Source organism: Exiguobacterium sp. SH31, assembly GCF_001816105.1.
Lineage (GTDB): Bacteria > Bacillota > Bacilli > Exiguobacteriales > Exiguobacteriaceae > Exiguobacterium > Exiguobacterium aurantiacum_A.
In genome coordinates, this window is the sequence record NZ_LYTG01000001.1 from 1 (window position 1) to 54,690 (window position 54,690).

The following is a 54,690-nucleotide window of genomic DNA, read 5'->3' on the forward strand; positions in this document are numbered from 1 at the left end:
GAAGCCCCAGTTGCGGAAATCTTGGTCTGGACTGTCTTTACGAATGTAAATCTTGTCCTTGATGGCTTTGAAGATTCGGTTTTCATCCCCATAATGGACGAACCGTGGTTTCACTTCGATCACGCCGCGGCGCACGCGCGAGAGCGGCAGGCAGACGAGGTCAGCGATTTCAAGACCAGATTGATAGATCGTGCTTTGTTTCTCCGAGAAGATGAACCCTTTGATTTTTTGTCGGCTCTTCTCGACGTCGAGATGGACGGTCCCGGAATTGAAGATATCGAAAAATGCTTTTTGAATAAGCAGGTTCTGATAATCGTCGCGTGACTCGAGAACGACACGGGCGCTGACAGCTTCCGTCTCTTCCAAAAATGCATAAAACGATTTCATCAAATGGGCGAAAGCGACGACATAAGGGTCTTTCGGCGTCGAGTAGAAATCGTGGAGCTTCTGTTTATCGACCTCGACACTGACGATCGTGCAATTGATATCGCGCAAGAAGTCTGGGAGTTTGTTCCAAAAATCACGGAGCATATCAATTGTGATCCCATCGTCTTTTCCATATGGATGCTCGGCCTTTAAAATTTCTTTTAAATGCAGTGGGATATTTTCCGTTTTGAAGACATCTCGTTTGAACGCTTGTAAGCGTCGCTTCAATTCGCACGGCATTCCGGCCTCATCGGCGTCAATCGCATACTTGTATTCCATCAATACCCCGGTCAAGTTGAACTGGGTGTTGCCTTTTGGTGTACCTGTCTCATCGACGAACATGACATACTTCTTTTGTGTCTCCATCTTACTCCTCCAACAGAGCTTAGGGATGTAGATTCTAAGCCGCCTAGTTTATTTCCAGTCCTCGCGAAACGCTCTCGATCGCTTACTTTTTTAAAGTCTCGTCAATCAGCGTTTAGCCTGTTCACATTTCGGTTAATAAGTAGAGGACTTATTGTAGAAAAGTATTCAGTGACACGGTAACAAGGTCGTGTCAATTTGAATACACAATGTACTACACACTAGTTTAACATACGGGAGTTTGGTACGATATGGATTGCGGAAAATCCACGGAGGAGTCGAGCGACATAACTCGACAATCAGACTTCAGACGGAAGGAACGAGTGGATCAACCTGTTAAACTAGTAATTAGGGGTGACGACATTGTTCCATTATCCAAACGGGAAGAAACCGAGAGCGGCCGAGATGCCGGCAAAGTCCAGTCTGCCAACGTATGCGAATCGAGGCATGAATTTAGAGACGCTTCTGAACGATACGAACGAGTTTTATCGACTCCACGGAAAAGCGGTCATCCATAAAAAACCGACCCCGCTCCAAATCGTCAAAGTCGATTACCCGAAACGGAGCGCGGCCAAAGTGACCGAAGCGTATTTTAAGCAAGCCTCGACGACCGACTACAACGGGGTCTATCGCGGGAAATACATTGATTTTGAAGCGAAAGAGACGAACAATAAAACGTCGTTCCCGCTCGGAAACTTTCATGACCATCAAATCAATCACATGCGCGAGTGTGAGCGTCACGGAGGGATTTGTTTTGTCATCATCCGGTTTAGCCGCTATAATACGCAATATGTGTTATCAACGGAGCAATTATTACACTGGTGGGAGCAGCGAGAGACGGGACGGAAGTCGATCCCGCTCGCATATATTGAACAAGAGGCAATCGAAGTTCCAACACGAGCCCTTCCAGCCATCGATTATTTGACGGCGATTGAAGCGTGGCTCGATTGAATAGAAGGAGTGAAGCGTGAATGGAACGAAGTCGGATGGCGCGTCGACAAGATACGACGAAAAAGCCAAAGCAACAAACGAAAAAACCAAAGAAACAAACAAAGAAACCGATGTGGAGACGCATCCTACTTATTATAGGATTGTTGTTGATCGTCGGAGTGGTCGTCGGGGGAGCATACACAGCCTACGCGATTGCGACCGCACCGCCGCTCGATGAGGAGAAATTAGTCGATACGTACCCGATTCAGCTATTGTCGGCTGAAGGTGAACCGCTTGAAGAGAGCGGTCAGATCCGTGAGTACGTGTCAATCGATGATATTTCAGAAGTGATGCAGCAAGCGGTCATCTCGATCGAGGACCGTCGCTTCTATGAGCATAACGGAATCGACTTGCGCCGCATCGGCGGTGCCGTGCTCGCGAACGTGACCGACGGTTTTGGGTCTGAAGGTGGTTCAACGATCACGCAACAGCTCGTCAAACAGTCGTTCTTGTCGACCGACAAGAAATTAAAACGTAAATTGCAAGAGCAGTGGCTCGCCGTGAAACTCGAGCGCGAGTACACGAAAGAACAGATTCTCGAGATGTACTTGAACAAGAACTACTACGGTTCAGGGGCGTGGGGTGTGCAAGCGGCCTCGAAGACGTATTTCAATAAGCCGGTGTCAGAAGTGAACTATCAAGAAGCGGCTATCTTAGCGGGGCTTCCGCAGCGACCGAGCGCTTATGATCCGATTGCTGGCGACCAAGAACTCACGCGTTACCGTCAAGAACAAGTGCTGTCGGCAATGAAGCGGGACGGTCATATCACAGAACAACAGTATAACGATGCGATCGACGTCGAGATTGCCGACGTCATCTCGCCGGGTGCGCAGACAGAAGAAGAGTCGTACACCCGTTCGATCTACGCCCGTGTCCAAGCAGAGCTCGAAGAAGACTACGGCTTAGAGCAGTCTGATATTTACGGGACAGGTTTGAAAGTATATACGTCTATCAATAAAGAACTGCACGCGAAATTCAATAAAGATATTAAGACAGATAACGTGAACATTCCAAACGGTGAGTTCCCGAAAGATCTCCGCATGGGAGCGACCGTGTTGAACACGAAGACGGGTGAGATCATCGCCGTCATCGACAGCCAACAGGCGGAACAAGGCGACAAGAACTACCGCGACTATTCGCGGGAGAAACGCCAAATCGGTTCGACGGCGAAACCGTTCTTTGACTACGGTCCAGGGATCGAGAACGCGCAATGGTCGACCGGGAAGATCTTAATGGATGCACCGTTTGAAGGTGAAGATTACGATCCAATAAACTATTATGGTGAGTATCGCGGCGCTAACACGATGCGTTACTATTTGACGATTTCCGGCAACACGCCGGCCGTCCGTGCTTTCTATGAGGTGCGTGATGAGTTCGGTCAAGACGCGATCGAATCGTTCGTCGAGAACGTCGGTATCGAACCGTCGATGTCGGGCGACGAGATGAACGCCTCGAACGCGCTCGGTGCCGCCGAGGCGAGCACGACGCAAATGGCGGCTGCTTATGCCGCGCTAGGTGCGAACGGGATGTACACGAAGCCGCACTTGATCCAAAAAATCGAGTTCAACGACGGATCGACGATCAACTCACCTATTAAAGCGAAGCAGGCGATGGAAGACTATACCGCGTATATGTTGACCGATATGCTTCGGGATGTCGTCAGCGGATCAAACGGGACGTACGAGCCAGGGGCGTTCCCGTGGGACGTCGCCGGCAAGACCGGGACAACAAACGATGATCAAGATAAATGGTTCACCGGCTATACGACCGATTATGCAATTTCGGTTTGGACCGGAAGAGTAAGTGGCGCCCCTGAAACGGTTAGCAAGCCGAATCACGCCCAATACTACTTCGAGTATATGATGCAAGAAGTGACGAATGCGACGGGAAGCCCAGACCGCTTCCAGCAACCGGATTCTGTCTTGTCGCTCGGTAATGAACTGTACGTCAAAGGGACGAAACCGAAAGATTTGGAACCGAAAAATCTTCCGGCACCGACCGGCGCGTCGATCAATTACGACATTCCGGCTGACAGCGGGACGTTGACGTGGTCATATAATCGTCAAGCGGTCGAAGCGGACGGCTATCAAGGTCTATCGTTCACCGTGACGGAGAAACGTCCGGACGGCAGCGAACGTGTCGTCGGAACGACGGAAGACACGAGCATTGCTATCTCGGGCCTCCAGAACGGGACGACGACGTTCACGATCGTCGCGACCGCTTCGAACCAACTCGTAGGTGAGCAACAGTCGAGCCCGGCCCAAACGCAATACACGGTCGAACGCAGTCAAGAACCGGCTGAAGAAGAGGAAGAACCGGCAACGGAAGAGACGCCTCCAGAAGAAGAGCCGGCTGAAGAAACGCCACCGAATGAGACTGACAACAATAACGGTAATGGTAACAGCGAAAATGGAAATGGGAACAATGAAGGTGAAGAAGGAGAGACGACAGAAGAGCCGGCGACAGAAGAGACGCCTCCGGCTGAAGAAGAATCTTCGACCGAGCTCGAATCACAGTCCAACTCAGACACGCCTGAATCAAACCAAGACCGTGAAAATGACAATCGCGAATGAATTGACTTACTTCAAACAGGGCGACATCAACGCCCTGTTTTTCTGTGTGGTTTGTTATAATGAAAAGAAAGCGAATAGGATGGTGACATATGGTTCAACTCTCTCTTAAGCGAAAGATGAAAGTGTTGTTTGTAATCGATCGACTGCAAGACGATGATCTTGGCCTGCCCCTTCACGGCGTCAATGGATTGAAGATGGGACGCATTCTGTTAGAAGAATCAATCCCGTTCGGACGATTGATCGATGATTCGGCCGTGGCAGAGGCGATCGGCCATCCTTATTTGAAACGGATCGGCGTCGAGACGATGTTTCTCGGCGATGAATCTTTTTATCCAGAACTTCTTCGCGGTAAGCGCCAAGCGCTGACGAAGCAAGAGGATTATCATAAAGCGGTGCAACGTTACACGAAACATTTGCAAGCAGTCCATTCGAAATGCACGAAGTTACATACCATCGTCTTGTTCGGCCGTTCGACGCACCTGTTATACAATGATGCGATGGAGCGGCTTGAAGAAGAAAATGAGCATGTCGCCGAGGCGTTCAAAGCGATGGAGGTGCTACACTTGCCTGCGGTTCATCGTCTCTTGCGTGACGAACGAATCAGTCAAGTGAAGACGATCGTGGAGCGACTTGCACCTTCAAAATCATGAAATAAGTTGGTGAGCACTATGCGGAAAAAACGTTCCATCGAAGAGATGATTAAGACATTAAAGACCGACCCGAGTTTTTCCGCCAATGTCACACACTGGCATAAGGTCGAGGCACAACCTGCAAGATACGCGGCCATCCCGTCGAGCGTCCCAGACGATCTTGTCCGGGTGTTAAACAGTCGCGGCATCGAGCAATTGTACACGCATCAGGCCGAAGCGGTCGAACAGACGTCTCGTGGGAACTCGACTGTCATCGTTACGCCGACAGCTTCTGGTAAAACGCTCTGCTATAACTTGCCCGTGCTGTCTAGAATGATTGAGAAACCGACGGCACGAGCCCTCTATCTGTATCCGACGAAAGCGCTCGCGCAAGACCAGAACAGCGATTTGATGGAGATGGTCGAGGCGCTCGAAGGAGACCTCCGATGCTTCACGTATGATGGGGACACGTCGCCGGCAGCGCGGACAAAAGTGCGGGACGCCGGGAACATTGTCATCACGAACCCAGATATGCTTCACTCAGGGATTTTGCCGCATCACACGAAATGGATCCGGTTGTTCGAAAACCTCGAATATATCGTTGTCGATGAACTGCATACGTATCGCGGCGTATTCGGGAGCCATGTCGCCAACGTCTTTCGGCGGCTCAAACGAATCTGTGCCTACTATGGAAGTTATCCGAAATGGATCATGACGTCCGCGACGATCGCGAACCCGGTCGAACTGGCCGAACTGTTGACCGAGGAAGAAGTGACGCTCGTCAACAATAATGGAGCTCCGCAAGGGAGAAAACACCTCATTTTCTACAACCCTCCGGTCGTCAATGAAGCGCTCGGGATTCGTCGGAGCGCCACGCTCGAAACAAAGCGGATCGCGTCAAAGCTTGTCGAGGCCGATATTCAAACGATCGTCTTCGCTCGGTCACGGGTCCGGGTCGAGGTGCTATTGACGTATTTGCAAGAATTGACGAGACGTGAACTCGGACCGAAGTCGATCGTCGGTTATCGGGGCGGTTATCTTCCGTCAGAACGGCGTGAGATTGAACGCAGGCTCCGGAACGGTGAAATCAAAGCCGTCGTTTCGACGAACGCGCTCGAACTCGGTGTTGACATCGGTCAACTCGAGGCGTGCGTATTGAACGGATATCCCGGCACCGTCGCCTCGCTCTGGCAGCAAGCAGGAAGAGCCGGCCGTCGCCAGTCGGAATCACTCGTCATCTTCGTCGCCTCGTCGTCGTCACTCGACCAACTCGTCGTCGAGCAACCAGACCTGATTTTAGAGCGTTCGCCTGAGGCGGCCCGTCTTGACCCGAACAACTTGATCATTTTAGTCGATCATATGAAGTGCGCCGCCTTCGAGCTCCCGTTCCAAAAAGGGGAGCGCTTCGGTACGGTCGAGACCGAGGATATCCTTGATTTCTTGACGGACGCGCAAATCTTGCATGAGCGTGCCAATAAATACTATTGGATGACGGACGCCTTCCCGGCCCACGACATCTCGCTGCGGACGAGCAATCAAGAGAACGTCGTCATCGTCGACCAGACGGCGAAACATCAAGTCATCGGCGAGATGGACACGTTCAGTGCGATGACGCTGCTTCACGACGAGGCGATCTATTTGCACGGGGCCGAGCAATATCAAGTCGAGAAACTCGATTTTGAAGAGAAGAAAGCGTACGTGCGGCGTGTCGATGTTGATTACTATACAGATGCGAACTTGGCCGTGGAGTTAAAAGTGCTAGAAGAAAACAAGACGAGCGGTGCCAAGACGTTCGGTGAAGTGTCGGTCATCGCGATGGCGACGCTGTTCAAGAAGATCAAGTTCGGGACGCATGAGAATATCGGATCTGGTCCGATCCACTTGCCGGAACGGGAGCTGCATACGACGTCGACGTGGTTCACGCTCGATGACCGGTTCGCTTACTCGGAAGCCGATATGGAAGATCAGCTCGAGGCCGTCAGCGACTTGTTGCGCCGGCTCGCCCCGCTCTACTTGATGTGCGACACGCTCGACTTGTTCACGACGATTCAAATGAAAGCGACCCATACGAATAAACCGACCGTCTACTTGTATGACCGCTATCCGGGCGGTATCGGCTTGAGTGAAGCGCTCTTCCGAGACGCCGCTGAAATTTTAGACGCAGCGATCCGCACGGTCGAGGATTGTCCGTGTGTGAGCGGATGCCCACGTTGCGTCGGGATGATCGGCTACGGTGACTTTAAAGACCAAGTTGTTAATCAGTTGACCGCATTGAAAGGAACGATATGAAAGCGAAGCTATCACGACTCATCAAAACAAATGAACCGAAACAAGCGACGGTCACACCAGATGACGCGGAGCAAGCCAAGTGGATCGCACGAGGTGGCGAGATCCTGACGTTTGAAAGCGAGTGGTGCGTGCGCTTGAAAGAGATTTATCCGCTTGACGCGACGTATCACGACTTTACGTTCGACGCGGCGAAACGTGCCCTAGGGACGGCAGACCATCCGTTCTTCACGGTCGACGTGCCGTATGACCAAGTGTTGTTCATGGATACGGAGACGACCGGGCTCCGTGGTGCCGGGACGTCCATCTTTTTGATCGGGTTCGCCCGCTTCAAGTCAGACCATCTCGAGATGATTCAGTACGTATTGCCACACCCGGCGTTTGAGACCGCGTTTTACTATCACTTTCTCAATGACATCGGTGACGAGGTCCGGTTCGTGACGTACAATGGAAAATCGTTCGATTGGCCGCAAATCAAGACGCGTCATACGTTCGTCCGGACGAAAGTGAAGGCGTTGCCCGCCGTCGGTCATGTCGATCTGTTGCATGCGTCAAGGCGTCTGTTGAAGCCGACACTCGAGTCGGTCTCGCTAAAAGCGGTCGAGGCCCATTTTGGACATGCCCGAACGGACGATCTGCCAGGTTTTCTCGCCCCGATGCATTACTTTCAATACGTCAAAGAGCGGGACCCTGATATTTTACAACCGGTCATTGAGCACCATCACGCCGATTGCTTGAGCCTCGTGTCGCTTTATAAGCGGCTCTGTCACCTCGTCGAAGCAGACGAGCCGACGTTTGGAGAAGAGCGGGCCCATTGGTTGAACGATCTAGGGAGTACGGACGAGGCACTCAAACAGTATGAACGGATCGAGCAACCGACAAAACGAGCGAAAATGCGTCAAGCGCTGCTGTTAAAGCGGACCGGCCGCATCGTCGAAGCGCTTCCTCTTTTCAAAGAAGTCGGGACGACCGAGGCGTTGATCGAGCTAGCCAAGTATGCAGAACATCAGCAAAAAGATGTCGTGTCAGCCATTCGATATACCGAGCAGGCGATTGCGATCGTGGAACAGCAAAAGACGGTCTTGAAACAAACCGTCCAAAAACAGCAACACGCGCTCAACCATCGTCTAGCTCGGTTAGAAAGGAAGAGGTTATGAAAGTTGTTGCGATTACCGGGTATCGGCCCCATGAGCTTGGGATCTTTAAAGCCGACCATCCCGGCATCGAGATCATCCAAGAAGCGTACCGCCGAAAGATCACTGAAGCAATCGAACTCGGGGCCGAATGGTTCATCTTCAGTGGAACGAACGGTTGTGAATTGTGGGCAGGACAAGTATTGTTAGAGTTAAGAGAAACACATCCGATTAAAATCGCGGTGTTTCCGCCATTTTTAGAGATGGAAGAACGGTATAAGCCGTATGAACAAGAGTTGTTCAGCCAGTTGCGGCTCGAAGCCGATTTTTTTGAACCGCTCACGCAACGTCCTTATGAAGACCCGAGTCAGTTGCGCGCAAAAACGGCGTTCTTTTTAGACAAGGCAGCAGGATTAATTACGTTGTATGACGAAGAGACGGGAGGAAGCCCCCGTTTCCTCGTTGAAGGGGCTAAACGAAAACACCAGATGGAACTATTCATGATCACACAAGACGACCTGCGTGTGATCGAGGAAGAAAAACAGTGGGAACAACAGTGGGAGTGAAGACTATGCAAACCGAATTAACAGCCGAAGCAATCTATAAACAAGAATTCAAGACGGCCCTCCGCGGCTACTCGCAAGAAGAAGTCGATCAATTTTTAGACGTCGTCATCCGGGACTATGAGAAGATGGCGAAAGAGATCGAACGTTTGCGACAAGAGAACGAATCGTTGCGCCGTGGTTCAAGCGAACCGACCGAGCCGGTGAAACCGGCCCAACCTGTCGCCTCGAACTACGATATGTTGCGTCGGATTTCAAACTTAGAAAAGGCCGTCTTCGGAAAACAAGTCGGACCTAGCGAATAACGAGAGGAGGTGGAATAGATGTTACAAGTGTTGACGGCCGTCAAGAAAGAGCCGGTGAAACGACAGACGAAAGGATTGTTCCGAACGAAAGAAGAGGTCATCTTGCCGCCGAAATCGTATACGGATGAGATCGTAGAAATCATTCGGCACACGTGTCGCTTCGATTGGATGATGATTGAACGGGTCGAAATCGGTGACAACGTGCTCGACTACGTGCTCGTCGGACCGAAAGGCGTCTTTTTAGTCCAAATCAATCGGACGACGACGGCCGTCCATGTGACGAACCGAGAGTGTCGGTTAGAAACCTCACTCGGGTGGAAAAACATCTATCCGCATCCAGTCGAAGGGCTCGAGCAGATGACGAAACAAGTTCGGAGCCTATTAAAAAAAGAATGCGGCAAGGCCGTACCGGTCACGTCATTTTTAATTTTTCCAGAAGCATCACGTCTTAAAGTCGAACGTGTTAAAGCGAACTGTGAAGACTCGTTTGAAGCGATCGACAAAGTCATCGCCAAGACGAAACTCGAGCTCCTATCCGAGGCGACAATCAAACAAATCGCTTATTATTGTTCAGAGCGCCAGTTACATAAGTAAAAAAGGTGCCGCGGCACCTTTTTGAACTGAACCCCGAATGAAGGACACTTGAAATAAGTGACCCATTCGGGGTTTTTCGTATACGCACGAATCGCTATAATGAACCTATTCATTTAGACGGGAGAAACAACCATGAGCAAAATCATTTTCAATATCCATCAAATTGATCAGCTTGAGTCGAACCCGAACGTTTCGTCGGTTTCAGAACGCTCGATCCAATACACCGGTGAATTCAAAATAAAGGCCGTGCTTGAAAACATGGACGGCAAGGGACCCCGGCAGATCTTCACGGAGGCTGGATTCGACCTGACGGTAATTGGGAACAGGAAGGCGAAGTCCGCGTTGGAACGATGGCGCCGAACATATCGAAAAGACGGGGAAGACGGTCTCCTGAACGACAAACGTGGAAAGGCTCTGGGAGGTGGACGCCCGAAAACAGACGAGTCGATGGAGAGACGGTTAGCGAAGGCAGAGGCAAGAATCAAGTACCTGACGGCAGAGAATGAACTCTTAAAAAAGCTAGAGAAGTTAGAAGGGCAGGCGAAACATACGAACTGACACCAGCAGCGAAATATCAGGCCATCAACACCGTCATCCGCATCGCACAGCTGAAGTACCTCGTCCGCCCACTATGTGAGATCGCCGGCGTGAGCCGGAGTGGCTATTACGCCTGGTTGAACCGTGCCGAGGCGGAGTCCCTCCGGGAAGAGCGTGATTACCTAGACGCGACACTCCTCAAGCAAATCCACGACAGCCATAAAGGTAAAGTCGGTTATCGGGGGCTGTACATGGAGGTGCTCGCGACACTCGGCGTCCGGATCAACCACAAACGGATTCTCCGACTGATGCGCAAGTATAACATCGTCACCAAAATCCGGAGGATGAATCCTTATCGGAAGCTCTCTCAGGCGACGCACGAGCATCGCGTCGTGCCGAATCTGTTGAACCGTCAGTTCCGACAGAGCGAGCCTGGAAAGGTGTTCGTGACCGACATCACCTACCTCCCGATCGCCTCCGGCGAGAACGTCTATCTGTCATGCGTGAAGGACGTGGCCACGCGTGAGATCGTGGCGCACAAGCTGTCCGCAAGCCTTCACATGGACCTCGTCTTTCAGACGATGGAAAAACTTGAAGATCACCTCCAAGGGAATCTGCATCCCGAGGCGATGATCCATTCGGATCAAGGCTTCCACTATACACATCCGGACTATCAACAACTCGTTCGCAGCCTTGGACTGGTCCAGTCCATGTCACGTCGAGGCAACTGTCTCGACAACGCACCAATTGAATCATTCTTTGGCCATTTGAAGGACTATGTCACCAACCGATCGTGTGGATCAATCGAGCAGGTCAGAGAAATGGTCGGGGACTACATAAACTATTACAACTGCGAACGCGGTCAGTGGAACCTAAAAAAGATGACCCCGGAACAATATCGGGGCCATCTAATCGCCGTATAGGACATACGGGCTTTTTATTAAACTGTCCATTTTACGGGGCTCAGTTCATTTTTACTTTAGTAGCTCTTTTGCTTTTTTTTCATCATTTCGGTGCACGAACAAGGCGACCCGGTCATCCAGGTTTTTGGCGAGCGGTTTAAACAAGCGTCCGGTCGGCAAGCCTTGTTCGATTCGGCACGTGACGCCTTTTTCCGTCAAATAGGTATAATCTTCGAGTAACTCCTCACCTTGTTTCCCGAACGCCTCACCAAAGCGGACCCATTGTAAGTTACGAATCGTTCGGATTGTCACGAGGATGACGAACAGCGCGCCAAGCGCGATAATCAATATAGTTTCCAACACATTCAACCCCTTCTTTACACAATTTTAAAGGGGGAAACGGTTGAAAGCAACAGCGGCGGACCGTATACTCGAAAAGAAGAGAGGGATGACTGTGAAAACGACGATACAATCACGGCGTGAAGCCGTAAAATTACTGCAAAGTGAGCACGTGCTCTACATTCGAATTCATAACGGACAGACGGGCATGATCAAATCGACGGTCGATGGCATCATCGTCGCGATTCCGAACGAACAGACGGACAAAGTCGATTTTCGGAAATTAGAGGACGTGGAAGCGTTCGAGGCGTTTTATGACTTGACCCTCTCGAAACCGGGGACACTTTATTACAATGCACTATCCTGACAAAAGCTCCACTCTCACGAGTGGAGCTTTTGACTTAAGACGGTAACCAGACCGACAGTTTGTCACGTAGCGGTTCAGGTCGCATATGACGCTGTTTATGCAGCAAGTATCCGTCCGGTCGAATGACGAGGACACCCCGGCGCATGAACAAGGATTTCGCAAGTTCGTTGCCTTGGTCAAAGAAAGGACGGCTTGTTTTAGACAACGTGATGATTTGGAAGAATGATTGATGAGCGTTCAAGTATTCATATAACTCACTTGGGTCACGTTTGCCGTCATCGAGGACAAGTACTTGAAAGCGGCCATCGGCGACTTCTGAGATCTTTTGACGAAGGCCATCATCGGATCGGATCATCTCGATCTCGGGAAAGATCTTTCCTTCGGCGACCCGGATGAACGGTACACGTGAGTGCCCAGGGTAAGACAAGTGAAGCTGGGCGATTCGTTCGGTGATCTTTTCATTAATCAAATTGACGCGGGTGAACACGTCCGCTCCGACTGCTTGAAACGGCAATAAGATCGGGAGCGTCGTTTGGAGCACTTCGGTCGCGACGTTCGTCGTCTGCAAGACGTTTCTGGCGACGTGTTCACGCTCGTCCCGGTACGTGTCGACGACACTGAACGGCGCCCCTGCTTTCAGATGAAGCCAAAGCTTCCAGCCGAGGTTGAACGAGTCGGCGATGCCCGTATTCATCCCTTGGCCGCCGACGGGCGAATTGATATGCGCCGCGTCGCCCATTAAGATGACACGGTTATGGATGAACGAGTCGACCATGCGATTGTGCACCCTAAACAGCGAGAACCATTCGACCTCGTCGATTTCTACCGGCATGTGGCTCCGTTGTTCGACCAATTCGTGTAATTTGGCCTCGCTGAATGATTCGTCGCTCGCGAGATTACCGGTAATCCGGATTGTGTCATCCGTCAGCGGGAATACTTCTAACACGCCACGGTCCGAGAAAAAGATGTGTACTTCTTCACGGGAGATGTTCCATTTCGCCTTCATATCGGCCAACACCCAAGACTCTTTGAACGACTTCCCGCTGAACGGGAGCGCGAGCATACGGCGAATCGAACTGTTGGCGCCATCGGCCGCAACGATATACTTGGCTTCGATCGTGCGGTTCGAGTCGGATTCGAGATGGGCGAGCACACGTGTCGGATAGTGGGTCAACGAGACGAGTGACTCGCCGCGTTTGACGTAGTGCCCGTGGTCGTTCAACGCCTGTTCTAAGATGGCCTCGGTCTCGTTTTGTCGCAATAGCGTGACGAACGGGTAAGGTGTGACGAGACGTGAGAACTCGAGTTTGGCCGTCCACTGCCCAGAAAAGTATAAGTTTCCTTTTTCGATTGTTCTGGCGCGACTGAGTACTTCTTTGGCGACATCAAGGCGTGAAAACACTTCGATTGTTCGCGGCTGAATCCCGATGGCCCGTGAGTTGTTCGAAGGCGTCGTTTTTCGATCGATGATTTCAAAAGAGATTCCATATCTGGCTAATGTCAAAGCGAGTGTGAGTCCTGTCGGCCCCGCCCCGACGATCAATATATCAACTTGTTGAACCAATTCCACCATCTCCTATCATTAATAATGATATTTCCGACATTTGCCACGTTTAAACGAGGAGACGCTGGTGGAACTGTAAAACAGAGAGAGCGAGGTTGAAAATCATGAAACAATCATGGGTTACTGAAGCGAAATTACGAGAAAGTTTCTCGATGGAAGAGAATTATGAACAGACCGCCGCCGTCTTGATCCCGTTGACGCGAATCGATGACGTCTGGCACGTCGTCTTTGAAGTCAGGGCCCATACGATGCGGCGCCAACCTGGAGAGATCTCGTTCCCGGGAGGTCGGCTCGAGCGAGGGGAGACACCTGTCGAGGCCGCGGTCCGAGAGACGAGTGAAGAACTCGAGGTACCGCTCGAGACGATTGAGGTCATCGGTCGCTTACAGCCGCTCGCCACGCCACACCGTCAACTCATCTATCCGTTCGTCGGGATGATTCCGACAGTTCCGGACGTACGTCAAACGGATGAAGTCGATCATTTGTTCACCGTTCCCGTCGAAACGTTACTGTTAATTGATCCGTTTCACGGCGAGATGGAATGGACGATGAATCCGGATCAAAATATTCCGTTTGACCGAATGGCGAACGCTAAAGCGTATGAAAAACGGGTAATTAAAATGAGAGAACCTTTTTACGAACATGAAGACTACATTATTTGGGGATTGACTGGAAAAATTTTGTCGCAGTTCATCAAATGTACAAAAGAAAACGTATTCAAACCTATATAATTTAGTTATAATGATAAAAACAAATTTAAGATTGGAAGTGAATGGGTGTGTCTTTAGAATTCGCTGTGGGTGATATCGTTAAGTCAACTCGTGAAGGATGGGTCGCAGAAGTGACTGCCGTATTAACGAATACGGTCATCGGGGACGTTTCCATCATGGAGGAATATCAACAGCTCGGTCTCGAGTTTGAGAAACAAGTTTTGTTGAAAAAAGAATTGGAATTGATCGAACGCGCCAGCTGACCTTTTAACCGAAAGGGATGATTCAGGTGTCCATTGACAAAAAAGTTCGTGAATGGAAAGAGGCGGGTTTGCTAGATGAAGCGACCGGTCAACGGTTGATTGATTTTGAATATAAGAAATTGGCGGTTAGTGACAAACGTGAGCACAAACCGCCAATTCTTGTAATTATCGGATCAATTCTGCTCGCCCTTAGTCTATTCAGTTTTGTCGCCGCCAACTGGCAAGCAATCCCAGACCTCGTCAAAGTATCCATTTTCCTTGTCTTCATGCTCGGGATGTACGTAGCAGCGGAGCGGCTTCAAGTGAAAGCCCCTCGCTATGTGACGTTGTTCCGCGTCCTCGGCGTCGTTTTCTTCGTCGCCACGATGATCGTCATCTTCACAACGTACAATCTTTCCTCACAACTACCGCTTCTGTTCTGGCTATTCTTTGCTGTCGCCGTCCTGCACAAACTGATCTATAAGCACCCGATCTTCACGTTCATCGCAGCGCTAGCCGCTTTTTTAGCGGTCACGAATAGTTTTCAAGGAATCGGGATCACACTCATCCTGTTCGGCCTGCTCGTGACGTGGGTTTGGTTCCATTACGGTGATAACGAGCTCGACCGGATTTTCGCCTGGTTCAGCTTTTACGGACTGTTGCTCACGATCGGTCAGTATATCGATTACGAGGGACGGTTTTGTCCGCTTTGGGCACTCGCAGCACTGCATATCCTGTTCCTCGTCTACCGGGAGCGGGCTCAGTGGCAGTATCTCTACTTGTTCGTCGCTGCCATCTTGTCCATCGGTTACTTGGTCAATGCGACCGAGGGCTGGTTGTCTCAACGTCAGCCGTCCGTCATTGAGGCCACGCTGCTTTCCGTCGTCCTCGTGGCTGTGTACTTGACACATCGTCGCCCTGATTTGCTGTGGGTGAGCCTACTCGCGGTCATCCCGTTCTCGCTATTCGAAGGTTCAGGTATCTTACTCGCGATCTTGCTTGAAGTGGTGGCGCTCGCTTACTTGATCATGCAAGACCATGAGCGGAAACCGATTGTTTTGGCGTTCATCTACTTCTTACTTGTCCAAATGACGATCTACTTCATTTACGTTTGGGACCGGCTCGACATCTCGCTCTTCTTCTTGATCGGGGCGTTGATCGTATTCGCGTTGTCGCTCGCGTTGTGGTGGCGTAGCCGTACGAGAGGGGATGCTCGGACATGAAACGAATCACTCCTTGGCTTGTACCGATCGTACAAGTATTGATTGCCATCGGTTTTATCTTGCTCGTTTATGCGGTATCTTGGTTCGGCCAGTCGTATACGTTCAAAGCGACGTCGTACGAGCCCTATGACCCATTTTTTGGGGATTACGTCTATCTCGAGTTCGATTCGTTGCAAGGGCGACAAGATGTCGATTCTGGGACCGTCTACGTCTCATTCAAAACGGATGACGCTGGTTTTGCCACAATCGACCGGGTCAGCTCCCGACCGTTCTTTGGTGGGACGCGGGCTGAATACTTCGATCGCCAAGTCTTCATCACCGACATGAGTTCATACCGTGTCGCCGAGGATGAGAAAGCTGTGATTGAAGGTGCGAAAACGTTCGAAGTTGAAGTCGATGTGGCGCCTTGGGGAATGGTCCGGGCCCATGATTTACGCCCGATTACAGCTGAAACAGAATGACAAACAGATTACAGATTTGTTACGAGAACGTTTGTAACCGATCTGTAATTTTTTTATTTGGTCGCTTGTATAGCAACGTTTTCGGCAATTATTACAATCTGTAACTAAACGGTAGCCCATATGTCAGCAATATTTCACTTCGTCAAAACTACTTCTCGGGTTCGAGACGGCATGGTAAATTTACTCCTGTTCGTTAGAAGACGAGAAAGGGATGACCTAATTACAATGACATTCTTAAAATATATGATGACGCTTCTGTTTGTCCTAGCCGGTACGTTCGTGGTATCTACGACTGCCAACGCTGCTCAAATCGGAATCGGAACTGAACAGAAAATCGTACAAAACCCACTTGAGTTGGAACGCAAGGCAATCGAACTTGAACGCCAACAAAAAATTGAGCGCGAGAAGCAAATCGCTGAAGAGAAGCGCCGCGCTGAAGAGAAACGAGTGGCAGAAGAACAAGCCAAGCAGCAGGCAGAACAGGAAGCGAAACGGTTAGCGGAAGCCAAGCGAATCGCGGCTGAGGAAGCGCGGCTTGCAGAAGAGGCGAAAGCAGAGCAAGCGAAAGCAGAGCAAGCCACGACAAACGCTGTGGCGACACCTGTCTCGACAAGCAGCGGGCGCGTCATTCAAGCCGAATCGACAGCTTACACGAATGATGCGGCAGACAACGGCTCATACGGGGGCCGGGTGTTGACGGCGACGGGACATGACGTGACGGATTCGATTTTTTATAACGGCATGCGCATCATCGCCGTCGATCCGGCCGTCATCCCGCTCGGTAAGGTCGTACAGATCGAAGGGATCGGTCAAGCGATCGCTCTCGATACAGGGGGACGCATTAAAGGCAACATCGTCGATCTACTCGTCGATACGAAGAGCGAGGCAATCAATTGGGGTCGTCGCCACGTTACCATCACACTTCCATAACGAAAAGGTTCTCCCGCGGGAGAACCTTTTGTTGTTTAACAATCGTTGGAAACGGGCAAACTAATATTTGACTTTCATATAACGTGAAAAGCCGAGGAGGGATTGTGTTGATTGAATTTCAAAATGTTTCCAAGCGTTATGATGATGGGACATTGGCCGTCGAAAACTTGAGTTTGACGGTACGAAAAGGAGAAATTTTCGTATTGATTGGGCCATCAGGTTGTGGCAAGACGACGACGATGAAGATGGTGAATCGTCTGATTGACCACACTGACGGGAAAATCCTGATTGATGAGCGCGAAATCTATCAGTTCGATATTTATGAACTGCGACGCAACATCGGCTATGTGCTCCAACAAATCGCATTGTTCCCCCATTTGACGGTCGAAGAGAACATCGCCGTCGTTCCGGACCTATTGAAATGGCCGAAGACGAAGACGAAAGACCGTGTGACCGAACTGATGAAAATCGCTGGTCTCGACCCCGTCCTCCGTTCAAAAAAACCGCCTGAACTGTCGGGTGGTCAACAACAACGAGTCGGCGTCCTGCGAGCGCTCGCGGCCGACCCGGAAGTCATTTTAATGGATGAACCGTTCTCGGCACTCGATCCGATCAGTCGGGCTCAGCTCCAAGATGACATCAAACGGTTGAACGATGAGTTAGGGAAGACGATTCTGTTCGTCACTCATGATATTGAGGAGGCGATGAAACTTGGGGACCGGATCGCTCTCATGCGTGACGGGAAACTGGTCATCGTCGGCACGCCTGACGAGATTCGAGCGAGTGATGATCCGTTCGTGCTCGACTTTACACAACACGGAAGAGGTGAGGTAGATGCTTGAAACGTTCCAAAATCGACGCGGGGAATTGGTCGAAGCGCTAATCGAGCATTTACAACTTTCTGTCGTCTCCCTTTTGATTGCGGTGTTGATTGCGGTCCCGCTAGGCATCTGGCTGACACGGCGTAAAAAAGTGGCTGAAACGGCAATCGGCTTCACCGCCATCATCCAAACAATTCCTTCTTTAGCTCTGCTAGGTCTTATGATTCCACTCGTTGGGATCGGTGCACTTCCTGCCACGATTGCGCTCGTTCTGTACGCGTTGTTGCCAATCCTTCGCAATACGTTCACAGGGTTGAACGAAGTCGATAAGTCACTGATCGAAGCCGCGCAAGGTTGCGGCATGAAACCGAATCAAAGTTTGATGAGAGTCGAACTACCGCTCGCGCTACCGGTCATCATGGCCGGGATTCGAACAGCGATGGTGTTAATTGTCGGTACAGCCACGCTGGCGGCACTCGTCGGAGCAGGCGGACTCGGGACGCTGATCCTGCTTGGAATTAACCGGAACGACAACTATTTGATTTTGCTCGGTGCGATTCCGGCAGCCATTCTCGCATTATTGTTCGACTTCTTGCTCCGTCAAATGGAAGGCGCGACAGCCACCCGCAACAAGACGAAGCTGATCGCCGTATCGACCGTCTTGGCGTTAATTATCGTAGCACCGCTCGCGTTGGGCCGCACCCAACAGACCGACCTCGTCGTCGCCGGGAAGCTCGGTCCCGAGCCGGAGATCTTGATGAACATGTACAAACTGTTGATCGAAGAAGAGACGGATCTGACCGTATCGGTCCGTCCGAACTTCGGAGAGACGACGTTCGTCTGGGGAGCGTTGCAATCGGGGGATGTCGATATTTATCCTGAATTCACGGGGACGGTACTCGCGAGTCTGGTGAAAGAAACACCGAATTCAAACGATGCCCGTGAAGTGTACGAACAAGCACGGGATGCGCTAGCAGACGACGGCTTCGCTTTACTGGAACCGATGCAGTTCAATAACACGTACGCCATCGCGATCCCGCGTGACTATGCGGAAACTGAAGGCGTCACGACGATTTCTGATTTACGCAGCGTGCAAAATGACATCCAGGCCGGGTTCACGCTCGAGTTCACGGACCGTGAAGACGGATATCCAGGACTTCAGCAAGCGTACGGACTTGATTTCCCTTCTGTCGTTTCGATGGAGCAGAAACTTCGTTACCGCGCCATCGCACGGGGCGACGTCAATCTTGTTGATGCGTATGCGACCGACCCGGATATCGCCGAAAACGACCTGCTCGTGTTAGAAGACGATCAACAGTTCTTCCCGCCTTATCAAGGTGCTCCACTCTTGAAAGCAGAAACGCTTGAAGAACATCCGGAAATCGAGGACGCGCTCAACCAGTTGGGCGGACTCATCACTGACGAAGAGATGTCTGAATTGAACCGTCGGGTCGCTTACGGGAAAGAACGGGCCTACGACGTGGCCCAAGACTTCTTGGAACAAGCGGGTCTACTATGAAGGCGATGATCATTTCGAACCCGAAGTCGGGTGCGAGCGAGACGATGCTCGGCGAAGTGGTCGGGACAATCGAGTCGATGTATCAAGAGATTCTCATCCGAAAGACGCTAGCTGAAGGGGATGCAGCCCGCCTTGCTCGAACGAGCAGTGGGTTCGATCATTTGATTGTCATCGGTGGGGATGGGACGCTTCATGAAGTCGTCAACGGATTGATGGCGTTGCCTCGTGACGAACGTCCGAGCGTCGGTCTCGTACCGGCGGGGACGTGCAACGACTTCGCGAGGGCGATTGATTTGCCTGTCGAACCGATTGAGGCGGCTCGCCTGTTTAAAATGAGCGAGCAGCAATCGGTCGATGTGATGCGTGTCAACGACCGGTTCGGTCTCAACTTTGTCGGGGTCGGATTGATCGCGGACGCTTCCCGACAGATCGATCCGCTCCAAAAAGAAACGCTCGGCTCGATCGGATACTTTTTAGCGACGATCCGTCAGTTCCGCGAACTCGATCCGTTCAAGGTCCGTATCGAGCGGGCGGGCGAGGTCATCCACGATGGGGCCGTCAGTTTTCTATACGTCGGCAACGGTGCCTATCTCGGCACGGTCCCGACGAAGCTCGCGACGCAATCGTTCACGGACGGTCTCGTCGAAGTCGTCCATAGCTCGGCCATCGGCTTCCCGATGATTCGTCAGCTATTGACGCAACAGCTCGGACTCGAACAGTCGTCTCCAGAGTGGGTGCATCTCCAAATGGAGCAACTTGATGTGTTTTTGCGTGAGCCACAAGTCATCGATGTGGACGGTGAGCACTTTGAGACGGATCATTTACAGATTGAAGTGTTGCCGAATGAGCTGACATTTCTCGTTCCATAATCGTTTTATGAAGGCAGAGGAAAGAATTCAGACTTTTCTCTGTTTTTTGTTGTTCTCGTTTCTGAACCGTGTTAGTATTTCACTATTATTATGAAAATGAAATGAAAACAGGAAGTAGGGATAGTCATGGCGCAAAATTCGTTCGCCTCAAAAATTGGATTCATTTTAGCGGCCGCAGGGTCCGCAATCGGTCTTGGTGCCATCTGGAAATTTCCATATGTCACGGGAACAAGTGGGGGCGGCGCCTTTTTACTCATGTTTTTAGCGTTCACATTCTTACTCGGTCTGCCACTTCTCATTGGTGAGTTCATCGTCGGGCGTTCGACGCAAAAGACGGCGCTCCTTGCCTTTAAAAAACTCGGCCATCGCCGTTGGACATTGGTCGGTTACCTCGGCGTAATCGCTTGCTTCTTACTGCTATCATTCTACAGTGTCATCGGTGGATGGGTGTTGATCTATGTCGGGCTCGGCTTGAGCGGGACGCTCAGCGGCCGGTCACCTGACGAGTTCGGGACCGTGTTCGCGGACGTCGTCTCATCTCCTGGGATTGCCGTCTTCGGACAATTTTTATTTTTATTGATTACGCTACTCATCGTCTTGAAAGGGGTAGAGGGCGGAATCGAGCGGATGAGCAAGATTCTAATGCCACTCCTGTTCGTCAGTTTCATCGTGCTCGTCATCCGCTCGTTGACACTTGACGGTGCCATGGAAGGGGTCCGCTTCTTCTTGCAGCCTGACTTCTCGGCACTGACCGGCGAGTCGGTCTTGTTCGCGCTCGGGCAAGCGTTCTTCTCGCTGTCGCTCGGGGTGGCGGCGATGCTCACATACGCCTCGTACATTCAAACGAAAGGGACGCTCAACCGTTCGGCAAACATGATCGTCTTGTTGAACGTCACTGTTTCAATTTTGGCGGGGCTCGCCATCTTCCCGGCCGTCTTCGCCTCGGGGCTCGATCCGGCAGAAGGTCCGGCGCTCTTGTTCGTCGTGTTGCCGGCCGTATTTAACCAAGTCCCACTCGGCGGCTTCTTCATGGTATTGTTCTTCTTATTGTTCACGTTCGCCTCGATCACGTCTTCGATCGCGATGCTCGAAGTCGTCGTCGCCGGTGTGACGGATAAATTGAACGAGAAGAAACAAACGATGTCGAAGCGTAACGTCACACTCCTCTCGGCGGCCATCGTGTTCGCCGTCGGGATCCCCTCGGCCCTATCGTTCGGGGTGATGAGTGAGATGGAGTTCTTGGACGGCCGAACATTTTTCGACTCGATGGATTACGTCGTCAGTTACGTCTTGATGCCGGTCGGTGCGCTTTTGACATCGATTTTTGTCGGATATGTCGTCGATCAACGCATTCTCAAAGAAGAGATTCAAACATCGAATATTGGTATCAAACTGTACCCGGTCTGGCGTTTCCTCATCCGCTACGCCATCCCTGTCACGATTGCTGTCGTTATGATTTCGACATGGGTTAATGACAATACGTGAACGAACTCCTGATTCATTGAATCAGGAGTTTTTTTGTACAGTCGTCACCGTTACTTTTCGTTCTTGCGACCGAGAGAGGGGACGGCGTCATTATGCTAAGCTTATAAAGATGACGAAACTTTTGTTGACGGTTCACGTAAGGTACAATAGAAGTATCATGAGACGAGGTGACAAGGATGAAGACATGGATGAAATGGGCCCTGACCGGGGCGATCCTGTATTTTGCCATAAGTGTGTTTGATTTCTCCTGGCTGTTTATCATCGTCGGGGCGCTCGTATTGAACGAGGTGTGGTCGAGTAACAAACGGCGTAAGCGGGCACCCGCACCGGTAGCGAAACGGGCCAAGAAAAAACTGCTGCTCGATGAAGAAGAACCGTTCGTCGGTTCCCGCATCCTTAAACCGATGGAAGATGTGGCACCGGTCCGTCAGTTCGAAGCGACAGACGACTTGGAACTGCAATTTTTACAACGGACGATCGAGCAAGGGTACGAGAAACTCCAGCAGATCGATCGTATCCTGCCTGAAATAAAAGATGTCGAGGTTCGTCGTGAAATGAAGGCGGTCTCGAGAGAGGCACACGAACTGTTTGCCGAATTGTTCGAGAACCCCCAAGACGCGAAGCACGTAAGAGATCTGTTCACGTTTTATTTAGACTCGCTCGTGTCCGTCGTCTTGAAATTTAAAGAACTAGAAGGAAAACGTGTCGTCATTCAAGAAGAGACACGAGAGCAACTGATCACCAATATGCGGCTCATCGTCGATAAGTTCAAAGAACAACGGAGCCGTCTGCTCGAAGACGACGCTGTCGACTTTGAACGCGAATTGATTATGATGGAACGGGTATTGGCAGATCAACCGGAAGGGAGAAAAAAACATGACTTCATCGAATGAAACGAACTGGCAGTCATGGCCAGAAGAAGACCTCACTTCACAGACAAGAACAAAGACCGGGACAGAGGAAATCTCTGACCCGTCTGTGGATTGGTCCTCGGTGACAGAAAAACATGAGGTGCCGGCCATCCAACCGAAAGCCGACGTTCCGCAACAACATCGGGAACGAATCACCCGGATTGCCGAGTCGATCGATATTAAAAAAACAGACTCCGTCATGTTATTCGGATCGAACGTCCAACGTGAACTATCTCAATTCTCTGACCAGATCTTGACCGAGGTCCGCATGAAAGACGGTGGTGACGCAGGTAAGTTACTATCCGATTTGATGCAAAACGTTCGGAAGATGGACCCGGATATGCTTCAACCGGAGAAGAAGAGTTTCATGGACAACTTGCCGCTCATCGGACGAGCGAAAAAGAAAGCTGAAAACTATAAGCTTCAATTTGAAAAAATGAACGTCTATTTGGAAGAAGTCATTCACAATCTCGACCGAGCCAAGTTCGGTCTGATGAAGGACATTACGATGCTCGATCAAATGTATGACAAGAACAAGCGCTACTTCGAAGAATTGAACGTCTATATCGCAGCCGGTGAGACGAAGCTCGACCACGTTCGCGATCACGAGATCGCGCCGCTCCGTCAAGAAGTCGAAACGACGAGAGATCAAGTGAAGTTGCAACAGCTAAACGATATGATCCAACTGACAGACCGGTTCGAGAAGAAGTTGCATGATTTGAAGTTGAGTCGGACGATCAGTCTGCAGATGGCACCACAAATCCGTGTCATCCAACAAAATAACCAAATCTTAGCGGAGAAAATCGAGTCGGCTGTCGTCAATACGATTCCTCTTTGGAAAAACCAAGTCGTCCTCGCTCTCAGCTTGACGCGCCAGAAAACGGCACTCCGGATGCAGCAAGACGTCACGAAGACGACGAACCAACTGCTCGAACAAAACTCGAAAATGTTGAAAGACTCGTCGATCGAGATCGCAACCGAGAACGAAAAAGGGATCGTTTCGGTCGAATCGCTCAAAGTCGCGCACGAGAATCTATTGTCAACGCTCGACGAAACGCTGCGTATCCAACAGGAAGGCAAGCAGAAGCGTCGTGAGGCCGAACGTGAGCTCGATCGGATGGAGCACGAACTGAAAGAAAAAGTCATCGAAATTGCCTCAAAGAATAAAGAGTTGCCAAAAGAGACTGGATACTAAAAAGAAAGTCTGAGCATTCAGACTTTCTTTTTCCATGAGGAGGATCAGGATGGAGAAACAACGATTGTGGGACGAGACGTGGTTGCAGTTCGCCGATATGATGGCGGAGCGGCACTCGAAATGTGCCTCGAAAAGTGTCGCCTGTGTCATCGTCAAAGATGAGAAACCGATCTCGATCGGATTGAACGGGACACCGCCGGGACATACGAACTGTAATGAAATCTTTCTAAAACGTGAAGACGGATTTTACCAACGAGCCGAATACGTGACGGATGATACGATCGACTTGACCGAGCCTTCTGTGCGCATCATCGAGCAAGGTGTGACATTTGTTAAATGTAGCGACCCGTTCGAACATCACAATTGGTCAAAACAACACGAGATCCATGCCGAGATCAATGCAATCGGGAAATTAGCCGCCGATTCGACGAACGCGTTCGGTGCTACAGCCTATGTGACCCATTCACCATGCCATTCTTGCTCGCTCGCGCTCATCGCGGCACGGGTGGCCCGAGTCGTGTACGCTGTCGGCTATGAGCACGGGGATGGCCTTGATTTGATGCGAGAAAGCGGGATTGACGTCTTACATATGCCGCTTGAAAAAAGTTTCAAAAACACATTGTAAACGTTTACATTCGATGTTATATTATTAATGTACTGCCAATGGTGTTTTACTCTTCCATTACTTGCCCCTCCTCGGAGGGGCCTTTTTTTATGTCTAATCATCAGGTGAGACAAAGTTTACACATAATGTTCAATATTTCACAAACTATTCCGCTGAATCTTTTTTATAATAAGAGTAGATAAACGAGAGGGGATATGTCACATGGAAAAACTAGTTCGTTTCACAGATGGTGCCTATGATGTGGAAGCGTTGATCACACTTGAAGAGGTATGGGAAGATAAATTTGCAATTGGCACGCACAAAGAGCTTGCCGTTAAATCACTCAAAATTAATGGAAATGACGTCTCCGAGATGAAGCATGTCCGGGCGTTGCTCCGTTACTACCCGACGCTAGGTGTTTCAGGAATTCTACTCGCTCTTGACGGCGCGGCTGCTGAAATCGTCGCCTTGTCAGGTGATACCGATCCAGCCCTTCGCTTCGTCGAGCTCGTCGCCCTTCAGATGGATGAAGCCGCGACGAAACAGTTAAAAGACATGTATGCCGAAATGGCAGTTTAAAAGTTAGGATGACTTTCGGGTCATCCTTTTTAACTGATTTAGGCGAGAATTCTCCCACCTCTAAGCGTCTGGGGCGAGGCCCAGCGTAGGTGGGAGATGGATCGCCCGTACATAAACCTCTTGGCCACCCCTGTGACAGATATGACGAACAGAAGTTCGTGATTTCGTCAGATTTCTCCGCCCCCGCCGCGGGTATCGGATGAGGAAGGCGTTCATCACGATCATCGGCCGGGAGGAGGCGGAGACATGCTGAAGGGCTACAAATACAGGCTCCACCCGACGGCGGAACAGGCCGATTTCCTGGTCAGGACGATCGGCTGCGCCCGGTTCGTCTACAACAAGCTGCTCGAGGACCGCATCGCCATCCACGAGGAGACGAAGGCGAGCGGCGGCCCGAAGCGGAAGCCGCCGACACCGGCCTCCTACAAGCCCCTGTTCCCGTTCCTGTGTGAGGCGGACAGCCTCGCGCTCGCCAACGCAAAGCTGCACCTCGACACGGCGTTCGCGAAGTTCTTCGCCGGGACGGCCGGCTTCCCGGTGTTCAAGTCGAGACGGAAATCGCGCGCCTCCTACACGACGAACAACCAGCACGGCACGATCCGCATCGAGGGGGACCGGGTCCGGCTCCCGAAGGTCGGGTTCATCCGCTTCACACAGCACCGCGGTTTCGACGGCGAGATCCGGTCGGCGACCGTGTCGATGACGAAGACGGGCAAGTTCTTCGTGTCGCTCCTCGTCGAGCAGCCCGACGAGCCGTGGGTCCCGGCCGAGCACAAGATCGGGATCGACCTCGGCCTCGGGCACTTCGCCGTCATGACGAACGACGCGATGGTGACGGAGAAGATCCCGAACCCGCGCAACCTGCGCGAGGCCGAGGAACGGCTGAGACGGGCGCAGCGCTCGCTCTCCCGCAAGAAGCCCGGCAGCCGGAACCGCGAGAAGGCGCGGCTCCTGTTGGCCAAAAAGCATGAAAAGGTACGGAACCGCCGACATGACTTCCTCCACAAGCTGTCACGACGCATCGTCGACGAGAACCAAGTCGTCGTCGTCGAGACGCTGAAACCGAGGGAGATGATGCAGGACCGCCGCCTGGCGAGGTCGATCGGGGACGCCGGATGGGGCGAGTTCGTCCGCCAGCTCGCCTACAAATGCAGGTTCCACGGCCGCACACTGATCCAGGCCGCCCCGTGGTTCGCCTCGACCCAGGTCTGTTCGGCCTGTGGCGGGAACGGCGGCAAGAAGGACCTGCACGTCCGCGAGTGGACATGCGCCGCATGCGGCACGCACCATGACCGCGACGTCAACGCGAGCCTCAACCTGTTGGGTCTCGCCGACTGAAACACTCCAGGGCAGGGACTGCCCGACGAGCTTGGTCCACAACCGTGGCTGGTCAAAGCACGGTCTTCCCAAGAAGCTCCCACTTCAAGTTGCGAAGCAAATAAGTGGTGAGTAGTTCACTTTTGTCTTGTAACTCGTGACGAGTGTGGTAATATAGATAGTAGATGAAGAAATGGAACGCCATATCGTTGTCGACAAACCAAACATGGGGATCTAGATAGCTAGATCGCTGTTAAGGAGCCACGTTCATAGGAACGTGGCTTTTTTTTGCATATTTTTAAAGTCGGCACCGACATCTGCCGCGATATGGGCGTCCGAACCGAGCACGAGTGGGATGCCGAGCCGGGTCGCTTCAGCGGCGACGGCCATGGCGTATGGCTGTCCGCAGGCGGCTTTACGGAGCCCGGCGGTGTTGAAATCTAGTCCGAACCCGCGTGAGGCGATTGTACGCAACAGTCGCGACTCGGCGTCTTTGACGTTCGCACGGTCCCATGAGTAGTTCGTCTGATATTTAATCGGTAAATCGATATGCCCGATGCGCGTGACGTTCAGTCGCTCCCATGGGAACTCTAACCCGGTCTCGAGCGCTTCGTAATACCGGCGTAGCACTTCTTCGAACGACCCGATCCGGCTGACAAGCGTATCAAACGTCTCCGGTGAGAAGTCGACGGGCAGGAGCTCGCCTTCGACTTGTAGAAAGTGTTGAGACAAGATCGTCTCGTCGAGGTATGAGCGATAGGGCTCGAGCAAGGCGAGCGTCTCATCGACATATCCCGGCAAATAATCGATCTCGAGACCGACCCGGATCTCGAGTCTTTCGGCGTAATCTCGTTTCAACTGTCTGACCTCTTCTATATAACGGGGCAATAAGTCGAGCGCCATCGCCGAGTCTTGATCTGGCGTCGGATCAATGAAACGTGCCGGCAGCGGGGCGTGCTCGGTGAACGTCAGCGTTCGAACGCCTTGAGCAAGTGCTTGTTCGACGTACGCGTTGAGTGAATCGGTCGATCCGTGCGGACAAAATGGGGTATGGACGTGGCCATCATGGGTATAATCAATCATCAAACATCGTTCCTTTCGAGTTCGCCGGTTGACAGCATTGGCTTGATTTGATAAATTTAACACACTACTTTAGTTTGGTAAAGTGATAATAAGGTAAAGGGTGATACTGATGATTTGGTTCAATAAAAAAGGATCCATCCCGGAAGGATGGCACGAGTTGCAAGGTGAGGACGTGCTGCGTCCGAAGCAATGGATAAAATCATTTTTAGAGCGGGCCGAGGGGGACGGCTATAGTGTGATCGAGCCGCCGCTCGTTGAATACTATTCCCATTATCAAGATCTCGCACTCTTCGATGAGTCGGCGTATTACCGCTTGTTCGGCAACGATGGGGAGTTGCTCGTCATGAGACCGGACTACACGCTCCAGATCGCAAGGAAGCTCGCCGACGGACATGAACCGATGCGCGTCGCTTATGCCGGTGCCGTCTATCGACGCACGCCGAAGCATTCGGGACAACCGCATGAACGTCAGCAACTCGGTCTTGAATGGATCGATGGGGATTCAAAAGATATGGAGTTGATCGAATCGTTCCTTAGTATGACGGAACGGGTCCTGCCGAAAGGAAGCTTACGCATCCAAGTCGGGTCTGCTGCATTGATCGCGTTAGTGGCGAACGAGGCCGGTATCCCGGAACGGACGTTGCGTCAATACTTAGCACTCCGTAATTTGGAGTCACTTCGCGACCTCGCGGAATCGTATCAATACCCGTTGATCGCCAAGCTGCCGTTCTTGATCGGTGACTCGGCGTTAGCAGAGTTACGCGACCTCGCGGAACCGGGCTTAAAACCGGCGATCGACGAAGTGGAGCATGCGGTCGAACATCTACGTGCGATCGGATTGAACGTCTCGTACGACTTCGGACAGACCGGCGACTTTGATTATTATTCAGGTTTGACCGTGACCGGCAGTATCGACGGCAGACGCGTCCTCTCAGGTGGCCGTTACGACTCGTTATACGGGCATTTCGGACAGTCGCGACGTGCCTTCGGACTATCGCTCGACTTAGAACAGTTAGGTGAGGTGATCAAATGAAAGTCGCAATCGCGAAAGGGCGCATCGAAACAGCGGCCCGTGAGTATTTTGAACAAGTCGGTCTCACCGTTTGGCCGGAAAAGCGGGGCCGTGAGTTGACCGTCGAAGTAGACGGTCATGAATTCATCTTCGTCAAAGGCGATGACGTCTATAAATACGTCATGCATGGCGCAGCGGACGTCGGAGTCGTCGGCGGTGACATTTTACGCGAGAAGACACCAGGCGTCCTCGAAGTCGTCGATTTACCATTCGGCCGTTGTCGTATGGCGGTATGTGGTCCGAGAGAACGGAGAAACGGTACGAAGAAGCTGAAAGTTGCCAGCAAGTATCCGAATATCGCCATCTCGCACTTTGCCTCGAAACGTCAAAACGTCGAAGTGATCGCTTTGAACGGTTCGGTCGAACTCGCACCGTTGACCGGTCTCGCCGACTGCATCGTCGATATCGTCGAGACGGGGGCGACGCTTCGCGCGAACGATTTAGAAGAATATGAGACGATTTTCACGGTTAACGCGAAATTCATCACGAGCGAGACAGCGCTCGCGAACGACCCGGACGAATTGAAAGCGTGGATTCGTCGGTTGAGCAAGGAGGCAGACAGATGAACGGACAAACGAATCGCACGCGCCGAGAACAGTGGGCAGAAGCCGTCAAACCGATTTTAGAATCGGTTGAGGCGAGAGGTGACGCGGCGCTCCTCGAATGGACGACGCAATTTGACGGGGTCGATGTGATTGAAACGGTCGACCTTGAGACGTTTGAACCGCCGGAGGCGTATCGGGAATTGACCGAGGCGCTAACGCTCGCGGCCGAACGGATCCGTACGTTTCATGCGCGGCAACAGCGTCAAGACGACGTCTTCGAAGATGAGATGTTCCGGCTCGGTCGTCGGTTCATGCCGCTCGATTCGGTCGGTGTCTATGTGCCTGGCGGGACGGCGGTCTACCCGTCGAGTGTGTTGATGAACATCATCCCAGCGAAAGTGGCCGGAGTGAAGCGGGTCGTCATGGTGACGCCACCGAAACAAGGCGGGATCGACTTATCGCTGTTGATTGCCGCGAAGATTGCCGGTGCCGACGAATGTTATCTCGTCGGTGGCGCCCAAGCCGTCGCCGCACTCGCGTTCGGCACCGAGACGATTTCGGCCGTCGATAAGATCGTCGGGCCGGGCAACGCTTATGTGGCGACCGCGAAGTCACTCGTCTCGCATTTCGTCGGGATCGATTCCGTCGCCGGTCCGTCCGAGGTGTTGATCATCGCCGACGAAACGGCCAATCCTAGATGGATCGCAGCTGACCTGCTCGCGCAAGCCGAGCATGACGTCGAAGCGACAGCACTCGCCCTCGTGACGACAAGTGAACAGGCCGAAGCGATTCGGTCTGAGCTGGACAAGCAACTGCTCGATCTGCCACGTCGCGACATTGCAGTCGAAGCGCTCAAGCGCGGAGGCGTCCTCGTCAAAACGAAAGCAGAAGCAATTCGCTACGCGAACGATATGGCGGCCGAACACGTGCAACTTGCGGTGACAGATCCAGCCGATTATATGGCACAGATTCGCCACGGCGGCTCGTTCTTCCTCGGCCATGAGGCGGCCGAGGCGTTCGGTGACTATATTGCCGGACCGAACCACGTCTTGCCGACGAGCGGGACGGCCCGCTTCTCGAGCGGACTGTCGGTCGATGATTTTTACCGCAGACAGACGTTTCTCGAGATGACAGCGATCGACGAAGCGGTCACACGCGCCGCGATCCGAATCGCGAGACAAGAACAGCTTGAAGGACACGCCCGAGCGATGGCGGTCCGATTGGAGGACGTATGAGACGTAACTATACAGCGATCCCGCGCTATGTCCCACATGCGGTGAGCGGATACGCGCTAAATCAAAACGAGAGTCAATTCGAGCTGCCGGAGCGCTTGCAACGAGCGATTCAGCTCGTGACGCTCCGCTCACTCAGCCGTTATCCGGTCGATGAGCTGACGGCCCTTAAAACTAGCTATGCGACTTATGCGGGTGTACAACCTGACCAATTGATGGTCGGGAGCGGCAGCGATGAGCTGCTCGCCATACTTTGTCAAGCCATTCTCGACACAGAAGACGTCGTCTTGGCACCGGCACCCGACTTTTCGATGTACGGCATTTACGCGCACATCGCCCGGGGCCAGTTCTTCCAACCTGAGGCAGACGGCCTAACGATCGATTCATTGCTTCGATTGATTGAAGCGAACGAACCGAAACTCGTGCTCGTGTCGAACCCGAACAATCCGACCGGGAAGATGTGGACGCTCGATCAATTAGAAATGATCGCGAAACAAGTCCCGTACCTCGTCGTCGACGAGGCGTATATCGACTTCACGATGAGTGATTCCTTCAAGTCGCGACTCGCGGATTACCCGAACGTCATCATTTTGCGGACGTTATCGAAAGCGTTCGGACTCGCGAACTTACGGATCGGCTTTATGATCGCCCATCCCGATTTAATCGAGAAGATCGACCGGTTCCGCTCGCCATTTAACGTCAGCGGATTGAGCGCGGCTGTTGCGACCGTCGTCCTTGACGACCCGGATTATATCGCCCAGTCCGTCGCCTTCCATAACGGGCAACGTCAAAAGCTTGAACGACTGCTCGCGCCAATCGGCAACGTCTGGCCGAGCCGGGCCAACTTCCTATACGTCGAGACGCCCGATAGTGAGCTATGGGCCGAACGGTTCCTCGCTTACGGTGTCCACGTCCGTGCGTTTCCGACCGGACTGCGCGTCAGTGCGGGGACGGACGAGGCGTATCGATTCATCAAACAAATGTTAGAAGAGGTGACTTCTTTTGAGAACAGCTGAAATTAAACGTGAGACGAAAGAAACGAACATCGAGCTTCGCCTCGATTTAGACGGTACAGGTCAAAGTGACATTAAGACAGGCGTCGGCTTTTTCGACCATATGTTGACACTGTTCGCCTTCCATAGCCGCATCGACTTAACGGTGCAAGTCGAAGGGGACACATGGGTCGATGCGCACCACACGGTCGAAGACGTCGGCATCGCCCTCGGGCAGATGATCTTAGAAGCGCTCGGGGACAAAGTCGGGATCCGTCGCTACGGGACGAGCTACTTGCCGATGGACGAGACACTCGCCCGGGCCGTCATCGACGTCTCGGGACGCCCGTTCCTCGTCTACCGAGCTGAAATCAACAATCCGAAGCTCGGTGACTTCGACACGGAACTCGCGGAAGAGTTCTTCCGCGCCGTCGCGATGAACGCGCGGTTGACGCTCCATCTTGACGTGTTATACGGCTCGAACTCGCACCATATGATCGAAGGGCTGTTCAAAGCGTTCGGCCGCGCCCTCGCCGAAGCGATCGGGAAAGACGGGCTCGACCGCCTCCCTTCGACGAAAGGACGGATCGAAGGATGAACGTCGCGGTGATTGACTACGGCATGGGAAACGTCTTCAACGTCGAACGGGCGCTACAAGCGATCGGTTGTTACGTCACGATCACGAACGATCCGGCTGAAATCGAAGCGGCCGACGCCATCCTCTTGCCTGGCGTCGGTGCGTTCCCGCAAGCGATGCAGTCGCTTGAGGACACGGGACTCATTCCGTTGCTCAAGCGAGTGGCGACAGAGAAGCCGTTGCTTGGGATTTGTCTCGGGATGCAACTGTTATTCGAGTCGAGCACGGAAGGCATGCCGACGCCAGGACTTGGTTTGATTGAAGGACGGGTCGAACGGATGCGGGCCAAACGGTTGCCTCACGTCGGTTGGAACTCGATTTTACGCGACGAGGACGTCTATTTCGTCCACTCATATCACGTCGTGACCGCTGACGACAATATCGTCGCCTCAGCTGACTATATGGGAGAGCGCGTACCGGCCATCGTCCGATCAGGTCTCGTGACCGGGATGCAATTTCACCCGGAGAAGAGCGGCGCGTTCGGACTCAGCTTATTAAAAGAATGGAAGGAGGCGGTCGAACGTGAAACTGCTACCGGCAATTGACTTAATCGGCGGCAAGATTGTCCGCCTGACTGAAGGAGATTTCAACACGGAAGAGCAATACGGCGACCCGTATGAGAAGTTAAAAGAATGGACCGGGCGCGTCCCGATGCTCCACTTGATCGATTTAGAAGGAGCGAAAGCTGGTGAGCCGAAACATCTCGATGTCGTCCGTTTCGCCAAATCGTGCGGCTTTTTCGTCCAAACGGGTGGAGGGATTCGCTCCGAAGCAGCGCTTGATGCTGTCATGGCTACTGGTGTGGACCGTGTCCTGCTCGGTACGAAGGCGTTCACCGATCCTGATTTCCTGGACCGGGCACTCGCCAAGTACGGGAGTCGTGTCGCCGTCGCCCTTGACGCCTATGACGGCATCGTCGCCATCAACGGCTGGCAAGACGCGACCGAACTAAAAGACATCGATGTGGCCATCGATCTCGCCAGCCGCGGGGTCGAGACGATTCTTTACACGGACATCGGTTCGGACGGGAAACTGAACGGACCGAACTTAGAGCGCATGAAGGCGCTCCGGGAAGCTGTCTCGGTCACGCTCATCGCCTCGGGCGGTGTCACGACCGAAGCCGACGTCAAGGCACTGAGTGAGGCCGGAATTGATGAGGCGGTCGTCGGGAAAGCGCTTTTGTCTGGCAAAGTCAGTCTTGACGACTTGATCGAATGGGAGGCGCGACATGCTAAAGCGTAGAATCATCCCATGTTTAGACGTGAAAGACGGACGTGTCGTCAAAGGCATCGAGTTTGTCGAACTGCGTGACATCGGTGACCCTGTCGAGATTGCCAAGTACTATGACGCCTCAGGTGCGGATGAACTTGTCTTTCTAGACATTACGGCAAGCACGGAACGAAGACAGACGATGCTTGACGTCGTCAGTGCCGTCGCCCGAAAAGTGTTCATCCCGCTCACGGTCGGGGGCGGCATCCGTTCACTTGAAGACATCTCGTCCCTGCTCAAAGCAGGAGCCGACAAAGTGTCGCTCAACACGCTCGCCGTCGAGTCACCTGACTTGATCAAGCGGGCAGCCGAACGTTTCGGTTCCCAGTGTATCGTCGTCGCCATCGACATCCGTTTCGAAGAAGGTGACTATTACGTATACACGTACGGCGGGAAACACCGGACCGAGCTGACGGCAGTCGATTGGGCCAAGCGCGTCGCTGAACTCGGGGCCGGGGAGCTGCTCGTCACGTCGATGAACCAAGACGGGAAACAGAGTGGCTATGATTTAAAAATTCTCGAATTGCTACGGGCAGCGGTCGATATCCCGATCATCGCCTCAGGCGGGGCCGGGAACGCTGAACACGTCGTCGAGGCACTTGAAACAGTCGACGCCGCCTTACTCGCTTCGATCTTGCACGACCGAAAAACGACAGTAGAAGAGGTGAAGCACGTATGCAGCGCGAACAACTTGCCGATGCGGTTCGTTACAACGCAAACGGACTAATCCCGGCGATTATCGTTTCGACGGAAGATAACGCCGTGCTCATGCTAGGTTATATGAACGATGAGGCGATTCAGAAGACGCTTGAGACGAATATCGTCACGTTCTGGTCACGTTCGAAAGGGCGGCTTTGGATGAAAGGTGAATCGAGCGGCAACACGCTCGACCTTGAGAGCATCCATGTCGATTGCGATCAAGACGCGCTGTTAGTCCGCGTCCATGCGAACGGACCGACGTGTCATACCGGAAATCGCAGTTGCTTTTTTACGGAGGTGAACACATGATCAACGAACTCGAAAAACTGATTCAAGAACGAAAGACAGAGCCGAAAGAAGGTTCTTATACGTCGTACTTGTTTGATGAAGGGTTAGACAAAATCGCGAAAAAGTTTGGGGAAGAGTCGTTCGAGGTCGTCATTGCTGCATTGAACGATGAAGACTTGGTCGAAGAGACGGCTGATTTGTTGTACCACTTGCTCGTCTTGCTCGCAGCCAAAGGCGTCTCCTTACATGACGTCGAGACGTTGCTCGCCGAACGGCATGGGACGACGACACCGGCGAAACCGCGCCGCGACGTCACGGAATGGTGACAGACAAAGGGAAGGAAGCCGCGGCTTCCTTCCCTTTCTGGTTAACGATTGACGGAAGCGGCCATACGAATGTACGTATGACGGCGTCCACGGATAGCGATCGACAACGCTTGAATATTCTCAGGTGTGGCGATTCCGGACAGACCGGCGTCGCCGATATGGAAGATGTCGGTACCGCCGCGTTTTGATGATAAGGCGATGTCGCGGATTGTCCCTTCGTCGGCGCCTTCTTGTGACGTTCCGATGGCGGCCAAGACGAGCTTGTTCAGTGCTTGGATTTCTTGCGTCACGTGATAGAACTCGTCTTCACGGACACCTGGGACGGTTCCTGGCGCGGGAATCAAGATGATGTCGGCACCAGCTTCGGCAAAGCGGACGTACGCATCACGGTCGATCACGTTACCGACACCCGCTTGATGCATCTTCCCGGCAATGATGACGCCGGCAAATTCCGATCGGGCCGTGATGATCGCCTTTTCGATGGCCTCATTCGTGACACCGGTGTTCGGATTACCGGTCAAACAGACGAAGTCGATCCCAAGTTCGGAAGCGCGGGCGAACGCTTCCTGCGTCGCCAGTCGGCCTTGTTTCACGTCGAACATGTCCGAGGACTTCTCGCTGAAGTCGACAGGCTCGAGATTGACACCGACCGGCAGTCCGATCAGCCGTTTTAATTCCGTGATCGGATTGTCGGACATCGTCTCACCCGGTATGTCGCCGAATAGGGCGTGGCTTTCAAGCCCCTTTATGTACGGATGGAACACGTCGAGCATGTTGAGCAAGATCATGTCGGCACCGAACGCTCGGGCGAGCTCGGCGTTCGTCACTTCGGGATAGAGCGGCTGCACGGTCGGAATGACTTCGGCGAGCACGGTCCGGCCTTCGGCTTTTCGGATCGACTCAATCAAATCGTTACGGTTGAACGTCAAGAAATCACTCGCTTTGCAATCAAGAATGCGTTTCATAGTCAATTACCTCCTCTGATTCGTCCATTTTCCTATTCCCTATTCTCGCCAATATTCCTCTATAATAAAATAGAATGGAGGCAAAAATATGACAGAAAAAGAAAAGATGATTCAAGGTGAACTATATTTGGCTGGTGATGCAGAACTCGTCGCTGACCGGCGACAGGCACGACGTCTGACGGAGCGGTTCAATCAGTCTGGGATCGATGAGCTCGACGTCCGCAAGCAAGTACTCGGCGAACTGTTCGGTTCGACCGGGGCATCGTTCTACCTCGAACCGACGTTCAAGTGTGACTACGGATACAACATTCATCTCGGGGACCGTTTTTTTGCGAACTTTGACTGCGTGTTTTTAGATATCTGTCCGATTCGATTCGGAGATGATTGTATGCTTGCTCCAGGTGTCCATATCTATACAGCAACACATCCGCTCGACCCGACGGAACGGATCTCGGGCCTCGAGTATGGCAAACCGGTCACGGTCGGACATCGCGTCTGGATCGGTGGCGGGGCCATCATCAATCCGGGTGTGACGATCGGGGACGATGCGGTCATCGCCTCAGGTGCGGTCGTGACGAAAGATGTGCCGGCCCGTGCCGTCGTCGGAGGCAATCCGGCCCGAGTGATCAAGCTAATTCCATGAATCTTAAAATGACCTTTCCGAACTCGTTCGGAAAGGTCATTGTTCATTTCCAGACTCGTTTTACGTTGAGCGTTTCTTGGGCGTAACCCCAAACGGAAATCGGGGACATGAACAATTGATAGCTCACAACAAAAAAGAGGAATCCGAAGAAGTTTTTGCGGACCCGTAAGTTCAAGTTTTTGAAAACGTAATCGCGTTGGTAGAAGTAGAGCAGTCCATAGCTAAGGACGGTCAATGGCAGGACGAGAAGCGTCATCGGTCCAACGATCCAATAATGACCGAACAGAGCGAGAACGAGACCTGGGATCCAGAAGAACGTGAAGGCGATATCGAGATACGGCATGATCAAATTGACCCCGGTCAAGTACTTCGTATAAAGCTGGGGCTGACGCCACGGTTTCACTTCTTGCAATCCCTCGATCATCCCACGGGCCCAACGCGACCGTTGACGCGCGAAATGGCGGAACGATTCAGGCGCGTCCGTGAACGCGACGGCGAGCGGTTCGAAATAGACGCGACGTTTCATTTCAAGGAGACGCCACGTGAGAACGATGTCTTCTCCGATCGCGTCGGGCCAACCGCCGACTCGTTTGACGGCATCGGTCTCATACAAACTGAACGCACCTTGAGCGACGAGTGTCCCTTGGTAAAGCCCTTGAAGCCGCTTGATTGATGCGATGCCGAGAAAATAATCCCACTCTTGAAGCCGTGTCCAAAACGAACTGCGGCTATTGCGAACGAGCATGCTGCCGGCGACGGCACAGACGTCTTTTGGACTCGACACGAGCCGTGCGACCAAATAGCGAATCGCGGACGGATGAATCAACGTATCGGCATCGAGCGTGATGATGTATGAGGTAGTCACTTTCGTTAAACCGTAATTGAGCGCTTGGAACTTGCCGGCTCTCGGTTCATGCAATAGCTCGATTTGTAAGTCGAAATCTTCTTGCGCCCGCATCACTTCGGCTGATGTTGCATCGCTTGAGTTGTTATCAATGACGAATACTTGGAGCGGGCCCGTGTAGTCTTGCAGTGCCACGTAACGAATCGTCTCGTAGATGGATGATTGTTCGTTGTAGGCGGCAATCATGACCGTCACGGCTTCGTCCGGATGTTCGTTTGTGAACGGCGGCTGCCGATCGAGGACGAGACTAGCGAGCAAGAACGCCATCAAATAGCCCGGAACGTAAGCGATACCGCCGATGATGAACAAGGCGAGCACCCAATTCGTCAGTACAGCCAAATCGGTCAACCAAGGTAAAGAGATGTAGATAGAAAACAATAACCAGAGCCATGAAAAACCGTGTGCCAACCAAAAGCGAGTCAAAATCGTCCAATACCAACGATTTCCGATGCGATTGCGTCCCCATCTCGATTCGACCGGTTCATTTCGTGAAATCATTTGATGTCCTCAATTCTGTTTCAATGGAAACGAGCTTGTCTAATATTGAAAATATATCGTTAAAGTTAGATATACAGACAGCAAATTGAATTTTGATGGGGAATGATTATAAAGTCAACAAATGATGCGTCGTGCATAAAAAATATTGACCCAAATTAAAAACAGGACCCGGGTCCTGTTTTTAGTTTTAGTTATGAAATTGTTTCGGATGCGTGCGCCCAAGCCATCAATGTTTGTCGAGCAAGGGCAAGTGCTTGCTCGTTCCCGAGCGTGACGCGGATCCCGTCCGGTTGCCGCGACGTATGGATGCCGTGCTCGGCTAAGTGGGACCAAACCGCTTCGGATTGGTCGAGTGTGACGTATAAAAAATTCGCCTCAGCTGGCTGCACTTGACCGATCGTCCCGAGTAACTCTGACCACTTGACGCGCATGTCGTGATGCCAAGCGATTGACTCGTCCAAGTAGGTCGCATCAGTCAAAAAGACGTTGGCAATTTTCGCGCTCACACCGCTTATATTGAACGGGGGGACGAACTGCCGGAAATACTGAGCGAGTTCGGTCGTCGTGATTATAAACCCGAGACGGACGTTGGCTAAGCCGAACGCCTTTGATAGCGTCCGTAAGACGATCACATTCGTCAGTTCATTCAAGTGATTGACGATACTTGATGCAGGCGTGAAATCGATATACGCCTCGTCGACGATTAAATAAGGGACGAGGCCTGCCAGTTCGGTCAACTCACCGACCGTCCACAACTTACCGGTCGGATTGTTCGGGTTCGACAACAGCAACAGCTTCGGTGCATGTTGCTGAATCGCCAGGGCGAGCGCCTCATACGATAAATCGTCCGCCTGAACATGCCGACCGTGTGCGATCGTCGTGAAGATCGGGTAGAGCGCGAAGTCAGGACTCGGTGACAAGACGACGTCTTCTGGTGACAAGAGCGCCTGCGTGACGACGTGAATCATCTCATCACTGCCACAGCCTACGAGCAACTGGTTCGGTTCGACGCCAGCATAGGCCGCGTAGCGGGTGAACAGTTCATCGATCGGTTGGACCGGATACTCATGCAGGTCATGGAACGAGATTGTTGCCAGCTGTTCATGCAATCGCTTCGGCACCGGGAACTGGCTTTCGTTTTGATTCAACCGATGTCCTTCCGGATAAGTGACGGGATAGATTGGGAGATCGACTTGCCTCATTCCGTCGGCTCCATCGAGAACCATTTTTTAGCGAGTTTATCGATCTCGCCTGAGTCGATCATCTTGTTCAGCTCATCGTTGAACTGATCACGCAAGTCGTCTTCCAATTTGAAAGCGGCCGCCGATCCTTTTTCGCCGTCTTCTTTAAGCGCGAACGTATAAAGACCTGCGTCTTGGTCTAAGTATTTTTGAGCGACCGTGTCTTCGATGACCATCGCGTCGATGCGGCCCGTGTTCAACTCTTGAACGATTTCTGGAATCTTATTCAATGAGACGAGTTCAGCGTCAGGTGCTTGGTCTTGAGCGATAGTCTCTTGAATTGAAGCGGTCTGGACGCCGATCTTCTTGCCGGCTAGCGCTTCGATCTCTTTTAGCGATTCATCTTTTGTCATGATCAAGTTCGTTGCCGATAAATAGATGTCCGAGAACGACGCATTTTCTTTCCGCTCTTCGGTCGGCGTCATGCCGGCCATGACAAAGTCGATCCGTCCGGCGTTCAAGGCTCCGAGCAAACTACCGAAGTCCATGTCCTCAATCTTTAACTCATAGCCGAGACGCTCTGTGACCGTTTCAGCGATCTCGATATCGAAACCGACGATCTCATCCCCGTTCGCCGTATCAACGAACTCATACGGGAAGTAATCGGCACTCGTTCCCATGACGAGTGTCTTTTTTTCTTCTCCCGTTGTCTCTTGGCTGCATCCCGCTAATAATGCGCTTGCGACTAGTCCCCCTGTAACGATCCACTTTTTCATGTATGAATTCCTCCTTCAAGATATGAGACTAAGTGTAATTGTATAATTATTAATTGTAAAGTATAAAAATACAGAAAAGCTAAAAAAAATCATCCAGTCCGCTTTAAACTGGATGACAAGGATCATCCGTCAATCTGCTGCACGTAGCTGATGACGTCGGTCAAATAGGTCTCGATTGGGCGATTTGCATCGATTGTAAGCGTATGCATAAAGTCGGGTTTTTTACGCTTTGCGACAGTTCGATGAAAATCGTCCGGGGAAACGGATTCGATTTGACTAATCTTGCGTTCGCGCTCGGAAAGGCGGCGATTGATTTCATCGACGTCGTCGACGACACACTCGACGTAGCGATAAGTGGCGCCATGGTTTTCGGCGAGTGCCAATCCGCGTTCAAGCATCACATCATACAGGCAAGGGCTGTCCAGAATAACGTTCCGGCCTAGTGACAAATTGAACGCAACAAGCGCCCAATCGATGTCATAGGCGACTTTTCCGGCCAGTGCCGGGTCAAGCGGATGATCCACCATTGATTCGAGCAAGGCTGTCTTCGTCACGTCATGGTCGACGATGACCGCATTGAGCTGAGGAGCGATGGCACGGGCCAGCGTCGATTTGCCGGAGCCCGGAAATCCGGACATTTGTAAAAAGAACATGGTCTCACCTCACTTTTCGTTTGATTTACCACGGCTGAAACCGGCGAATAACCTGCCACCGAACGGCAACATCGCCTCGTCAACGAAGCATACGAGGTCGTCAATTTCATTGTTTCGATAATACGACTCGAGAGCAGCTACAAGTTGATGAGCCAACTCGTTGTCGTGGCGGGCGAGGGCGCGGTACGCCCATTTTGATGTACCCGTCCATTTTCCGTTCGTGCGCAAGATGAATTCGCAGATTAAATCCCCGATCGTACTGCTGATGAACAGACCTTCTTGCCGATTTTGACAGCCAATCAAGTCATCGAGCGCATCTGTCAAAAAATATCGTTTCATCTCAATCGTCTCATCAGACCACACATCTGGGCCGCGCTCGAGTAAGTCTTTAGCTTCACGTTTGATGGCTTCGATCACGCCTGTATCTTTCAATACGACGCTTTCCGCTACCATCGTCGGTAAGGACGGCATGGCGCGTTGGCGATCTTGATCGAAAAAGGCGCGGTAGGACGTCAAGTTGTGGGCGAATAGCTCGATGCGCCATCCGTATTCGATCAGCGATTCACGGTAAGACGAGACGAGCGTTTGATCGAAGACGACTATGTCTAAGTCAGACGTTTCCGTTGCTTCGCCCCGGACGATGCTTCCTGCTAACACCGCCGCCTGACAGTGGGGGAAATGCACAGTGATAAATGTTTTTGCCGCATTGATTGGCTCAAGTCTCGATGTCATCGTTTTCTCCTTGGTTAATCGACGTCAAAAAATCACGAACTTCCGCCCGTGAACGTAAGATGATGATGTTCTGATTGGCACGGCTCGATTGCAAGCGATGCAACACATCCGGGCGCTGCGATTTTGGGTAATTCCATACCCACTTCAAGAATTTCGGATCAAACCGCTCCTCACAACCAGTTCCCATGTCCGGTCTTGCCTTGCCTTTATATTTGATCATTCGTTTCAGGACGCGATATGTACAAACGATCCGTGGCAAGTCGAGATAGAGGATTGTATCGGCCGCTTCCATTCTCAAGTCGAGCGTGCCGCCGTAGTTGCCGTCGATAATCCAGGACGTTCGTTCGATTAGCTCGGTTTGGATTACAATCTGTTCTTGTCTCGTGGCAGGAACCCAATTCGGTTTCCATAATAATGCGTCCAAATGGTGGGCTTCGATGCCGAGTCGCGAGCTAATATTCCGTGCAAGCGTCGACTTTCCCGATCCACCAGAGCCGATAATTAATATTTTTTGCATATGTCCCTCCGGTGTTCACTATTCATTCAATAAATTTTGTCTGTGTCATGGTGATTATTCCGATTGAAGGATACGCCATTTCTCAATCACGCCGTCTTCTTCATACATGACACGCACTTCCATCTGATTCAATACGAGCCGTTGCTCGGAAGCGAATAAAATGATTGGATAGCCGATCGACAGCGGCTCGTCCGCCTCATAAATCGGACTGTGGGCCTGCATCGCGTAATAGCCGTCAGACCGGGTGTTAGCCGCACCGGCGTCAACTTGGATGACTGTCTCGAAACCTTGTAGTCGTAGTACGTAACTGTACGTCGTTCGGGCTCCACGTTCGAGCCGCCATTCCTCAATCACGGCCTCATGATCGTTTTGATTCGCTTCGAATAAAACTTCTTGCGCCGTGTATTCTCGTTCATATGGAATCATCTCTTGAATGTTGACGGCCGTCATCGTCGCGAGTTTTTGCGATTCTTCCGATGGCGGTGTGATGAGAATCCCGATAAAGATCAAGATAGGGATGAGCAAATAAATGATGACCCGACTTTGCATATGGCTTCACCTGTCCTTTATCGAGTTTTTTCGCCATAATTTGTCAGAACCCTGCCTGACACTTGAAAAATGTCACGAGCAGCACGTTCAATCGTCAAAAATAGGACGACCGGATGTATGATGAATTCAGGAGGGGATTGGGATGAAGATTGGGGTTATCGGCGGGGGAATTGCCGGATTGACAACGGCGGCTCTCGCTAGTCGATCGGGACATGACGTGATCGTGTTTGAATCATCGCGCGAATGGGGCGGATGTGCCGGTAAGTTTGACCGCGGGGACTACCGTTTCCCGGCGGGGGCGACGCTCGGGATGGGGTTCGAACGAGGCGGACTCCATCAACGCGTGCTCGACTACTTAGACGAGGCGGTCGCAGTCGAGAAGCTCGACGAAGTAATGCATGTCCATCTGAGTGATCGAACGGTCGTCTACTATCAAGCGCGCCAAGCGTTTCTCGATGAACTGAGCGCGAAGTTTCCGGAACTGCAGTCTGATATCCGGTCATTCTTTCAAGAAGTATGGACGGATTTTGATAGAATCCGACCGCTGTTCGAGCGATTGCCGGCTTTACCGCTCCGGACGCTTGACGATGCGCTGACCGCATTTCGCGGATTTCGGCCGAATCAAGTAGCGGCACTCGTAAAACTATATCGTCCGCTACATGAAACGTTGCGACGTCATCGGTTGGGCGGGACACCGTTCGAGCAATTCATCGATGGCATTTTACTCGATAGTTTACAGACGGGGGCACGCGAGGCGAGTCACTTGCTCGCGACCGTCGCGCTATCGATTTATCATGAAGGGGCATTTTACGTCGAAGGTGGATTGTACACACTCGCCCACGCCTTGGAACGCTCGATTCGACATAGCGGAGGCACGACGCTGCTTGGTCGTCAAATCATGAGAATTGAGCGCGTCGCCGACGGCTGGTTATTGACCGATCGCCGGGGCCGGCTTGAGATCGTCGACGTCGTCGTTGCCGCGATCCCGCTCGAGGCGACACATCGCTTGCTGAGCGGTGCTGACGAGCGTCGATTTGCCGGGCAATATCGACGTCAGTTGAAGCAATCGCAATGGGGCACGTTCAGTCTATACGTGACGTTGCCCGAGCGCGTCTGTCTGGACCGGCCCTTATTCCAACAAGTGTATACGGACGACTTGCCGTCCGGCCATGCCTTCATCTCGATGTCGGCCGAGGACGACGTGTTACGGACGTCTCTCCCCGAACGGACCGTGACGGTCTCGACGCATATCGATTTATCAGAGTGGGACGATTGGAAAGACAGGGCCACCTATGAGAAACTAGAAGCAATATGGACCGAGCGTCTCATTTCGGCCGTGAAGCGGGCGTTTCCGGACTGGACGGGCGAATCAGCGGTCCTCCTTCCCGGGGGTCCAGGAGCGTGGGTGAAATATACGAGACGACCGCACGGTGCTGTCGGCGGCTATGCACAAACACCGCGTCAGGCTCTGTTCCATGCCGCGAGCTATCGGACGACGCTACCGAACTTTTTCGTGTGCGGGGATACGGTGTTCCCGGGAGCGGGGACGATCGGGGCAATGACGAGCGGGTTGCACGTCGGACGTGCGCTCGGTGCAAAGCTATAATGAAGGAGACGGTGTCATGCATAAGAAAACATTTAATGAGCTGACGACGAAAGAACTGTATGATCTGTTGGCGCTGCGGACCGAGGTGTTCGTCGTCGAGCAAGATTGTCCGTATCAGGAAGTCGACGGGAAAGATGTCACGGCGCATCATTACTGGATCGAAGAAGACGGTGTGATGGTCGCCGCACTCCGAGTTCTCGTCGAAGAAACGCCGATCGCCATCGGTCGTGTCGTCACGAAAGCGTCACATCGAGGCAAAGGGTACTCGCGCAGGCTAATGGAAGAAGCTGTCATTGACTTCGGGTCCGTCGAGCTCTACTTACAAGCTCAGACATACGTCGAACCGTTCTATGCGAGTTTCGGCTTTTCGCGAACGAGTGAAGAATACTTAGAAGACGGTATCCCGCATGTCGATATGACGCGGGAAAGAACAAAATCTTCCTAAAGCAGTGCGGTACCGTTCGCCAGAAGTTCATGGTAGAATGTTGAAGAATACATGCGCACATGAAAACGTGCGATAACATTATAGCGTGCAAAGGGGTTTACGATGGTGACTGACCAACAAGTGATTGAAAAAGCGAAAGAATTAGCCGACCTTTTGGCAAAGACTCCAGAAGTGGCCCGCTTCAAAGAAGCGGAAACGAAAGTGAACGAAAGTGAACGCGTCCAAACGTTGATCAAACGGATCAAATATTTACAAAAAGAAGCGGTCAACTGCAAGCATTACGGGAAGACCGAAGCGCTTGCCAAAGTCGAACTAAAAATCGACAAGGCAATGGACGAACTCGATTCGATTCCGGTCGTCCAGGCGTTCCAAGAGACACAAGTCGAAGTGAACGACCTCCTTCAATACGTGACGGTGACGCTCGCCAACTCGGTGACGGACCGAATCATCGAAGCGACGGAAGGCGACGTACTCGCAGGTAAAACAGGAAGCGGCATGGCAGCGGAGAAATCACGCGGCGGTTGCGGATACTAAAAAACAACAGCTGGCCTTTGGTCAGCTGTTCTACTTTATAGAGGTGAGACGAAATGGAAGCGATACATCAGACACCGATGATGAAGCAATACTTTTCAATCAAGGCAGATTATCCTGACGCCTTTGTATTTTACCGGCTCGGTGACTTTTACGAGCTCTTTTTTGAAGACGCCCAAATCGTGGCGAAAGAACTCGAATTGACGCTCACCGCGAAAAACGGCAAAAACGCAGAGCATCCGATCCCGATGTGTGGAGTCCCGCATCACTCGGCAGCCGTCTACATCGAGCAGTTGATCGAAAAAGGATTCAACGTCGCGATCTGTGAGCAGATGGAAGATCCGAAAGCGACAAAAGGCCTTGTGAAGCGGGAAGTCATCCAAGTCATCACGCCAGGTACTTACATGGCCGCGCTCGGAGACAAAGACAACCGTTATTTGGTCGCCGTCGCCAAAGTTGGTGAAACCTACGGGGTCGCCCGTGGTGACGTGACGACAGGTGAATCTTGGCTGACGACGTTGCCGACGAAAGAAGCGGTCCTCCGTGAAGTCGAAGGATTGGTCCCGAGTGAGATATTAGTCGATGATGACCAGCTCGCGGACATGTTGCAGCCGCTCGGGATCCCGCTGTCGATTCAAGTCGAACGCCGGTCGAGCGAACTGTCCGCATCGGCGAAAGACGACGCCCAAGTGAGCGCGTTTGATTTGCTGTACGCCTATTTGACACGGACGCAAAAGCGGGCGCTCGACCACTTGCAGCCGGCGATCGCCTATGAGGTCGAGTCCCACATGCAGCTCGACCCGAATACGGCACGCAATTTAGAACTGTTCCGCTCGGCCCGCTCCGGAGAACGGAAAGGCTCACTCTTATCACTGCTTGACGAGACGACGACCGCTATGGGTGGACGTCTTTTAAAGCGTTGGCTCGAACAACCGCTCTATACAGAGCAAGCGATCCATGAGCGTCAAGACGCGGTCGAGAACTTACTTGATGATTTCATGCTGCGCGACCAACTCCGGGCCGAATTGAAACACGTCTATGATATCGAGCGGCTCGTCGCGAAAGTCGGTTACGGGACGGCGAACGCGCGCGATCTCGTACAATTGCGCGACACACTAGCACGCATCCCGGCTTTGAGCGTGATGCTCGAAGCGGTCGCATCAAGCCGGTTGCATCATATCCATGAGGACTTGGACACGTTCGAAGACTTGGCGGCGCTTCTTGAAGCGGCGCTCGTCGAATCTCCACCGATCTCGACGAAAGAAGGCGGAATGATTCGCAAAGGCTATTCTGAAGAGCTCGATCAGTTGCTTGAAGCGAAAGCGAACGGGAAATCGTGGATCGCGAACCTGGAGCAACAAGAGCGGATCGCGACCGGGATCAAGTCACTAAAGATCGGCTACAACCGTGTCTTCGGGTATTATCTCGAAGTGACGAAAGCGAACGCCCGTTTACTCGAAGAAGGTCGGTACGAGCGGAAACAGACGCTCGCGAACGCCGAACGCTACGTCACGCCCGAGCTGAAAGAGAAAGAAGCGCTCATCCTCGGTGCGGAAGAGAAGAGCTGCACGCTCGAGTATGACTTGTTCGTCACACTGCGCGACCGAGTCAAACTCGAGACGAAACGGTTGCAACAGCTCGCACGGTCGCTCAGTGAACTTGACGTCCTGCTCGCTTTGGCGATCGTCGCCGAAAAGCGGGACTACGTGCGTCCGACAGCGTCCGCAAACGTTCAAATCGATCGTGGCCGGCACCCGGTCATCGAGACGGTTCTGCCACGCGGTGACTATGTCGCCAACGACTTGACGCTTGACGACTCGCGTCAGATGCTGTTGATCACCGGACCGAACATGTCCGGTAAATCGACGTACATGCGCCAGTTCGCGTTGATCGCGATCATGCACCAAATCGGATCGTTCGTCCCGGCCGAGGCGGCCGAACTGCCGCTGTTTGACCGCATCTTCACTCGCATCGGGGCAGCGGACGACCTCGTGAGCGGTCAGTCCACGTTTATGGTCGAAATGACCGAGACGCGCCAGGCCGTGACCGAGGCGACGGCGAACAGCCTGATTTTGCTTGATGAGATCGGGCGCGGGACGTCGACGTATGATGGGATGGCGCTCGCGCAAGCGATCGTCGAACATATCGCCTCCTCAATCGGCGCGAAGACGCTGTTCTCGACGCATTATCATGAGCTGACCGTCCTCGAAACGACGATCCCGACGCTCGAGAACGTCCACGTCCGAGCCATCGAACGCGACGGACGCGTCGTCTTCTTGCATGAAGTTCATCCAGGCAAGGCCGACAAGTCTTACGGCATCCACGTCGCGGAACTGGCCGATTTGCCGCAATCGCTCATCGAACGAGCCCGGACGATCTTAACAGAGCTCGAACAAGAGAAAGAGCGGGTCGCTGCCCCGACTGACCCGATAACGAAGAAGTCGAGTGATGAAACCGCTCAGCTCTCTTTGTTCGAGACAAAAGATGAGTTAAAACAACAATTGCTCGAACTCGATCTTTTAGCGATGAACCCGATCGAGGCGATGCAGGCGCTCTATGCGCTCCAACAGTCTGCGAAGAAAGGGTGAGTCGATGGGAATCATTCAAGAGTTGCCAGAACAGTTAGCCAACCGGATTGCGGCTGGGGAAGTTGTCGAACGACCGGCATCGGTCGTGAAAGAACTCGTCGAAAACGCGATTGATGCCGGCGCGACGAAAGTGGAAGTCGAGCTAGAAGAGGCCGGGATCCGGCTCATCAAAGTGCGGGATAACGGCCACGGCTTTTACGAGGATGACGCGGCCCGTGCTTTTTTAAGACATGCAACGAGCAAGATACGAGACGAACATGATTTGTTCCGGATCCGGACGCTCGGATTCCGGGGCGAGGCGCTCGCCTCGATCGCATCGGTCAGTCACGTCACGTTGAAGTCGCGCCGGGCTGATGAGGCCGGCTTTGAGATGACGCTACATGGCGGCGTCGTGATCGAGCAAACACCGACTGCTGCGAACGTCGGGACAGAAATCACGGTCAGTCAATTGTTCTATAATACGCCAGCCCGTTTGAAATACTTGAAAACGTCTGCGACCGAGCTCGCGAGCATCACCGACACGTTGAACCGGATCGCCTTGTCACACCCGGAAGTTCGATTGACGGCCTTCCATGAAGACAAGGAGCTGCTCCGAACGAACGGGAACGGGGACATCAAGCAAGTCATGCTCGCGATCTACGGTCGGCAAGTCGCCGCCCAAATCGTGACGGCGTCGAGCAAGACGAATGACTACAGCTTGAGTGCTCACCTCGTGCGGCCCGAAGTGACGCGTTCAAATAAACAGTATGTGACTTTGATCTTGAACGGGCGGAGCATCAAAAATTTCGCGCTCACGCAAAGCGTGCTCGAAGGCTATCATACGCTTCTGCCGATTGGTCGTTACCCGATCGCTGTGCTCGAAGTGAACATGGACCCGATGCTGATTGATGTCAACGTTCATCCGACGAAGCGGGAAGTGCGGCTGTCAAAAGAGAAGGAACTCTGTCAACTGATCCGGGAGACGGTTCAGCTGACACTTCGGGAGCAACGGTTGATCCCGTCGGTCAAACCAAGACAGCCGTCCGTTCCGACAGAGCAATCGAAGCTTGATTTCACCGTCGAACGCTCAGACACAACAGTTGAGCCGAACGCATGGAACTATCCGATCCCACGCGAGCCGGTCACATCTCCGAGTCGCTGGTCGCCGACACCACTCGTTCAAGAGACACCGGTTGAAACAGTGCGGCTAGAAGAACCACGGCTTGAAAAGGCGGAAAGCCGGCTACCGGAGCTCGACGTCATCGGTCAGCTCCATGCCAGTTACATCGTCTGCGGCGCGGACGATGGCATGTACATCATCGACCAACACGCCGCCCAAGAACGCATCAAGTACGAGCTGTTTTATGACCAACTCGGCCAGCCTGAAAAAGAGTACCAGTTGTTGCTGTTGCCACTCACGCTCGAGTTCACCCAACAAGAGACGCTTGCGATCGAAGAAGTCCTCCCGCTTCTTAAAGAAGCGGGACTCGATTTAGAGGCGTTCGGAGGCAATACGTTTCTCGTCCGGGAAATCCCGACATGGTATCCGCAGCACGATCTCGAAGGGACAGTCCGTGATTTGATCGAGATGGCAATTCGGGACCGATCAATCGATATCGCTAAATATCGCGAAGAGGCGTCGATTCTGATGGCGTGCAAACGATCGATCAAAGCGAACCATCCGTTAAACCTCGAGATGATGCGACAGTTGATCCGCGACCTTGGCGAGACGACGTCCCCGTATACGTGTCCGCATGGACGTCCGATTTTAGTGAAGTGGAGTACGTATGAACTCGAGAAGTTGTTCAAACGTGTCATGTGACAAACGTTGTAATCTTATTTTAACCGACTGTAACGTTTATGGATGCTTAGGTATGGGAACAATATACACATGTCGTCAAACGCATCGAGGTTGAGAGGTGGAGTTCACACTGCCTCACCCTCAAGATGTAGACATGATTCATAAACCAGTAGGGGGAAATGATTATGACAGACACGCTTAAAGTAACGACACGAGAATTACGACCACGTTCGGTTCGAACAAACTTGCGTAAAGAAGGAAAAGTACTTGGTGTCGTTTACGGCTACAAAGTCGAAAGCACACCAGTCGCGTTTGAAGAAATGGCATTGCGCAAGATTCTCCGTGAACACGGTGACAACGCCTTGATCGAACTTAACATCGACGGCAAGAAAGTAAACACACTCGTTCACGGGACGGAAGTTGACCCGTTCACGAGCACATACAAGCACGTCGAGTTCATGGCAGTCAAAATGGATGAGGCAACTGAAGTTGAAGCAGACGTCACACTCGTCGGCGACGCGAAAGGTGTCAAAGAAGGCGGCTTCTTGTCGCAAGCACTCTATAAAGTCACTGTTTCGGCAACACCTGCTAACATCCCAGAGCGAATCGAGCTCGACGTTAGTGAGCTAGGGATCGGTGACTCACTCACAGTTGCTGACATTCCGGAGAATAAGGATTATGAAATTTTATCTGAAGGCGATCTTCAAATCGCATCAGTGAACGAGCCGGTAGCAGTCGAAGAAGAGGAAACTGAAAGTGAAGAAGCTTCAGCTCCAGAAAAATCGACTGATGAGACGACAGATTCTTCTGAGAAAGCATAATTGGTTTCATGCGGCCCTTTACGAAGGGTCGCTTTTTTTAGTCACAAATCCGACAAATGTAACCGATTACGATGTGAAAAGTGTGTCAACAGTTCGAATGGGCAGTTGCAAAAATGTCGCTCCGGGCTTATATTGTTAATGATTTCACATGTTTGTTCTTATTATATGGTTCATTTAAACAGAAAGAAGGGTTTGTGACATGGCATCAATGGAAATCCATGCACTCGAATCATTACGGAAGAAAGCACAGGCTTCCTCAGCGATGATTCACTATCGGCCGATGGAATATTTTTTACGGGCAATGCTCGCGGGGATTTTTATCGGGTTCGCATCAATCTTCACATTAAAAGTCGTCAACGGCATGTATCTTGTAGATTCACCATTTACGACGCTCATCGGGGGATTCTCTTTCGGGATCGCGCTCGTCATGATCATCTACGGAGGCGCTGAACTATTTACCGGGAATACGATGTATTTTACGACTTCAACGATGCGTGGCTATACGACGCTGAGTGATACGATGCTCGTCTGGTTGCTTTGCTTCGTCGGGAACGCGCTCGGCGGCATTCTTTTCGCTTTATTGCTTGCGCCGACTGGAGTCATTCAAGAGCTCGGCATGAACAACTGGTTATTTGCCGTCGTCGAGAGCAAGATGCATCATACGACAGTCGAAATCTTTTTTAGAGCGATCTTCTGTAACTGGATGGTCTGTCTCGCTATCTTCTTGCCGAAACAGATGAAAAATGAATTTGCCCAAATCTTCTCGATGATCTTCCTAGTGGCCGTCTTCTTCGCTTCAGGGTTTGATCACGTCATCGCCAACTTCGTCTTGTTCGCACTCACACTCGTTGTTCCGCATCCAGAAGCAATCAGCTTTGCTGGAGCCATCCACAACTTGATTCCGGCTACGTTCGGAAACATTATCGGAGGCGCGTTATTCATGGGCGCGATCTATACATGGTTGAACGCTAAAGGATTGCGTGAAGCACAAGAGTCTGAGGAAGAAGAAGTCGAACTGAAAATCGTCAAGCCAGCCAAAGAAGTATGACATACATCACGAAACGCACAGTCGAGCCCACGTCAGGGATTCGGCTGTTTTTTTACGTTCGGGATCGGTTGCAACTGTCACAATATCGACGTGCCTCAAATCGATAAAACGTGACATAATCTATATATAGAATTTTTATCGGTTATCAGAAGTTAAATAATCAATATATAGCGAGGTGATGCGGAGTGAACATGCTCCAGCTTTATAATGATGTCTGTGTGCTACCAGATCAAGATTTGATCCAAGAGAACGCCAACGTCGACGGGAAGTCGCCACTCGGCAAACTAGCGCGCTTATCTTCAGAAGTGTCAAAACAATTATCGACCACGTATCTATTGTCGGAACGGTCACGTCTAGCGATCCGTGATAATTACTTATATGTGCATGACGCCGATTACTATGTGACCGGATCGACGACGTGTTGTCAAATCCCGCTCGGAGAGTTACTCGCGAACGGGTTCCACACCGGACACGGGACGATTCGTCCCCCGCAGGACATTCGTTCAGCGATGGCGCTCGCCTCGATCATTCTTCAAGCGAATCAGAACATGCAACACGGGGGACAGGCGTTCCCGATGTTTGACGTCGATCTCGCTCCTTACGTCGAGAAGACGTATGAACGTCAACTCGAGCGGCTGAACGGACTACCGATTGAGCTGACGGCGGAACAACAACAACAGATTGCTGAAGCAGAAACCGTATCGGCGACGTACCAGGCGTGCGAGGCGTTTATCCATAACGCCAACTCGATGCACTCGCGCGGCGGCGGTCAAGTTCCGTTCGTGTCGATCAACTACGGCACCGACACGAGTCGGTGGGGACGGGTGTTTATCCGCGAGTTGTTAAAAGCGACAGAGCGAGGATTAGGTAACGGGGAGACGCCGATTTTCCCGATTCAAATCTTCAAAGTAAAGGAAGGCGTCAATTTCAATGACGGGGACCCGAACGTCGATTTGTTCCGCCACGCATGCCGCGTGACGGGCAAGCGGTTGTTCCCGAACTTCTCGTTCGTCGATGCGCCGTTCAACCTTCAGTACTATGACGGGACACATGCTTCAGAAGTTGCCTACATGGGCTGCCGGACACGAGTGATGGGAAACCGTCATGGGGCAGAGACGTCGATCGGAAGAGGTAATTTATCGTTCTCGACGTTGAATTTAGTGAAGATGGCACTCGTGTCATCCGATATCGAGTCGTTTTATAAGACGTTGGATGGATTCGTTGACATCGCCATCGAGCAATTGCTCGAGCGCTTCGACTATCAATGCAAGCGACATGCGGATGAATTCCGCTTTCTTTATGCGCAGCACGTCTGGCGGGGGAGTGAGACACTTTTGCCTGAATCGGAATTACGAGACGTGTTAAAACAAGGGACGTTGTCGCTCGGCTTCATCGGTCTCGCCGAAGCGCTACGCGTCCTCGTTGGCGGGACGCACGTTGAATCGAGGGAAGCAGAACGTATCGGTCTTGATATCGTGACCCATCTCGCGAACCGGATGAGGCAGGCGGGGGACGATCATGATTTAAACTTTTCGCTACTGGCGACGCCGGCCGAAGGATTGTCCGGGAAGTTCGTGTTAAACGATCAACACGAATTCGGGATGATCGCCGGTGTGACAGATCGCGCATTTTATACGAATTCGTTCCACGTCCCAGTTTATCAACACGTCTCAATCCGGGACAAGGTTCGAATCGAGGCACCATATCACGCCTTATGTGACGCCGGACATATTACGTACGTCGAGGTCGACGGTTCGCTCGCCCATAACCCGGAAGCGGTTGAATCGATCGTGCGGCTCATGCGGGCTCATGACGTCGGCTATGGCTCGATCAATCATCCGGTCGATCGTTGCGGGAGTTGCGGTCTAGAAGGAATCATCGACGAGTCGTGCCCGACGTGCGGGGAACGAAATCAGATCGAGCGGATCCGTCGTATCACCGGTTATTTGGTCGGGACGATGGATCGATGGAATTCGGCGAAACGAGAAGAAGAACGAGCGAGGGTGAAACATCATGCGCGTCCTATCCGTACTTGAAGAATCGGTCGTCGATGGTCCGGGCATTCGAACCGTGATTTTTACAGCAGGCTGTCCACATCGTTGCCCGGGCTGTCACAACCCTGAATCGTGGAATCCGCGAGGCGGTCGTGACATCTCGGTCGAAGAGTTGTTGGACCGTGTCGAGACGGCCGCATGGGAAGGCGTGACCATATCGGGCGGTGAACCGTTCCTGCAACCGGCTGAGCTGTCGGAGGTCGTGCGCGGTTGCAAGACACTCGGGAAGAACGTCTGGATCTATACTGGCTACACGCTCGAGGCGCTACAACAGCTAGAAAATGAGGACATCGACATCGTCCTTGACCACGCCGACGTGCTCGTCGACGGGCGTTTCGAGCAGCCGCTCATGGACTGCTCGCTCCGTTTCCGGGGGTCGAGCAACCAGCGGATCATTTTTCTGAACAAAGCGTGATCGGGGCGACAACGCCCCGATTTTTTGTATACTAACAAAAAAGGGGGAGATCATTATGAAATGGTGTAGTTATGAAGTCGAAGGGGAGACAAGAGTCGGGGTGGTCGAAGGGGGCCAAGTATATGATGTCAGTGATCAACTACATACGAACTCATTGTTAGAAGTGATCGCGCGCGAATTTAAACCGGATATCGATCTAGACGTCGCAAGCGTACGATCGCTCGAAGACGTCAAACTTCAAGCGCCATACCGGCCGCTAAAAAATGTCATCTGTATCGGGAAAAACTACGAGGAGCACGTGAAAGAGATGGATACGGCGGGAGCCGGTAAGCTCGTCATCTTCACGAAAGCGCCGACCTCGGTCGTCGGTCCTGAAGCCATCGTCGAGCGTCATGCAGCGCTTACCGACCAACTTGACTATGAGGGCGAGCTCGCCGTCATCATCGGAAAGTCAGGACGCGACATTCAAGACGTCGAGGATCACATTTTTGGGTATACCATCATTAACGATATTACGGCACGAGACGTGCAAAAACAGCACGTCCAGTTTTTCCGCGGCAAGTCGTTCGACACGTTCTGTCCGTTCGGACCATTTATCGTCACGCCGGAAGAACTCGAATTTCCACTGTCAATCCGCACAGACGTGAACGGGGAAAACCGTCAGCTAGGATCGACAGATGACATGATCCGACCGATCGATGAACTGATTCGGACGCTCTCAGCAGGGATGACGCTCGAAGCGGGTGACATCATCGCGACCGGGACGCCAGCCGGGGTCGGACATGGGATGAAGCCACCGGTCTACCTTCAGTCCGGAGACCGGGTCGAAGTGACGATTTCCGGGCTCGGCACGTTACGGAACGACATCGTCTGACGAAATTGACGCAAATTGTGAAGAATCTTGTAATCGTTCCGTCAATTCCATGAAACGGTACCGGCTTCTATTATAATCAGGGTAGAAGTTAGAGGAAACATCATTGAGGAGATGACATGTTATGGAACGAAATGATCGGCCAAATGAACAAAATCGACATGAAGATTGGTTAGATACAGAGCTAGGTTCGTCAAAGCGGGCGCCTGAGCCTCTGCAAGCGGAACAAGTCACTCGGCCCTCTTTCATGAGCCGCATGTTCCCAGGGTTCATCGGCGGAGTCGCCGGGGCGTTGTTGACCGGTGCGATTGCGTTACCGTTTATCGATCAAGCACCTGACGTCACGTCGAACACGAATGTGACGTCAGACGGGACGCCTGTCCAAACCTCATCGAACATCAAAGACACATCGGTCACCAATGCGGTCGCGGCGGCACAACCGGCAGTCGTGACCGTGAACAACTTCGCGGCGAGCGGATTCTCGAACGAAGCGGTCGAAGCGGGTGTCGGATCAGGGGTCATCTATAAAAAAG

Annotated in this window: 56 protein-coding genes and 2 pseudogenes; 46 read left to right on the forward strand and 12 right to left on the reverse strand. The window is 52.3% G+C overall.

Annotated elements, in window-relative coordinates:
- Nucleotides 1–792: DUF3800 domain-containing protein (locus A6395_RS00005; RefSeq protein WP_084812873.1), on the reverse strand; the 792-nt coding region annotated here is incomplete at its 3' end.
- Nucleotides 793–1,143: 351 nt separating this feature from the next.
- On the opposite strand from A6395_RS00005, the gene recU reads away from it, so the two are divergent.
- The 9 genes from recU (at nt 1,144) to A6395_RS15625 (ending at nt 11,322) form a co-directional block, all read left to right on the forward strand.
- Nucleotides 1,144–1,740 (forward strand): Holliday junction resolvase RecU, encoded by a 597-nt coding sequence (recU, locus tag A6395_RS00010; protein WP_084812874.1) that lies wholly within the window; start codon nt 1,144–1,146, stop codon nt 1,738–1,740.
- A 20-nt stretch (nt 1,741–1,760) separates the two neighbouring features.
- Nucleotides 1,761–4,352, forward strand: coding sequence for a transglycosylase domain-containing protein (locus A6395_RS00015; RefSeq protein WP_071397346.1), 2,592 nt, complete (start codon nt 1,761–1,763; stop codon nt 4,350–4,352).
- Between the two features lie 89 nt (nt 4,353–4,441).
- Nucleotides 4,442–5,002 (forward strand): hypothetical protein, encoded by a 561-nt coding sequence (locus tag A6395_RS00020; protein ID WP_252100484.1) that lies wholly within the window; start codon nt 4,442–4,444, stop codon nt 5,000–5,002.
- A gap of 18 nt (nt 5,003–5,020) precedes the next feature.
- The gene (locus A6395_RS00025) at nt 5,021–7,270 is read left to right on the forward strand and encodes a DEAD/DEAH box helicase (RefSeq protein ID WP_071397347.1); all 2,250 of its coding nucleotides are present in this window, start codon (nt 5,021–5,023) and stop codon (nt 7,268–7,270) included.
- Complete coding sequence (locus A6395_RS00030; RefSeq protein WP_071397348.1) at nt 7,267–8,424, forward strand: ribonuclease H-like domain-containing protein; 1,158 nt, start codon at nt 7,267–7,269, stop codon at nt 8,422–8,424. The genes A6395_RS00025 and A6395_RS00030 overlap by 4 nt, the downstream gene beginning before the upstream one ends.
- The gene (locus A6395_RS00035) at nt 8,421–8,966 is read left to right on the forward strand and encodes an SLOG family protein (protein WP_016509942.1); all 546 of its coding nucleotides are present in this window, start codon (nt 8,421–8,423) and stop codon (nt 8,964–8,966) included. Before A6395_RS00030 ends, A6395_RS00035 begins: the two co-directional genes overlap by 4 nt.
- A gap of 5 nt (nt 8,967–8,971) precedes the next feature.
- A complete protein-coding gene (gene gpsB, locus A6395_RS00040; RefSeq protein ID WP_051121542.1) occupies nt 8,972–9,268 on the forward strand; it encodes a cell division regulator GpsB in 297 nt (98 codons plus the stop codon).
- Between the two features lie 18 nt (nt 9,269–9,286).
- Nucleotides 9,287–9,862 carry a nuclease-related domain-containing protein gene (locus A6395_RS00045; RefSeq protein WP_070327404.1) on the forward strand — a complete coding sequence of 192 codons (576 nt, stop codon included), beginning with the start codon at nt 9,287–9,289 and terminating at the stop codon, nt 9,860–9,862.
- Nucleotides 9,863–9,994: 132 nt separating this feature from the next.
- Nucleotides 9,995–11,322 (forward strand): IS3 family transposase gene (locus A6395_RS15625; RefSeq protein ID WP_483297285.1). Its coding sequence is split into 2 segments (ribosomal slippage): nt 9,995–10,367 and nt 10,367–11,322, totalling 1,329 coding nucleotides; the frame shifts between segments, so codons are not numbered across the junction.
- A 51-nt stretch (nt 11,323–11,373) separates the two neighbouring features.
- Here A6395_RS15625 and A6395_RS00060 read toward each other — a convergent pair.
- Nucleotides 11,374–11,661, reverse strand: coding sequence for a hypothetical protein (locus tag A6395_RS00060; protein ID WP_236634006.1), 288 nt, complete (start codon nt 11,659–11,661; stop codon nt 11,374–11,376).
- Nucleotides 11,662–11,704: 43 nt separating this feature from the next.
- On the opposite strand from A6395_RS00060, the gene A6395_RS00065 reads away from it, so the two are divergent.
- Nucleotides 11,705–12,007, forward strand: a complete 303-nt coding sequence (locus A6395_RS00065) for a hypothetical protein (protein ID WP_252100485.1) — start codon at nt 11,705–11,707, stop codon at nt 12,005–12,007.
- Nucleotides 12,008–12,041: 34 nt separating this feature from the next.
- On the opposite strand, the gene A6395_RS00070 is transcribed toward A6395_RS00065, so the two are convergent.
- A complete protein-coding gene (locus tag A6395_RS00070; protein ID WP_084812875.1) occupies nt 12,042–13,580 on the reverse strand; it encodes an FAD-dependent monooxygenase in 1,539 nt (512 codons plus the stop codon).
- Between the two features lie 95 nt (nt 13,581–13,675).
- Here A6395_RS00070 and A6395_RS00075 point away from each other — a divergent pair, with 95 nt between their 5' ends.
- The 14 genes and pseudogenes from A6395_RS00075 to A6395_RS00140 all read left to right on the forward strand — a co-directional run bounded on the left by A6395_RS00075 (nt 13,676) and on the right by A6395_RS00140 (nt 26,458).
- Nucleotides 13,676–14,302: an NUDIX hydrolase gene (locus tag A6395_RS00075; protein WP_083274014.1), complete on the forward strand. Its 627-nt coding sequence runs from the start codon at nt 13,676–13,678 to the stop codon at nt 14,300–14,302.
- Nucleotides 14,303–14,367: 65 nt separating this feature from the next.
- Nucleotides 14,368–14,544 (forward strand): DUF2187 family protein, encoded by a 177-nt coding sequence (locus A6395_RS00080; protein WP_016509936.1) that lies wholly within the window; start codon nt 14,368–14,370, stop codon nt 14,542–14,544.
- Nucleotides 14,545–14,561: 17 nt separating this feature from the next.
- Nucleotides 14,562–15,746 (forward strand): DUF2157 domain-containing protein, encoded by a 1,185-nt coding sequence (locus tag A6395_RS00085; RefSeq protein WP_071397352.1) that lies wholly within the window; start codon nt 14,562–14,564, stop codon nt 15,744–15,746.
- A complete protein-coding gene (locus A6395_RS00090; protein WP_071397353.1) occupies nt 15,743–16,207 on the forward strand; it encodes a GDYXXLXY domain-containing protein in 465 nt (154 codons plus the stop codon). Before A6395_RS00085 ends, A6395_RS00090 begins: the two co-directional genes overlap by 4 nt.
- Nucleotides 16,208–16,432: 225 nt before the next feature.
- Nucleotides 16,433–17,137 (forward strand): 3D domain-containing protein, encoded by a 705-nt coding sequence (locus tag A6395_RS00095; RefSeq protein ID WP_071397354.1) that lies wholly within the window; start codon nt 16,433–16,435, stop codon nt 17,135–17,137.
- Between the two features lie 107 nt (nt 17,138–17,244).
- Nucleotides 17,245–17,913 (forward strand): annotated as a pseudogene (locus A6395_RS00100) (ABC transporter ATP-binding protein); the annotation flags it as partial.
- A 58-nt stretch (nt 17,914–17,971) separates the two neighbouring features.
- Nucleotides 17,972–19,477 (forward strand): ABC transporter permease/substrate-binding protein, encoded by a 1,506-nt coding sequence (locus tag A6395_RS00105; RefSeq protein ID WP_071397356.1) that lies wholly within the window; start codon nt 17,972–17,974, stop codon nt 19,475–19,477.
- Nucleotides 19,474–20,346 (forward strand): diacylglycerol/lipid kinase family protein, encoded by an 873-nt coding sequence (locus A6395_RS00110; RefSeq protein ID WP_071397357.1) that lies wholly within the window; start codon nt 19,474–19,476, stop codon nt 20,344–20,346. Before A6395_RS00105 ends, A6395_RS00110 begins: the two co-directional genes overlap by 4 nt.
- Before the next feature lie 126 nt (nt 20,347–20,472).
- Complete coding sequence (locus A6395_RS00115; protein WP_071397358.1) at nt 20,473–21,831, forward strand: sodium-dependent transporter; 1,359 nt, start codon at nt 20,473–20,475, stop codon at nt 21,829–21,831.
- A gap of 176 nt (nt 21,832–22,007) precedes the next feature.
- Nucleotides 22,008–22,724 carry a 5-bromo-4-chloroindolyl phosphate hydrolysis family protein gene (locus tag A6395_RS00120; RefSeq protein WP_016509957.1) on the forward strand — a complete coding sequence of 239 codons (717 nt, stop codon included), beginning with the start codon at nt 22,008–22,010 and terminating at the stop codon, nt 22,722–22,724.
- Nucleotides 22,708–23,937 carry a toxic anion resistance protein gene (locus tag A6395_RS00125; protein WP_071397359.1) on the forward strand — a complete coding sequence of 410 codons (1,230 nt, stop codon included), beginning with the start codon at nt 22,708–22,710 and terminating at the stop codon, nt 23,935–23,937. The genes A6395_RS00120 and A6395_RS00125 overlap by 17 nt, the downstream gene beginning before the upstream one ends.
- 49 nt (nt 23,938–23,986) lie before the next feature.
- On the forward strand, nt 23,987–24,562 hold the full coding sequence (locus A6395_RS00130; protein ID WP_071397360.1) for a deoxycytidylate deaminase: 576 nt from the start codon (nt 23,987–23,989) through the stop codon (nt 24,560–24,562).
- A gap of 201 nt (nt 24,563–24,763) precedes the next feature.
- On the forward strand, nt 24,764–25,120 hold the full coding sequence (locus A6395_RS00135; protein ID WP_016509485.1) for a hypothetical protein: 357 nt from the start codon (nt 24,764–24,766) through the stop codon (nt 25,118–25,120).
- A 246-nt stretch (nt 25,121–25,366) separates the two neighbouring features.
- Nucleotides 25,367–26,458 carry an RNA-guided endonuclease TnpB family protein gene (locus A6395_RS00140; protein WP_071397361.1) on the forward strand — a complete coding sequence of 364 codons (1,092 nt, stop codon included), beginning with the start codon at nt 25,367–25,369 and terminating at the stop codon, nt 26,456–26,458.
- A gap of 246 nt (nt 26,459–26,704) precedes the next feature.
- Here A6395_RS00140 and hisJ read toward each other — a convergent pair whose 3' ends face one another.
- Nucleotides 26,705–27,520 carry a histidinol-phosphatase HisJ gene (gene hisJ, locus A6395_RS00145; protein ID WP_071397362.1) on the reverse strand — a complete coding sequence of 272 codons (816 nt, stop codon included), beginning with the start codon at nt 27,518–27,520 and terminating at the stop codon, nt 26,705–26,707.
- A 109-nt stretch (nt 27,521–27,629) separates the two neighbouring features.
- On the opposite strand from hisJ, the gene A6395_RS00150 reads away from it, so the two are divergent.
- Genes A6395_RS00150 through hisE form a run of 10 tightly spaced genes read left to right on the forward strand, consistent with a single transcriptional unit; the run spans nt 27,630 to nt 34,580 of the window.
- Entirely contained in the window at nt 27,630–28,553 is a 924-nt protein-coding gene (locus A6395_RS00150; RefSeq protein WP_070327390.1) for an ATP phosphoribosyltransferase regulatory subunit, read from the forward strand.
- Nucleotides 28,550–29,158 (forward strand): ATP phosphoribosyltransferase, encoded by a 609-nt coding sequence (gene hisG, locus A6395_RS00155; protein ID WP_070327389.1) that lies wholly within the window; start codon nt 28,550–28,552, stop codon nt 29,156–29,158. The genes A6395_RS00150 and hisG overlap by 4 nt, the downstream gene beginning before the upstream one ends.
- Entirely contained in the window at nt 29,155–30,372 is a 1,218-nt protein-coding gene (hisD, locus tag A6395_RS00160) for a histidinol dehydrogenase (protein WP_071397363.1), read from the forward strand. Before hisG ends, hisD begins: the two co-directional genes overlap by 4 nt.
- A complete protein-coding gene (locus tag A6395_RS00165) occupies nt 30,369–31,385 on the forward strand; it encodes a pyridoxal phosphate-dependent aminotransferase (protein WP_071397364.1) in 1,017 nt (338 codons plus the stop codon). The genes hisD and A6395_RS00165 overlap by 4 nt, the downstream gene beginning before the upstream one ends.
- Nucleotides 31,372–31,959 (forward strand): imidazoleglycerol-phosphate dehydratase HisB, encoded by a 588-nt coding sequence (hisB, locus tag A6395_RS00170; protein WP_070327386.1) that lies wholly within the window; start codon nt 31,372–31,374, stop codon nt 31,957–31,959. The genes A6395_RS00165 and hisB overlap by 14 nt, the downstream gene beginning before the upstream one ends.
- Nucleotides 31,956–32,543 carry an imidazole glycerol phosphate synthase subunit HisH gene (hisH, locus tag A6395_RS00175; protein WP_071397365.1) on the forward strand — a complete coding sequence of 196 codons (588 nt, stop codon included), beginning with the start codon at nt 31,956–31,958 and terminating at the stop codon, nt 32,541–32,543. The genes hisB and hisH overlap by 4 nt, the downstream gene beginning before the upstream one ends.
- Nucleotides 32,521–33,240, forward strand: a complete 720-nt coding sequence (locus tag A6395_RS00180) for a 1-(5-phosphoribosyl)-5-[(5-phosphoribosylamino)methylideneamino]imidazole-4-carboxamide isomerase (protein ID WP_071397366.1) — start codon at nt 32,521–32,523, stop codon at nt 33,238–33,240. The genes hisH and A6395_RS00180 overlap by 23 nt, the downstream gene beginning before the upstream one ends.
- Nucleotides 33,227–33,994: an imidazole glycerol phosphate synthase subunit HisF gene (gene hisF / locus A6395_RS00185; protein ID WP_071397367.1), complete on the forward strand. Its 768-nt coding sequence runs from the start codon at nt 33,227–33,229 to the stop codon at nt 33,992–33,994. Before A6395_RS00180 ends, hisF begins: the two co-directional genes overlap by 14 nt.
- Entirely contained in the window at nt 33,943–34,275 is a 333-nt protein-coding gene (gene hisI / locus A6395_RS00190) for a phosphoribosyl-AMP cyclohydrolase (RefSeq protein WP_071397368.1), read from the forward strand. The genes hisF and hisI overlap by 52 nt, the downstream gene beginning before the upstream one ends.
- Nucleotides 34,272–34,580, forward strand: coding sequence for a phosphoribosyl-ATP diphosphatase (gene hisE / locus A6395_RS00195; protein ID WP_071397369.1), 309 nt, complete (start codon nt 34,272–34,274; stop codon nt 34,578–34,580). Before hisI ends, hisE begins: the two co-directional genes overlap by 4 nt.
- Nucleotides 34,581–34,621: 41 nt before the next feature.
- On the opposite strand, the gene A6395_RS00200 is transcribed toward hisE, so the two are convergent.
- Nucleotides 34,622–35,545, reverse strand: coding sequence for a DUF7916 family protein (locus tag A6395_RS00200; RefSeq protein ID WP_070327381.1), 924 nt, complete (start codon nt 35,543–35,545; stop codon nt 34,622–34,624).
- Between the two features lie 88 nt (nt 35,546–35,633).
- Between A6395_RS00200 and A6395_RS00205 the strand changes: the two genes are divergently transcribed.
- The gene (locus A6395_RS00205) at nt 35,634–36,188 is read left to right on the forward strand and encodes a maltose acetyltransferase domain-containing protein (protein ID WP_071397370.1); all 555 of its coding nucleotides are present in this window, start codon (nt 35,634–35,636) and stop codon (nt 36,186–36,188) included.
- A gap of 43 nt (nt 36,189–36,231) precedes the next feature.
- On the opposite strand, the gene A6395_RS00210 is transcribed toward A6395_RS00205, so the two are convergent.
- From A6395_RS00210 to A6395_RS00240, 7 genes are all read right to left on the reverse strand, one after another.
- On the reverse strand, nt 36,232–37,590 hold the full coding sequence (locus A6395_RS00210; protein WP_071397371.1) for a glycosyltransferase family 2 protein: 1,359 nt from the start codon (nt 37,588–37,590) through the stop codon (nt 36,232–36,234).
- Between the two features lie 191 nt (nt 37,591–37,781).
- Nucleotides 37,782–38,792: a pyridoxal phosphate-dependent aminotransferase gene (locus A6395_RS00215; protein WP_071397372.1), complete on the reverse strand. Its 1,011-nt coding sequence runs from the start codon at nt 38,790–38,792 to the stop codon at nt 37,782–37,784.
- Nucleotides 38,789–39,547: a transporter substrate-binding domain-containing protein gene (locus A6395_RS00220; protein WP_070327378.1), complete on the reverse strand. Its 759-nt coding sequence runs from the start codon at nt 39,545–39,547 to the stop codon at nt 38,789–38,791. The genes A6395_RS00215 and A6395_RS00220 overlap by 4 nt, the downstream gene beginning before the upstream one ends.
- A gap of 122 nt (nt 39,548–39,669) precedes the next feature.
- Nucleotides 39,670–40,200 (reverse strand): P-loop nucleotide/nucleoside kinase family protein, encoded by a 531-nt coding sequence (locus A6395_RS00225; protein ID WP_071397373.1) that lies wholly within the window; start codon nt 40,198–40,200, stop codon nt 39,670–39,672.
- A 9-nt stretch (nt 40,201–40,209) separates the two neighbouring features.
- Complete coding sequence (locus A6395_RS00230; RefSeq protein ID WP_071397374.1) at nt 40,210–40,932, reverse strand: nucleotidyltransferase domain-containing protein; 723 nt, start codon at nt 40,930–40,932, stop codon at nt 40,210–40,212.
- Nucleotides 40,916–41,449: a DNA topology modulation protein gene (locus A6395_RS00235; RefSeq protein WP_071397375.1), complete on the reverse strand. Its 534-nt coding sequence runs from the start codon at nt 41,447–41,449 to the stop codon at nt 40,916–40,918. The genes A6395_RS00230 and A6395_RS00235 overlap by 17 nt, the downstream gene beginning before the upstream one ends.
- A gap of 54 nt (nt 41,450–41,503) precedes the next feature.
- Nucleotides 41,504–41,998 carry a hypothetical protein gene (locus A6395_RS00240; RefSeq protein WP_071397376.1) on the reverse strand — a complete coding sequence of 165 codons (495 nt, stop codon included), beginning with the start codon at nt 41,996–41,998 and terminating at the stop codon, nt 41,504–41,506.
- 142 nt (nt 41,999–42,140) lie between these two features.
- On the opposite strand from A6395_RS00240, the gene A6395_RS00245 reads away from it, so the two are divergent.
- The 11 genes and pseudogenes from A6395_RS00245 to A6395_RS00295 all read left to right on the forward strand — a co-directional run.
- Nucleotides 42,141–43,604, forward strand: a complete 1,464-nt coding sequence (locus A6395_RS00245; RefSeq protein WP_071397377.1) for a phytoene desaturase family protein — start codon at nt 42,141–42,143, stop codon at nt 43,602–43,604.
- Between the two features lie 16 nt (nt 43,605–43,620).
- The gene (locus A6395_RS00250; protein WP_071397378.1) at nt 43,621–44,049 is read left to right on the forward strand and encodes a GNAT family N-acetyltransferase; all 429 of its coding nucleotides are present in this window, start codon (nt 43,621–43,623) and stop codon (nt 44,047–44,049) included.
- Between the two features lie 102 nt (nt 44,050–44,151).
- Nucleotides 44,152–44,583 carry a YlbF/YmcA family competence regulator gene (locus A6395_RS00255; protein WP_070327373.1) on the forward strand — a complete coding sequence of 144 codons (432 nt, stop codon included), beginning with the start codon at nt 44,152–44,154 and terminating at the stop codon, nt 44,581–44,583.
- A 53-nt stretch (nt 44,584–44,636) separates the two neighbouring features.
- On the forward strand, nt 44,637–47,168 hold the full coding sequence (mutS, locus tag A6395_RS00260) for a DNA mismatch repair protein MutS (RefSeq protein WP_071397379.1): 2,532 nt from the start codon (nt 44,637–44,639) through the stop codon (nt 47,166–47,168).
- A 4-nt stretch (nt 47,169–47,172) separates the two neighbouring features.
- Nucleotides 47,173–48,969: a DNA mismatch repair endonuclease MutL gene (mutL, locus tag A6395_RS00265; RefSeq protein ID WP_071397380.1), complete on the forward strand. Its 1,797-nt coding sequence runs from the start codon at nt 47,173–47,175 to the stop codon at nt 48,967–48,969.
- A 164-nt stretch (nt 48,970–49,133) separates the two neighbouring features.
- A complete protein-coding gene (locus A6395_RS00270) occupies nt 49,134–49,769 on the forward strand; it encodes a 50S ribosomal protein L25/general stress protein Ctc (protein ID WP_071397381.1) in 636 nt (211 codons plus the stop codon).
- A 208-nt stretch (nt 49,770–49,977) separates the two neighbouring features.
- Nucleotides 49,978–50,817: a formate/nitrite transporter family protein gene (locus A6395_RS00275; RefSeq protein ID WP_071397388.1), complete on the forward strand. Its 840-nt coding sequence runs from the start codon at nt 49,978–49,980 to the stop codon at nt 50,815–50,817.
- Between the two features lie 191 nt (nt 50,818–51,008).
- Nucleotides 51,009–52,853: an anaerobic ribonucleoside triphosphate reductase gene (locus tag A6395_RS00280; RefSeq protein ID WP_071397389.1), complete on the forward strand. Its 1,845-nt coding sequence runs from the start codon at nt 51,009–51,011 to the stop codon at nt 52,851–52,853.
- Nucleotides 52,831–53,286, forward strand: a complete 456-nt coding sequence (nrdG, locus tag A6395_RS00285) for an anaerobic ribonucleoside-triphosphate reductase activating protein (RefSeq protein WP_071397382.1) — start codon at nt 52,831–52,833, stop codon at nt 53,284–53,286. The genes A6395_RS00280 and nrdG overlap by 23 nt, the downstream gene beginning before the upstream one ends.
- A gap of 55 nt (nt 53,287–53,341) precedes the next feature.
- Complete coding sequence (locus A6395_RS00290; RefSeq protein ID WP_071397383.1) at nt 53,342–54,160, forward strand: fumarylacetoacetate hydrolase family protein; 819 nt, start codon at nt 53,342–53,344, stop codon at nt 54,158–54,160.
- Nucleotides 54,161–54,281: 121 nt separating this feature from the next.
- A pseudogene (locus tag A6395_RS00295) lies at nt 54,282–54,690 on the forward strand (2-alkenal reductase); the annotation flags it as partial.

Bases quoted from the DNA above. Each gene is read 5' to 3' on its own strand.
- A6395_RS00245 (WP_071397377.1), top strand. From the start codon at position 42,141: ATGAAGATTGGGGTTATCGGCGGGGGAATTGCCGGATTGACAACGGCG.
- hisD (WP_071397363.1), top strand. From the start codon at position 29,155: ATGAACGGACAAACGAATCGCACGCGCCGAGAACAGTGGGCAGAAGCC.
- A6395_RS00125 (WP_071397359.1), top strand. From the start codon at position 22,708: ATGACTTCATCGAATGAAACGAACTGGCAGTCATGGCCAGAAGAAGAC.
- A6395_RS00255 (WP_070327373.1), top strand. From the start codon at position 44,152: ATGGTGACTGACCAACAAGTGATTGAAAAAGCGAAAGAATTAGCCGAC.
- A6395_RS00095 (WP_071397354.1), top strand. From the start codon at position 16,433: ATGACATTCTTAAAATATATGATGACGCTTCTGTTTGTCCTAGCCGGT.
- A6395_RS00225 (WP_071397373.1), bottom strand. From the start codon at position 40,200: ATGTTCTTTTTACAAATGTCCGGATTTCCGGGCTCCGGCAAATCGACG.
- A6395_RS00270 (WP_071397381.1), top strand. From the start codon at position 49,134: ATGACAGACACGCTTAAAGTAACGACACGAGAATTACGACCACGTTCG.
- A6395_RS00140 (WP_071397361.1), top strand. From the start codon at position 25,367: ATGCTGAAGGGCTACAAATACAGGCTCCACCCGACGGCGGAACAGGCC.
- A6395_RS00075 (WP_083274014.1), top strand. From the start codon at position 13,676: ATGAAACAATCATGGGTTACTGAAGCGAAATTACGAGAAAGTTTCTCG.
- hisG (WP_070327389.1), top strand. From the start codon at position 28,550: ATGAAAGTCGCAATCGCGAAAGGGCGCATCGAAACAGCGGCCCGTGAG.
- A6395_RS00235 (WP_071397375.1), bottom strand. From the start codon at position 41,449: ATGCAAAAAATATTAATTATCGGCTCTGGTGGATCGGGAAAGTCGACG.
- A6395_RS00220 (WP_070327378.1), bottom strand. From the start codon at position 39,547: ATGAAAAAGTGGATCGTTACAGGGGGACTAGTCGCAAGCGCATTATTA.
- hisJ (WP_071397362.1), bottom strand. From the start codon at position 27,520: ATGATTGATTATACCCATGATGGCCACGTCCATACCCCATTTTGTCCG.
- A6395_RS00070 (WP_084812875.1), bottom strand. From the start codon at position 13,580: ATGGTGGAATTGGTTCAACAAGTTGATATATTGATCGTCGGGGCGGGG.
- A6395_RS00115 (WP_071397358.1), top strand. From the start codon at position 20,473: ATGGCGCAAAATTCGTTCGCCTCAAAAATTGGATTCATTTTAGCGGCC.
- A6395_RS00135 (WP_016509485.1), top strand. From the start codon at position 24,764: ATGGAAAAACTAGTTCGTTTCACAGATGGTGCCTATGATGTGGAAGCG.
- A6395_RS00250 (WP_071397378.1), top strand. From the start codon at position 43,621: ATGCATAAGAAAACATTTAATGAGCTGACGACGAAAGAACTGTATGAT.
- A6395_RS00230 (WP_071397374.1), bottom strand. From the start codon at position 40,932: ATGACATCGAGACTTGAGCCAATCAATGCGGCAAAAACATTTATCACT.
- A6395_RS00035 (WP_016509942.1), top strand. From the start codon at position 8,421: ATGAAAGTTGTTGCGATTACCGGGTATCGGCCCCATGAGCTTGGGATC.
- A6395_RS00210 (WP_071397371.1), bottom strand. From the start codon at position 37,590: ATGATTTCACGAAATGAACCGGTCGAATCGAGATGGGGACGCAATCGC.
- mutL (WP_071397380.1), top strand. From the start codon at position 47,173: ATGGGAATCATTCAAGAGTTGCCAGAACAGTTAGCCAACCGGATTGCG.
- hisI (WP_071397368.1), top strand. From the start codon at position 33,943: ATGCAGCGCGAACAACTTGCCGATGCGGTTCGTTACAACGCAAACGGA.
- A6395_RS00205 (WP_071397370.1), top strand. From the start codon at position 35,634: ATGACAGAAAAAGAAAAGATGATTCAAGGTGAACTATATTTGGCTGGT.
- A6395_RS00130 (WP_071397360.1), top strand. From the start codon at position 23,987: ATGGAGAAACAACGATTGTGGGACGAGACGTGGTTGCAGTTCGCCGAT.
- A6395_RS00105 (WP_071397356.1), top strand. From the start codon at position 17,972: ATGCTTGAAACGTTCCAAAATCGACGCGGGGAATTGGTCGAAGCGCTA.
- mutS (WP_071397379.1), top strand. From the start codon at position 44,637: ATGGAAGCGATACATCAGACACCGATGATGAAGCAATACTTTTCAATC.
- A6395_RS00025 (WP_071397347.1), top strand. From the start codon at position 5,021: ATGCGGAAAAAACGTTCCATCGAAGAGATGATTAAGACATTAAAGACC.
- hisF (WP_071397367.1), top strand. From the start codon at position 33,227: ATGCTAAAGCGTAGAATCATCCCATGTTTAGACGTGAAAGACGGACGT.
- A6395_RS00045 (WP_070327404.1), top strand. From the start codon at position 9,287: ATGTTACAAGTGTTGACGGCCGTCAAGAAAGAGCCGGTGAAACGACAG.
- A6395_RS00015 (WP_071397346.1), top strand. From the start codon at position 1,761: ATGGAACGAAGTCGGATGGCGCGTCGACAAGATACGACGAAAAAGCCA.
- A6395_RS00030 (WP_071397348.1), top strand. From the start codon at position 7,267: ATGAAAGCGAAGCTATCACGACTCATCAAAACAAATGAACCGAAACAA.
- A6395_RS00085 (WP_071397352.1), top strand. From the start codon at position 14,562: ATGATTCAGGTGTCCATTGACAAAAAAGTTCGTGAATGGAAAGAGGCG.
- A6395_RS00290 (WP_071397383.1), top strand. From the start codon at position 53,342: ATGAAATGGTGTAGTTATGAAGTCGAAGGGGAGACAAGAGTCGGGGTG.
- A6395_RS00165 (WP_071397364.1), top strand. From the start codon at position 30,369: ATGAGACGTAACTATACAGCGATCCCGCGCTATGTCCCACATGCGGTG.
- gpsB (WP_051121542.1), top strand. From the start codon at position 8,972: ATGCAAACCGAATTAACAGCCGAAGCAATCTATAAACAAGAATTCAAG.
- A6395_RS00280 (WP_071397389.1), top strand. From the start codon at position 51,009: ATGCTCCAGCTTTATAATGATGTCTGTGTGCTACCAGATCAAGATTTG.
- A6395_RS00090 (WP_071397353.1), top strand. From the start codon at position 15,743: ATGAAACGAATCACTCCTTGGCTTGTACCGATCGTACAAGTATTGATT.
- A6395_RS00215 (WP_071397372.1), bottom strand. From the start codon at position 38,792: ATGAGGCAAGTCGATCTCCCAATCTATCCCGTCACTTATCCGGAAGGA.
- A6395_RS00275 (WP_071397388.1), top strand. From the start codon at position 49,978: ATGGAAATCCATGCACTCGAATCATTACGGAAGAAAGCACAGGCTTCC.
- A6395_RS00150 (WP_070327390.1), top strand. From the start codon at position 27,630: ATGATTTGGTTCAATAAAAAAGGATCCATCCCGGAAGGATGGCACGAG.
- A6395_RS00120 (WP_016509957.1), top strand. From the start codon at position 22,008: ATGAAGACATGGATGAAATGGGCCCTGACCGGGGCGATCCTGTATTTT.
- nrdG (WP_071397382.1), top strand. From the start codon at position 52,831: ATGCGCGTCCTATCCGTACTTGAAGAATCGGTCGTCGATGGTCCGGGC.
- hisE (WP_071397369.1), top strand. From the start codon at position 34,272: ATGATCAACGAACTCGAAAAACTGATTCAAGAACGAAAGACAGAGCCG.
- A6395_RS00020 (WP_252100484.1), top strand. From the start codon at position 4,442: ATGGTTCAACTCTCTCTTAAGCGAAAGATGAAAGTGTTGTTTGTAATC.
- A6395_RS00200 (WP_070327381.1), bottom strand. From the start codon at position 35,545: ATGAAACGCATTCTTGATTGCAAAGCGAGTGATTTCTTGACGTTCAAC.
- A6395_RS00110 (WP_071397357.1), top strand. From the start codon at position 19,474: ATGAAGGCGATGATCATTTCGAACCCGAAGTCGGGTGCGAGCGAGACG.
- A6395_RS00240 (WP_071397376.1), bottom strand. From the start codon at position 41,998: ATGCAAAGTCGGGTCATCATTTATTTGCTCATCCCTATCTTGATCTTT.
- hisH (WP_071397365.1), top strand. From the start codon at position 31,956: ATGAACGTCGCGGTGATTGACTACGGCATGGGAAACGTCTTCAACGTC.